Source organism: Cryptosporangium aurantiacum (assembly GCF_900143005.1).
In the GTDB taxonomy this organism is placed as follows: domain Bacteria; phylum Actinomycetota; class Actinomycetes; order Mycobacteriales; family Cryptosporangiaceae; genus Cryptosporangium; species Cryptosporangium aurantiacum.
On the sequence record NZ_FRCS01000024.1, the window covers coordinates 1 to 56402 of the forward strand.

The window sequence follows — 56402 nt, forward strand, 5'->3', positions numbered from 1 at the left end:
AAGCCGCACAGGAGGATGAGGTTGTTCATGTCGGTTGGTCCGCCGTGGGTCCAGGGGATGATGTGGTGGGCTTGGGTCCAGTGGGGTGGGCGGGTGCAGTAGTGGAATCGGCAGCCCTGGTCCCTTACGACGAGGCCGCGGCGCATGGTGGGTGGGACGAGGCGGGTGCGGCGTCCGACGGCGATGGGGACGTCGTCGGGTCCGAGGATGATGCGGTTGATCGCGGCGTCGCAGGCGATGCGGTCGATGGCTTCGAGGGGGAGGGTGTCGCCGAAGTCGGTGCGGCCGCCGTCGCCGGGTCCGGGGACCCACCGGCTACCGGGAACCCAGACCCGGGGACCACGACCGGAGCCACTTCCCGAGCCGCCCGAGCCACCGCCGGAGCCGCCGAGGCCATCGCTTCCCGGGCCGCCGCCGGAGCCACGGCTGGCGCTGTTACCCCGGTCGCCGCCGGAGCCACTGCTGGAGCGGCCGAGGTCACCGTTACCCGAGCCGCCGCCGGAGCCGCCGGGGCGCGTGTCGAAGCCGCCGGGGCCGCTGGCGGGGTAGTGGCGAGTGGGGGCCGCGGGTTCGGGTTGGTGCTGGGGGTCGGTGAGCCAGTCGGTGACCACGTCCCAATCACAGTCGGCGACCACGTCCCAGTCCCAGTCGGTGACCCACTCCTGCTCCCCGTCGGTGTCGAGGGGCCATTCGTCGTCCGGCCGGACTAGATAGTCGGGCAGTGGAGTGTCAGGCGTGGGGGGCGGGGTGTCGGCCAGGACGGTGCGGCCGGTCGGGGTGCGGCGGAGGTCACTGGCGTGCACCAGCACGGTGAGGTGGGGTTGTTCGCCGGCGGTGGTGGGAAGCTCGCCGGTGTCCAGGATGTGCCGGATGAGGTCCCGGAGGGCGTCGTGGCGGCGTTCGGCCGCTGAGCGCATGTCTTCGGGATCGGGTTTGGGCAGGGTCGCGAAGTAGGTCTGCAGCATCGCTCCGCATTCGGGCGAGAGGGAGCCTTTGAGGTCCCAGATGTCGTCGTAGGTCTGACCCAGATACACCGCGCGTTCGGGTTCCGGCGGATGCTCCTTCGCCGGGAGCAGGTGCTCGAGGATGCGTTTGGCGATCTGCCGCAGCTCTGAGCAGCTGAGCTGGTGGGCGTTCTCGAACAGCATCTCCTCAGCGACGGGCACCAGGTCCGGATCGACCGCGTCGACTTTCCGGGCGAGCCAAGCGGCGACCTTCACATGTCCGAAGGACACCGTGCCGGCGGACAGGGCGGCGGCGAAACGCGGCAGCACCGGTAACCGGCGCGCGGTGTCCACCAGAGCGCTGGCCTCACCCGAGGTCATTCTCAAGGAGCCTTGGAGCCAGGCCTTCGTCGACGGGGCACCGTTGTAGGCGACCGCGCCCCGGCGGTGCACCGCACCCACGGCTTCGGCGAGCCCGGCCTGGGCCACCCGCACGATTTCTTCCCAGTCCTCCACCCGGCCGAGCTGCGCGGAATCGGGGAGCCCGCCGAGGTCTTCCCCGGCCAGCTCCCGCAACACCGCCACACACCCGACCATCGAACTCATGTGCGAGATTCTATCGGCGCCCACCGACAGAAAACCGCTGTCCACAAGCGGAAACAGACGCTCTAGTGCCGTTGCGACGAAGAGGCGACGCACATCGTCCAGCACGCCTCGCCGGCGGCGGTGATGTCGGCGTCGGTCAGGACCAGGTGCCCGCTCCGCTCGGCTTTGAAGAGGTTGACGAACGCGCCCCAGATCAGTGCCATCAACACTTCGGGACGGACGTCGCTGCGCACCACGCCAGCCGCCCGGAGCCGGCGCATTTGGTCCAGCGCCGGTGCCAGCACGTCCACCTCGAGTTCGCGGCTCGGCCGGTCGAGATAGGGCCGGTGGTCCTGCAGTTCGAGGAACCGGTACGCCTCCGGGTGGGCGCGTGCGAACGCGGCGAGGCGTCGCCAGAACTCGGTGAAGCGTTCACCACCGCTCGGGAACTCGTCCAGCCCGGTGAAGATCTCGTCCTGCAGGAATCGCTTCTGCTCCTGGTAGAGCTCGTTGACGAGCGCTTCCTTGTTCGGAAAATACCGATAGATCGTGCCGGTGCCGACCTGCGCCTGCGTCGCGATCTCCGGGACGGCGACGCCGTTCACCCCGCGCTCGGCGAACGTGACGAGGGCGGCCCGCAGAATGGCCGCCCTCTTGCCGGTCGCCGCGACCGAGCGCGTCACCGACTGTCGTTCCACGCCGCGAGGCTAACAGGGCGTCTAGTCACCGATCGGCACGGTTCACGCCCGGAAGGACTGATGCGGCTGGAAGACGCAGATGTTCGTGTCGCCCATCGCGTTGCTGTCGGTGATCTCGGTGAAGTAGACGTACGGCGCGCCGGGCTCGAGTGGTGCGGTGACCGTCACCGTCTCGCGGTTCAGTCCGGCTGTCGGGTCGGTGACGCGCTGGATGAAGATGTTGTCCCACCAGTGCAGGTTCTGGGTGTCGAACTCGGCGATCGAGGCGCCTCGGGCGAGCCGGAAAATGTAGTACGCGTCCTGTCCGGACAGCGTGCTGAGCGGCGACCAGCGCACGTCGACGCCCTGTCGGGGTGCGTCCGCGTCGAGCACGTCGCCCTGGCCGGGTGTGAACGAGTCGTAGATCTCCTTGCGGTGGTTCTCGTATGCGCCGACCAGCGCCTCGGTCGGTCCGGCCTGCTGCACCCGCGACGCGACGACCGGTGCGCCGCCGTCCTTCGGGGTGACCTCGATGCGGTACTCGCCGGCCTCCATGAAGCCGGTGGCCAGATTGAGCATGTACCAGTGCGAGTCGGTGGTGCGGTCGTAGATGTGCCCGTTGCGGTTCTTCGGAGTGAACGGCTGGTTGGCGATCTCGACGCGGTAGCCGTTCGGGCCGTACGCGGTGATCGTGTCGATCAGCTCGTGCACGGGGGGACCGCCGGTGGGGTAGAAGGCCACCAGGAACTTGTGCTGCTCACGCGGGTCCGGGGTCTCGAAGTCCCAGTACACGTTGCAGGCCATCAGGTCGAAGATCCGGAGCTGTGCTGCTGCCATGTCGTCCTCCACGCCGCTGCGGAATGAACGTTCATTCCGCAGCGTAAGGGAGGTGGCGTCGCGGCGTGGACTATTCGCGGAGTTCGCCGGGAACGATCGTGTCCGGCCGGGTCAGCGGTGGCCATGGCCGCCTCGACGCACCGTGCCATGCCGCGGTGCGGCCATGCGGCCATCGGCCATGCGGCCATGCGGCCGGGGGCCGGGGGCCGGGCGGTGGTGAGGCCGGGCGGCCGGGCGGTAGTGCGGCCAGGCGGCCAGGCGCGCGGCCCCATGGCGCAACGGCGCGGCGGCGCGGGGAACTGGCGCGGCACGGTGGTGCGCGGTGCGGTGTGCGGCCGGGGGCGCGGTGCGGTGGTGTGCAGTGTGCGGTGTGCGGCCGGGGGGCGCGGTGCGGTGGTGCGCGGTCTGCGGCCTGCGGCCCGGGGGGCGCGGTGCGCGGTGCGCGGTGCGCGGCCTGCGGCCCGGGGGGCGCGGTGCGGTGGCGCGCGGTCTTGCGGTCTGCGGCCCGGCGGTGCGGTACGACGCCGCGCCCCCGTGCGCCGCGCCCCTGCGCGGCGCAGGCACGCCGCGCCCCCGCGCCCCTGCGCGGCGCAGGCACGCCGCGCCCCCGCGCCCCTGCGCGGCGCAGGCACGCCGCGCCCCCGCGCCCCCGCGCCCCCGCACGGCGCAGGCACGCCGCGCGTCCTACGGCGTAACGGCCGCCGCCGCCTGGCGCCGCCGGCGCGCTGCCGGGATCACCAGCGGCGTCTCGGTCTCCGGGTCCGGCACCACCTGACACGGCAACCCGAAAACCTCCTCGACGAGCGCCGCGGTCACGACCTCGGCCGGCGGCCCCTCCGCCACCACCTTTCCGGCGCGCATCGCGATCAGGTGCGTCGCGTACCGGCAGGCGTGGTTGAGGTCGTGCAGCACCGCGACGAGCGTCCGGTTCTCTCGCTCGTGCAGCTCGGCGCAGAGGTCGAGCACCTCGAGCTGGTGCGCGATGTCCAGAAAGGTGGTCGGCTCGTCGAGCAGCAGGATCGGGGTCTGCTGTGCCAATGCCATCGCCAGCCACACCCGCTGCCGCTGACCGCCGGAGAGCTCGTCGACCAACCGTAGCGCCAGGTCCTGCACGCCGGTCGCGGCCATCGACTCGGCGACGACCCGCTCGTCCTCTCGCGACCACTGGCGGAGCAGCTTCTGGTGCGGGTAGCGGCCCCGGGAGACGAGGTCGGCCACCGTGATGCCGTCCGGCGCGGTCGGGCTCTGCGGCAGGAGCCCGAGCCGGCGCGCGACCTCCTTCGACGGCAGCGCGCTGATCAGCTCCCCGTCGAGGTGGACTGCGCCCGACTTCGGCTTGAGCATCCGCGCGAGCGCGCGCAACAGCGTCGATTTGCCGCAGGCGTTCGGGCCGACGATGACGGTCAGCGAACCGTCCGGGATCTCGACGTCCAGATTCTCGGCGACGACCCGCTGGTCGTAGGCCAGTTCGACCTTCTCGGCGTACAACCGGGACCGACCGGCCATGAACGTCTCCTCCCGCCCCGCGCGGCTCGGAACGGCCGCACGCACATCTTAGGCAAGCCTAACCCGGGGAGTCGGACGACCTCACCAAGGCGACAACCGGGATCACCCGGGTGGTCTTCGCCTGGTGGTCGGTGAAGAACGGATATTGCTCCGCGATGCGGGCGAACAGCGCGTCCCGCTCCTCGCCTTCGGCGACGACCGCGTCGGCCTCGTAGGTCTCGCTACCGACCTCCACCGTCACGCGCGGGTTCGCGACGAGGTTGTGATACCAGGCGGGGTGCCGGGGCGCGCCGGCGTTGGACGGCACGACCAGCAGCCGGTCACCGTCCGGGATGTACATCATCGGGCTGGTGCGCGCCTGCCCGGACCGGGCCCCCACCGTGGTGAGGAGCAGGAGCGGACGATCGCCCATCGCTGCTCCACGGCTCTCGCGGAACTTCCGGATCAGTTCCCGGTTGTACGCACCGACGTCGTCGGGGACGGTCATAGCGTTACCTCCTCGAAGAAACGGACACCCGCCACTCTGGTGCAAGTAGCTGACATCCGATGTCAGGAACAGAATGCGACAAGCTCTCGCGAACGCGTCCGCAGCCGCCGCGGGCAACGACACAATGGAGCGGTTCGACGCACGGGTGAACCGAGGAGAGTGTGACGTGTCGGTGAAGACCAGGATCCGGTGGATCGGCCGGCACGGGGTGGCGCGGGTCGTGATCGGAAGGGCGCACCGCAAGGGTGACCTGCACGCGCGCATCCTGTCCGACCCCGCGGCCAGGGCGGACCCGTACGCGACCTACGACGAGATCCGGGCCCGCGGGCCGCTGGTGCCCGGCCGGCTGATGATGCAGGCCGTCAGCCACGAGGCGGTCACCTCGGTCCTGCGCAGCGACGCGTTCGCGGTCGGGTTCGACCCCGACGAGATGCCGTGGGTCGCGCGCCACCTGCTCACCCGGGTCGCGGCCGACGAGCGGATCGTCGGTCCGATCGACCCGCCGTCGCTGCTGGTCACGAACGCGCCGGACCACACCCGCTACCGGCGGCTGGTCAGCCGGGTGTTCACCGCGAAGGCGGTCGAGGCGCTCCGCGCGCGCGTCGAAGAACGAACGACAGAACTTTTGGACGCCATGGCGGCGCGGCCGCACGGCGAACCGGTGGATCTGGTGGCCGAGTTCGCCAGCCTGCTCCCGGTCACCGTGATCGCGGAGATCCTGGGCGTGCCGCTGGACATGCGGCGGCAGTTCCTCACCTGGGGCTCGATGGCGGCGCCGGTCCTCGACATCGGCCTGTCGTACCGGCAGTTCGTCGAGTCCGAGACCGCGCTCGAAGAGATGTCGGACTGGATGTACAGCCACTTCGAGCGGCTGCGCCGGGAGCCGGGCGACGACATCGTCAGCAAGCTCGTCCACCTCGACGACGAGAGCGGGAAGCTCGACGACCGGGAGCTGCTCGCGATCGCCGGGCTGCTGCTCGCGGCCGGGTTCGAGACGACCGTCAACCTGCTGGGGAGCGGGGCGGTCCTGCTGATCGAGAACCCCGAGGAGCGCGTCGCGCTGGCCGCCGACCCCTCGCTGTGGGCGAACGCGGTGGACGAGATGCTGCGGTACGAGTCGCCGGTGCAGGCCACCAGCAGGCGGTCGATCCGGGACACCGAGGTGTGCGGGGTGCCGGTGAAGGCCGGGTCGTTCGTCACGGCGATGATCGGCGGGGCCAACCGCGACCCGGACGTCTTCCCGGACCCGCACCGCTTCGACGTCCGGCGGTCGAACGCGCGGGAGCACCTGGCGTTCTCCAGCGGCGCGCACTACTGCATCGGGGCGTCGCTCGCGCGGCTGGAGGGCGAGATCGGGCTGCGGCGCCTGTTCGAGCGCTTCCCCGACCTGTCCCTGGCCGGTAAGCCGTCCCTCCGCGGCACCCGGACGCTCCGGGGCTTCGACACGATCCCGGTCCACCTGAACAGCAACCGCCCCGCCGAACGGGAGCCCCACGCCGTGTGACGGATTCCCGGCCTCTCAGCCGACCGTAGAGGCCGGGAACGCGTCATCTCGCGCGGACCCCGGCGAGCACCTCGGCGAAGCGGCGGACCCGGTCGGAGGCGCGGAACTCCTCCAGCGTCACCGGCCGGTGCTCACCCGGGGCGTCGCCCGGCACCGCGAGCGGCAGCCGCCAGTTCGGGTACTCGTCGGTGGTGCCGGGCAGGTTCGGCTGCCGCAGATCGCCGACGGCGTCGCCGGGCGCGGCGAGCACCAGCCGGCACGGCGTCCGGACCAGCAGCGCGTGCAGCGCGCGAATCGTCTCCTCGCCGGACCCGTCCGGCTCGGTCAGCAACCCCTCCGAGCGGATCAGATCCAGAAGCGCGGCGCGCTCGGACACCGCCGTCGCGGTCTCCTCCTCGACCGACCGGCCGAGGACACCCAGCTCGGCCCGGACCCGCACGTGCTCACCGGTCAGGAACCCGGCCGCGGTCGGCAGGTCGTGCGTGGTGACGCTGGCCGCGGCGCCCTCCCGCCAGGTGGCGGGCGGCCGCGGCCGCGACGGCAGCTCGCCGGGCGCGTCCACGGCCGGGTCCGGGTCGTCCCGCTCGAACCAGATCACGTTGCTGCCCAGCACGTCCCGCGCGGCCAGTGCGGTGGCGACGTGCGGCTCGACCGTGCCGAGATCCTCGCCGACCACCAGTGCCCCGGCGCGGTGCGCCTCGAGCGCGAGCACGCCGAGGAACGCGTCCGGGTCGTAGCGAACGTAGGTGCCCTCGGTCGCGGGCCGGCCCGCAGGCACCCACCAGAGCCGGAACAGGCCGAGCACGTGGTCGATGCGGACGCCGCCCGCCGACCGCAGCGTGGCCCGGAGCATGTCCCGGTACGGGCCGTAACCGGCCTCGGCCAGACGCCGCGGGTTCCACGGGGGGAGTTCCCAGTTCTGGCCGTGCTGGTTGAACGAGTCCGGCGGCGCTCCGGTCGTCGCGCCGTCGGCGAGCACGTCCTGCAGGCCCCAGGCGTCGGCACCACCGGGGTCGACGCCGACCGCGAGGTCGTGCACGACGCCGACCGGCATGCCCGCCTCGCGGGCGGCGTCGCCGACCGCGGCGAGCTGCTCGTCGCAGAGGAACTGTAGCCAGGCGTGGAAGTCGACGCGGTCCGCCAGCCGATGGCGCGCGGCGGCCACCGCGTCCGCGGCGGGGTGGTGCAGCTCGGCGGGCCAGGACTGCCAGGGGACGCCGAGCTCCTCGGCGAGCGCGCAGAACGTCGCGAAGTCCTCCAGGCCCTGGCCCTGTTCCGCTCGGTAGCCCGTGAGTGCGGTGGCGCGATCTCCGGACGCTGCGAGCGGGAACAGCAGCTCCAGCGCGGCGAGTTTCGCGGTCCACACCGGGTCGCGCACGATCCGGTCGGCCGGTGCCTCCGGCCGCAGCGCGTCGACCGCCGCCCGCTGCTCCGGCGACGCCGCCCGGTACTCGGCGGTGTCCGCGATCCGCAGGTAGAGCGGGCTCCGGAAGCGCCTGCTCGACGGGTAGTACGGCGAGTTCTCCAGCGGCAGCACCGGCGACGGCGCGTGCAGCGGGTTGCAGACCACCGCACCGGCGCTCAGCTCGGTGCCGCTCCAGCGGACCAGCTCCCGCAGGTCGCCGTAGTCACCGATCCCCCACGAGTCGGCGCCGCGCAGCGCGTACAGCTGGAGCATCCAGCCCCATACGCGGCCCGCACCGGCCGGGTACGGCACCCGGGCCGGGGCGGCGATCAGCACGGCCTCACCGGTCTCCGCGCCGGTCGAGACCTCCAGCCGGTGCCAGCCGGGCGGCAGCGCGGGCAGGGCCACGGTGCGGGCCTCCCGCTGCACCCCGTCCACGGTGCGCGCCTCGGTGACGTCCACAGAAGCAGTGGCGGTGACGGAGGGGCCCTGCTCGGTCAGGACGCGCGCGGACAGCGACCCACCCGCGGGGGAGCGGACCACGACGGTGGCGGGCTCGTCCGCGGGCACGACCACGGTCGGCGGCAGTAGCCGCCGCCAGGGTGTCAGCTCGGCGTCGGCCAGCGACTTCGCGACCGCCTCCGGCGTGTCGGCCGCGACGCCGAGCGCGCCGAGCACGGCGACGACCGTGGACGCGGTGACGGTCTCCGGCCGGCCGGTCGACCCGACGTATTCGGTGGCGACCCCGTGCGCGGTGGCCAGGGCGGCCAGGGCTGGATCGATGGTGGCGGTTCCTGCGCTCTGTGCACCCACGACGGTGAACGTAACGCAGTTGCGGACAACTGGTTGTCTGGTGGCGTGAGCGACGCAACCGACGTGTCGTCGGCTGAACCTTCCGATTCCGACGCCCCGAGTTCGGACGCCCAGACTTCGGATGCCCAGACTTCGGACGCACAGACTACGAAGGCCACGCCGCGGAAGCGTCGGCGGCTCCTCACGCTGGTGATCGGGCTGGTCGTCCTCGGGGCCGTCGTCGTGGGCGCCGCCGTGACCTGGACCTGGACCGGGTCGTCGGGGCACCGGTACGACACCGTCGCCGCAGCGCCGGACGCCCCGGTCGCGATCGTGTTCGGCGCCCAGTTACGGCCGGACGGGACGCCCAAGCCGTTCCTGGCCGGGCGGCTGGACATCGCCGCGGAACTGTACCGGGCGGGCAAGGTCAAGGCGTTGCTGGTCTCCGGCGACGGGAACGGGACGTCCGGGAACGAAACGTCGTCGATGACGCGGTACCTGACGGCGCGTGGCGTCCCGGCCGACCGGATCGTCGCGGACCCGAACGGGCTGGACAGCTACGACACCTGCGCGCGGGCGTACCAGGTCTACGGAGTGCGGCGTGCGCTGCTGGTGAGTCAGGCGTTCCACCTACCCCGGGCGGTGTCGCTGTGCCGGCACGTCGGAATCGACGCCGACGGGGTCGCCGGGCGGTGTGACTCGTGTCGAGACATGACGCTGTGGCGCAACCGGATACGCGAGGTACCGGCTGCGCTCAAGGCCGCCGCGGACGCTCTGCGCGACCGGCCGCCGGTGGTAATTTCCCCGCGCGATTCGGCGCTGGACAAGGCGCTGAGCAGCTAGGACGCGCGCACCCTAGCGTGGAAATGGCAAGTGCCGAATACGTCGGCGCGAATTGCACCCGAGCCTCAACCGAACGGCGTATTCGCAAGTGTTCGGGAGTAGACAGATCAAGTGTCCAACGGCCGATCGTTCCGGCCGCTTCCTAGGCGCACTCTAAATGCACCAAGACAGCAACCGGGGCAGCGCACGAGGAAGGGGAAAGTCATGAGCACCATCATCGACGCCGAGGCACTGTTCGTCAGCGCTCTGCAGCCCTCCGACCTGCCGACGCCGGAGCAGGTTCGCGCGGCGATCGCGGGCGCGCTGCTCACCTGCGGCGGCGCGGACGGTTGCGCGGTCCGCCTGGCCGCCGAGTTCGGCGAGCACCCGGAGACCGCCGTCGCCCGCATGCAGTGGGCGATCCAGACTCTCGCCGCCTGAGGCTCCGCCCGCTCGCTGCCCCGGACCCGTACGCGCCGACGCGTACGGGTCTTTTCGGCACGCCCGACTGGATCGATTCGGCGGGAGAAGTGCGCGACACTCGGTCACCGGGAGCCGGATGGATTCAGAAAACCGTCCGTACGTACCGTGGTCGGGGGTCGGCCGGGGTGGGAACGTGGCGGTGAACGGGCGGCGGCCGACGGTCGAACACCCTCCGTCTCGCGATTGGTACGCAGGCCCGCAGAGGTGCTACACACTGGTCACCGCGGGGAGATGCGGCCGTCATGGACGGTGAGCAACGTGGGGGGTTCACGCCCCCGCCGGTACAGGGAGTGGCCGCGTGTCGGCCCATGGACGAGGAGGAGCGGCGCCGATGATCACTGTCTGCGCGCCCAGTGGGCCGCTACGGCCCCGCAGCAGTTTCCGCCGGGCCACGCCCGCGGCGGACGTCCGATGATCAGCGGCGGAGGCTTCGACCGCATCCGCGTTCCCGTGTCGGCCGACGCGCTGGCGTCGCGCTCACCGTTTCCTCCGATCGCGGACTACGGTTTCCTGTCCGACTGCGAGGTGATGGCGCTGGTCGCACCGAGCGGCAACATCGAGTGGCTCTGCCTGCCGCGGCTGGACTCGCCGAGCGTGTTCGGCGCGGTGCTCGACCGGGACGCCGGCGGCTTCCGGATCGGGCCGGCCGACAACATGGTGCCGGTCGACCGCCGGTACCTACCCGGCACGATGGTCCTGGAGACGTCCTGGGAGTCCTCCGGCGGATGGCTGATCGTCCGTGACACGCTGCTGATCGGCCCATGGCACCACAACGACCACTTTTCGCCCACCCAGCGGCGCGCCCCCACCGACTACGACGCGCAGCACATGCTGCTGCGCACGGTCCGGTGTGTGAAGGGCGAGGTCCAGGTCGTGATGGACTGCGAGCCGATGTTCGACTACGGGCGTTACCAGGCCCGCTGGTCCTACACCGACCGCGGCTACCACCAGGGCATGGCGACCAGTGCCAACGGTGAGGACAGCGGCCCGAAGCTGCGGCTCACCACCGACATGCGGATCGGCTTCGAGGGCGGCCGGGCCACCTCCCGCACCCTGCTCAAGGAAGGCGACCAGCGGTTCGCCGTGCTTTCCTGGGCGTCGGTGGAGCCGCCGTACACCGTCGACGACGCGAACGCGCGCCAGACCTGGACCGCGCACCACTGGCAGCACTGGCTGGCCCGCGGCTCGTTCCCCGACCACCCGTGGCGCGGCCACCTGCAGCGCAGCGCCCTTACGCTCAAGGGCCTGACGTACGCGTCCAGCGGCGCGCTGGTCGCGGCCGCCACGACGTCGCTCCCGGAGACCCCGCAGGGCGAGCGGAACTGGGACTATCGGTACAGCTGGATCCGGGACTCGACGTTCGCGCTCTGGGGCCTCTACACGCTCGGGTTCGACTGGGAGGCCGACGACTTCTTCAACTTCGTCGCGGACGTGGCGTCCCAGGGTGACCTGCAGGTCATGTACGGGGTGGACGGCGAGCGGGTGCTCACCGAGCACGTGCTCGACCACCTGTCCGGGTACGACGGTGCGCGGCCGGTGCGGATCGGCAACGGCGCGTTCGACCAGCAGCAGCACGACGTCTGGGGCGCCGTGCTCGACTCGATGTACCTCCACACCCGGTCACGCGACCGCCTGGACGACCGCACCTGGAAGATCATGCGGCGTCAGGTGGAGAAGGCGATCGAGCACTGGCGGGAGCCCGACCGGGGGATCTGGGAGGTCCGCGGCGAGCCCAAGCACTTCACGTCGTCGAAGGTGATGTGCTGGGTGGCGGTCGACCGGGGCGCCCGGCTGGCGCGGCTGCGCCAGGAGTACGAGCTGGCCGACTCGTGGCAGAAGGTCGCCGACGAGATCCACGCCGACATCTGCGAGCACGGCGTCGACACGCGCGGGGTGTTCACCCAGCACTACGACACCGACGCGCTCGACGCGTCCGCGCTGATGCTGCCGCTGGTGCGGTTCCTGCCGCCGGACGACCCGCGGATCAAGTCGACGGTGCTGGCGATCGCCGACGAGCTGACCGTCGAGGGGCTCGTGCTCCGGTACAAGGTCGAGGAGACCGACGACGGCCTGCACGGCGAGGAAGGCACGTTCGCGATCTGCTCGTTCTGGCTGGTGTCGGCGCTGGCGGAGATCGGGGAACTGGACCGGGCGCGGCAGCTCTGCGGCAAGCTGCTGTCGTTCGCGAGCCCGCTGGGGTTGTACGCGGAGGAGCTCGACCCGTACTCGGGCAAGCACCTCGGCAACTTCCCCCAGGCGTTCACGCACCTGGCGCTGATCAACGCGGTGATGCACGTCATCCGCGCCGAACACGGAACTCCTTGAGGGCGGCCCGCCCAGAACGACGCCGGCAGGCGAGCGCGAAACCTTGAGTATGACCAATACGAGGCGGTCTCGCGCTCGACTGCCAGCGCCGCCCTGGGCGGGCCGCGCACTCAGGCGCGGATGCCGCGGAGGATGAGGTCGGGGGCGCTGGTCAGCCAGCGGGTGCGGACCACGTCGGGGTCTTTGCCGTCGAACGCGTCGATCGCGGCGGCGAGGATCATGCCGTTGATCGCGCGGGCGGTGACGCCGACGTCCAGGTCGTCGCGGAGGAACCCCTTCGCGACGCCGTTGACCAGGTAGGACTGGGTGACGCCGCCGAACGTATTCAGACCGGCGGTCAGCGCACGGGTGAAGTCCCGGTCGACGCCGAGCGCCTCGGCGAAAAAGAACCGCCCGAGCGCAGGCTCCTCGGTGAACACCGCGAACAGCTTTTCGCCGACCCGGACGAACTGCGCCAGACACTCCTCGAGGGTGTCGGCGCTGCCCGGATTCTCGTCCCGGATCGTGTCGTTCAGACGCTCGAGCACGTGCACCAGCACGTGGCTGACGATGTCGCGCTTGTTCCGGAAGTAGCGGTAGAACGTCCCGTGGCCGATGTTCAGCGCGGACGCGATGTCGGCGATGCCGGTCGCGTGGTAGCCGCGCTCGGCAAAGATTTCGAGTGAAGCCCGGACAATTTCGTCACGTCGCCGTTGTGCGATGTCAACGTGTGGCATCGTTTACTCCCATGCGGAATGACACGTCATTCAGCTTAACCCCGCATCGCTCGTGGACCCCGGGTGGTCGGCGGCTACCGCTCCTGGTGCGCACCGCGATGGGCCTGGCCTGGCCCGGTCCCGACCCGCGCGTGCTGCGCGCCGCGGTGGCCGGCCGGACCGTGCTGATCACCGGGGCGTCGTCCGGGATCGGGGAAGCCACCGCCCGGCAGGTGGCCCTCGCCGGGGGAACCGTGCTGCTGGTCGCGCGCACCGCCGACCGGCTCGCCGCGGGGCGCGCCCGGATCGTGTCGGCCGGCGGCAGCGCCCACGACCATCCGGCCGATCTGTCCGACCCGGACGCCGTCGGCGCGCTGGTCGAGGAGATCCTGACCCGGTACGGCGGTGTCGACGTGGTGGTGAACAACGCCGGGCGGTCGATCCGGCGGTCGGTCAGCGCGTCCGCGGAGCGTTTCCACGACTACACGCGGACGATCGACGTCAACTATCTGGGGCCGGTGCGGCTGCTGCTCGGTCTGCTGCCCGGGATGCGCGAGCGAGGGCGCGGGCACGTCGTCAACATCTCGACGGTCGGCGTGGACCTGCCGCCTCCGCAGTGGACGGCGTACCTAGCGTCGAAGTCGGCGTTCGAGGCGTGGGTGCGGGCGGCGGCGCCGGAGCTGCGGGCCGACGGTGTCGTCACCACGTCGATCCACTTTCCGCTCGTGCACACCGCGATGAGCGCGCCGACCGCCGAGTTCGCCCGGCTGCCGGGGATGTCGCCGGACGAGGCGGGTGCGGTGGTGTGCCGCGCGCTCGCCTACCGGCCGCGGCTGCTGAGCCCGTGGTGGGCGCGCGCCGGTGGCCTGGTCGGCGACGCGCTGCCCGCGACCGTCGACGCCGCCCTCACGCGGTACCACCGCACCACGCGGCCGACCTCCCACGGCCCGGCCGCGGTGGGCCCGGCCGCGCTGGGCCCGGCGGCGGACGTTTTGCCGGTGGACGACGCGGGGGCGGCGCGGTGAGGAGCGGGGCGGCGCGGCGGCGGGCGGACGGGCGTGGTGGCCGCGGCCCGTTCGGGTTCGCGGCGCAGGCCACCCGCACGCTGGTACGCACCGGCGTGCTCGGCCCGCTGGGGCCGCGCGCGCTGCGGGACGTCGTCCGGACCGCGTACCGGTACGGGCCCGCGCTGCCGACGATGCTGGGCATCGCCGCGGCCCGCTACCCCGACCGGCCCGCGGTGATCGACGAGCACCGCACGATCACCTACGCCGAGCTGCGTCGCCACGCCGAGGTGGCCGCCGCGTTCCTCTACCATTCCTGCCACCTCCGGCCCGGCGACAAGCTCGGCATCATGTGCCGCAACCACGCCGGCTTCGCGATCGCGACGCTCGGCGGCGCGGCGATCGGCGTCGACCTGGTTTTTCTCAACACCGACTTCGCCGGTCCGCAGCTCGCCGAGGCGCTCCGCCGGGAACGCGTCGCGGCGCTGTTCGGCGACAGCGAGTTCAACGACGTGATCGCCGCGGCCGACTTCGCCGGTCCGCGTGTCCTCGCCGACGAACCACCGCAGGGCGGTGGTGACCTGTCGCCTCCACCGGCGACCCGGCGGGCCAGCCGGATCGTCATGCTGACGTCGGGCACCACCGGCACCCCGAAGGGCGCTCCGCGTGACGTGCAGCCGCTCGCGCTGGCTATCCCGGCGATCGGCATGGTCGACGCGATGCGGCTGCGCTCCGGCGACCCGCTGGTCGTCCTGCCGCCGCTGTTCCACGGCTTCGGGCTCGCGTACTGGACGCTCGCGCTGGCCCTGGGCAGCCCGATCGTGCTGTGCAGGCGGTTCACGCCGGAAGCCGCGCTGAAGATGGTCTCGCAGCACCGGGCCGCCGCGCTGTTCGGCGTACCGGTGATGCTGCAGCGGATGCTCGCGGTGCCGCGGGCGACCCGGCTCTCGTGCGAAACGTCGAGCCTGAAGGCGATCGGCGTCGCGGGCGCACCGCTGCGCCCGGACCTGGCCACCGCACTACTCGACGAGTTCGGCGACGTCGTCTTCAACCTGTACGGCTCCACCGAGACCGGCTGGTCCACGTTCGCGACCCCCGCCGACCTGCGGGCGGCGCCGGGCACGATCGGGTTGCCCGCGCAGGGCGTCACCGTGCGGGTGCTCGGGCCGGACGGTCGGCGCGTCCCGCCCGGGCAGCCGGGCACGATCCACGTCGGCAGCCGGATGACGTTCTCCGGTTACAGCGGTGGCGGCGGCAAGTCGGTCGTCGACGGGCTGATGAGCACCGGCGACCTCGGGCACGCGGACGACGCAGGCCGCCTGTTCGTGGACGGACGCGAGGACGACATGATCGTCTCCGGCGGCGAGAACGTGTTCCCGCAGGAGGTCGAGGAACTGCTCGCCCGGCACGCGGACGTCACGGATGTCGCGGTGTTCGGCGTCCCGGACGACGAATTCGGGCAGCGGCTGGCGGCGCACGTCGTCCCGGCCGAGGGTGCCGCCGTGGACGCCGACGACCTGCGCGCCTACGTCCGGTCGAACCTGGCCCGCTACAAGGTCCCGCGGGACGTCGTATTCACCGACCACCTGCCCCGCAACGCCACCGGCAAGGTGCTCACCCGCTATCTCAAGGAGAACTAGGGCAGGGAGGCCCGCATGGTCGAGGTCGACGTTTTCTGGGCGTACGGGATCGGGGCCGGGTTCGCGCTGGCCGCGGCCGCTCAACTCCGCGCCGGTGCCGTGCTCTCGGAGCAGCCTGCGGCGGCGCGCGGCACGGCGTCCGAATCGAAGACGGGAAGCCCGACGGCGGAGAAGCCGGTGGCGGACCCGTACCTGCTGATCACCGCGCTCTACTGCGCGGCGCTGTTCGCACCGAGCGGCGCCTGGCTGCTCTGGGGTTTTCCCAGCTGGGAGACGATGCACGTCGGGGACTACGACACGATCCCGGCGTGGCTGGTCGCGTTGTTCGCGGCGACCAACACCACCCAGGGGGTGCTCGGGTACCTGGTGACCCGGTGGTTGCTCCGGGCCGGGCGGCCGCAACTCGCCGCGTTCCAGGTCGTCGCCGCGTACTTCGGGATGTTCTTCATCCTCGTGCACGGCTGGGACGGCACCGGCTACGAACGGTTCTTCTCCGAGACCAGGGCCGACTTCGAGGCCTGGGACACCCGGCCGGTGCTCACCCAGGTGGGGGACTGGGTGGGCTCCGACGTGGCGCTGACGCTCTACGGGATGGGCGTCGTGCTGCTCCCGGTGATGTTCTGGCTGTGGATGCGGTGGCACCGGGCCGGCCGCCGACTGCTCGGTCAGCCGGCCGGTGCCGCGCAGGCGTGGGCGTTCTTCGGAACGGCGCACGGCCTGATCTGGCTCGGCGGTCTGGGCGGGGCGATCGTCGCCAGCGTCCTGATCCACCTACTCGGCTGGTGGATCGGTGGAGCGCTGGCGATCGCGCTCGGCGTGGTGCTGTTCCGGCCCGCCCGTGGTCCGCTCGGCCGTTCGGTGCGGTGGCTGGTGCCGGACGCCGGTCAGGCCACCGTGACCGCGCCGCTGGTGGACCCCAGCGCGGATCCGCTCGCCGGGACCCGGACCCGGTAGGACCCGGCCGTGAGACCGGTGAACGACGCCTGGCCGGCGGCGGACACCTTCTTGGTGGTCACCTTCGCCCAGGTCTTGCCGGTCCAGCGGTCGAGCGTGAGGACCTGCCCGGCGGCCGGGTTGACGGTGACGGCCAGCGTGCCGCCGGCCTGGGTGACCAGCTGCGCGGTGGCGATCACCGGGTAGGACGCGGTGGCGGACTTGGACGCGGTGGTGCCGGTGCCGCCGGGGTGGGTGAAGTAGACCGTGGTGGCGGTGTTCGGCGAGGCGCTGTAGCGGGCGGTACCACCGGCGTCGGTCTGCCCGGCCTCGCAGGTGAACTTCGTCGCCGGTGCGGTGCGCACGCAGACGTGGATCGCTGCGTTCGGCAGCGGCGTCGGCGTGCGGGTGGAGCCGCTGGTCAGCGTCGCGGTGACCGTGACGGCGGTGCCGGCGGTGATCTTCTTACCCGAACCGCTGGTCAGCGTGAACGTGGTCTTCGCCGGGGCGGTCGGCTTCGGCGGCGTGGTGGGACGGGTGGTCGGGGCCGGGCTCGTGGTCGGAGCGGGGGTGGTCGGGGCGGGCGTCGTCGGGGCGGGGCTGGTCGTCGGGGCGGGCGTCGCGGCGCAGCCGCCGAGCGAGCAGACCGCCGCGTACGGGTTGACCAGGCCGTAGCCGAACGCGTTGTCTCGTCCGGCGGTGCCGAGGTCGGTCGCGGTGTTCTGGAGCAGCGTGGTCATCGCTGCCGGGGTCAGGCCGGGGGAGACGGCCTTGGCGAGCGCGGCGGTGGCGGCGACGTACGGAGCCGCCATCGACGTGCCGTTCATCGACACGTAGGCGCTGCCCCGGTACGTCGACACGATCGCCACGCCGGGCGCCGCGATGTCGACGTAGCTGCCGGTGTTGGAGAAGCTCGCGTCCTGGTCGGCCGAGTCGGTCGCGGCGACGCCGATCACGCCGGTCTCGGCGGCCGGCCAGTTGACCGGGTTACCGCTCATCCGGGAGTTGCCCGCGGACGCGATCACGGTCACGTTCTTGCTCAGCGCGTACTGGACCGCGGAGGTGATCGCGCTGTCCCGCGTGCTGGAACCCAGCGACATGTTGATCACCGCCGCGTTGCGGTCGACGGACTCGATGATGCCGGTGGCGACCGCGGAGCTGTAGCCGGAGCCGTTCGCGCCGAGGACGCGCACCGGGAGGATCGTCGCACCGGGCGCCAGCCCGGCGATGCCCTGGTTGTTGTTCGCGATCGCGCCGATGATGCCCGCGACGTGGGTGCCGTGGCCGTTGGGGTCGTAGCTGCCGTCGGTGCTGCTCGTGTCCCGAACCAGGTCGACGCCGCTCACGACGCGGCCCGCGAGGTCGGGGTGGTTCGCCTGGACGCCGCTGTCGACCACTGCGACCAGCACCGAGCCGCCGGTGGTGCGCGCCCAGGTGTCCTCGGCACGCAGGCGGGTGAGCGCCCACTGGCCGGATCGCAGCGTGTCGGTGCTGGTCGCCGCTGCGCTGGTGGTGGGAGCCGCAGTGGTGGGCGCGGCGGCTGCTGCCGTCGTGGGGGCCGGCTCGGCGTCCGCGATCCGGACCACCTGGTCGACACCGACCGACACGGTGCCGGCGTCCTCCTGGGAGTCGGCGACGGCGGCTGCCGCCGCCTCGCGCCCGGTGACGGCGCGGGTGCTGACCACCGGCTTGCCGTCGACGTTGCGCACGGTGACGATCCGGACCCGCTCGTCGGCGGAAACCCCGGCGACGACGCTCTCCGGCGGCGCGGTCACGCTGGCGCCGGGTTTGCTCCAGGTCACCGGAGCGGCCGTGGCCCGGCCGGCGGCACCGGCGAGCGTCGTCGCCGGGGCCGCGGGCGTCGTCACCGGGGTCACCGGAACCGTCGTGGTCACCGGATCCGGTGCGCCCTCGGCGAGCACTGTGGAGGGTGCCGCGACGACTCCCGCGACGAGGCCGAGGCCGGCGAGGCCGGCAACGCCGGCGGTGAAGCGTGCGCCGGGGCGGCGCGTGCGGGGGGTCGGTTCGGTCACCGATCATCTCCTCGATCGAAAGGGGGGTCCACGTCCGTGTGGTCATCCCGTTTCTCGGCGCGGAGCAGGGCGAGCTGAGGGTCGGCTCGGGTGCGGCACGGGAGCAGCGCACGGCGTCGCCACCCGGCCGCACCCGGGCCACCCGGCGAGCGGCTACCGGAGTGGCCGGCGCCACGGGGTGCACGGTGGTCGCCCTCGGGCCGGACCGAGGTGGCAGCATGGGCGAATACGGAACGGGTGCCGTCACGCGGCGTCCGGCTGGCAGCGGAGGGGAGGCTGGGTCGTGCCCGAGGCATCCGAGGTGGCGTCGGCGCCGGTCGTCGCCGATCCGCCGGTGACGGCGCGAGTGCTCACCGTGCCGAACGCGCTCAGCGCGCTCCGGCTGCTCGGCGTCCCGGTGTTCGTCTATCTCGTCCTGGTGGCACACGCCGACCTGCTCGCGCTGCTGGTGCTCGTGGTCAGCGGGCTGTCCGACTGGCTGGACGGCGCCCTCGCCAGGGCCTGGGGCCAGGTCAGCCGCATCGGGCAGCTGCTCGATCCGCTCGCCGACCGCCTCTACGTCTTCTCGACCGTGGTCACGTTCGCGATCCGCGACATCATCCCGTGGTGGATGGCCGTGGCGCTGATCGTCCGGGACGGGGTGCTCTGGCTCGCGTTGATGGTGCTCCGGCGGTACGGCTACGGGCCGCTGCCCGTGCACTACATCGGTAAGGCGGCGACGTTCAACCTGCTCTACGCGTTCCCGCTGCTGCTGCTCGCCGGGCAGGACGGCATCGTGGGGACGATCGCCGCGCCGGTCGGCTGGGCGTTCGCGATCTGGGGCGTCGGGCTCTACTGGTGGGCCGCCGCCCTGTACGTGGTGCAGACCGGCTCGCTCGTCCGGCTGGCCCGGCGAGAGCGGCTGGAGGCCGCCGGGTGAGTTCCCCCGCCCCGCCGACCGACCCCGGGAACGACGCTCCCGAGACCGGCTTCCGGCTGTTCGGCAAGGGCGCGCCCCCGTCGCCCGGCCTGACGATGCTGGCCGACCTGATGAACAACCACCTGGACCCGGGTTACGCCGAGGCAGCCCGGCGACGGGAGAATGGTGAGCCGCCGTCGCGGCTGGCCTCCCGCTCCCGCGGCGGGCTGACGCTGCTCTGCGCCGCGCTCATCGGGGTGGTGCTCGCGGTCGCGTACCGGGAGGCGGTGGCCACCGCACCGGAGGCGGCCGAGACCCGGGAGGCGCTCACCGCCGAGGTCCGCCGCGCGCAGACCCGGACCGACGAGCTGCAGCAGCTCGCCGACCGGCGTCGCGAGGAGGTGGCCGCGGCCCAGGACGCCGCGGTCGCGGACAGCTCCACCGGCCGCGCCCTGTCCCGCCGGGTACGGGACGCCGAGGCGATGACCGGCGTGGCGCCGGTGACCGGCCCCGGCATCGTGCTGGAGGTATCCGACGGCGAGCCGACCCGCGACCCGGTGACCGGTGCGACGGTCGGGGACGCCGAGGCGTTCCTCGTGCAGGACGGTGATCTGCAGAGCCTCGCCAACGCGGTCTGGGCGGCGGGCGCGGAGGCGGTCGCGATCGACGGCCAGCGGCTGACCGCACTCTCCACCATCCGGTCGGCGGGTTCGGCCGTCCTGGTGGATTTCCGGCCGGTCGACAACCCGTACACGATCACGGCCGTGGGCGACGCCGACGCGCTCTACCGCGCGTTGCTGCGCGCACCGGCGGTACGGCGGTTCCAGGCGTACGTGAAGGACTACAAAATGGGGCTGGACCTGCGTCGCGACGACGAACTCCGGTTGCCGGCCGGTCCCGACCCCGAGCTGCGGGAGGCGGCCCGGCCGCGCGCGGAGTCCTCGGCGAGCCCGTCGACCTCCACCGGTCCGGCGGCGTCCACGCCGCCGCCGACTCCGACGCCGTCCGGCGGCACCCCGCCGACGTCCTCGCCGACCTCGACCCGGCCGGCGGCCGCACCGCGAGTGTCCCCCTCGTCCTCTGCCGGAGGTGCTGATTGATTCCCGCGCTGGCGCTGATCGTCGGCGTCGTCGTCGGCCTCGTGTTCGAGCCGGCGGTGCCGACCGGTCTCGAGCCGTACCTGCCGATCGCCGTGGTCGCCGCGCTGGACGCGGTCTTCGGCGGCGTCCGCGCGCGGCTGGACGGGATATTCGACGACAAGGTGTTCGTCGTCTCGTTCGTCTCCAACGTGCTGGTGGCGGCGCTGATCGTGTACCTGGGTGACAAACTCGGGGTGGGTGGTCAGCTCTCGACGGGGGTCGTGGTCGTGCTGGGAGTCCGGATCTTCGGGAACGTGGCGGCGATCCGGCGCCACATCTTCCGGGCATGAACGGCCCGGACGCCGGCGGCGAGGCCCCCGGGACACCGCGCGCACCCCGCCAGCGCGACCAGGACCCCGGCGCGGTGATGCCCGAGCCGGACGACGCGGTGACCGAGGCGATCACGCTGCCGCTGTCGTCCCCGGCGGCTCCGCGTCCGCCGATGCCCGGCGCGTCCGGCGCCGACGAGCCGGCTGTCCCTCCCGCGGCTGTCCCTCCCGCGGCTGTCCCTCCCGCGGCTGTCCCGCCCGCGGCCGGTCCGCCCGCGGCCGGTCCCCCCGCGGCCGGCTCGGCGGCCCCCGGCACCGGCGGCTCCGGCACCCGGGACGCCGCGCCCGGTGGCGTGCCGGCGGCCGGTGGCGTGCCGGCGGCCGGGCGGCATGAGGAACGCCGGACGGGCGCCGAGGTGGTGCGGGCGTCCCGCGTTACCAGCGGTTCCGGCGTCGGCGGGCCGTCGCCCGCGCACCGGCGGCCACGCGCGGAGTCCCGGCGTCAGTGGTGGATGAAGGCAGCCGCGGTGGCGCTCTGCGCGCTGCTCGGCCTGAGCCTGGCCGCGCAACTGCGCCGCAACGAGCGCGACGGCGAGCTGGCCGGAGCGCGCCAGGAGGACCTGGTGCGGATCCTGGACGAGCTGGACAACCGCGAGCAGCGGCTGCGCGCCGAGATCAACGAGCTCCAGGAACGCCGCCGGACGCTCACCTCGGACGCCGAGGGCTCGCAGACCGTCCAGAAGGACCTCGAGGAGCGCGCCGAGGAGCTGGGCATCCTCGCCGGCACCGACCCGGCCGAGGGCGACGGGCTGGAGCTGGTGTTCCTCCAAGGCTCGCGTCCACTGAGCGCGGACGTGATCCTGGACGCGGTGGAGGAGCTGCGCGGCGCCGGCGCCGAGGCGCTGCAGATCGGCGGGAGCAGCGGCGATCCGGTGCGGATCATCGCGTCCACCGCGTTCCTCGACGCCGACGAGGGCGGCCTGCTGGTCGGCGGGCGGCGGTTGTCCGGGCCGTACACGGTGCTGGCGATCGGCGAGCCGCAGACGATGCGCGCCGCGCTCGCGATCCCCGGTGGTGTCGTGGACTCCGTCGAGGACGCCGGCGGTAAGTTGCAGATCGACGCGCCGGAGACGGTCACCGTCAGTGCGACGCTCTCACCGGCGACGCCGCGGTATGCCGAGCCGGTCGACTGACACTCTTCCCTGCAGCACGAAAGGACCGTCCGTGATCCCCGACGATCTGCGGTACACCAACGAGCACGAGTGGATCCGCGCGACCAGCGGGAGCACCGTCCGGATCGGCATCACCGACTACGCGCAGGACTCGCTGGGCGACATCGTGTTCGTGCAGCTCCCCGAGGTCGGCAACACGATCACTGCGGGCGAGGCGGTGGGCGAGGTCGAGTCGACGAAGAGCGTCTCGGACGTGTACGCGCCGGTGACCGGGACCGTCACCGCGCGGAACGAGGCGTTGGACGACCAGCCCGAGCTGATCAACGGCGAACCGTACGGCGGTGGGTGGATGCTGGAGATCGAGGTGGACGATCCCACTGTCCTCGACAGCCTCCTGAGCGCCGACGAGTATCGCGAACTGACCGAGAAGGAATAGCGCGTACCCACGCGACGCGCGCTTGCTTACGTGCTTGCACTAGGCTTCGTGGGTCGAACACCGGTCGCGAGGCGGGTGGTCGTCCCCTCGCTGTGACCTGGTCTGCCAGACTGGGTCGCAGATCCGGCGCCAGTCCGAGAGCAGATTGGCCGCCGGGCCCACATCGCAGGGACCCGACCGCAAGCGCGGTCAACCGACGAAGACCGGGAGGCGATCTAACTTGAAGGGTGCCCCTCCAGCATCCGCGCGGGCGTGCCTGCGGGCCCTAGACGCCGGAGGTGTGCGGTGAGCCGCCATTCCGAGGACGATCAGCAGCTGGATGTCACCTCGACGATGATCCTCGGCGCCATCGACGATGTCGTTGAGGCGTCGGAGGCAGGCGGCGGCGGCGATCCCGAGGGTACCCGGATCGCGGAGAGCCTTCCGCCCGGTTCGGCGCTGCTCGTCGTCCGTCGTGGGCCGAACGCGGGTAGCCGGTTCCTCCTCGACACCGACGTCACCACCGCCGGCCGTCACCCGGAGAGCGACATCTTCCTCGACGACGTCACGGTGTCCCGTCGCCACGCCGAGTTCCGCCGCGAGGCAGGCGTCTTCGTCGTGCGCGACGTCGGCAGCCTCAACGGCACCTACGTCAACCGGGAGCGGGTCGAGTCCGCGACCCTGGCGAACGGCGACGAGGTGCAGGTCGGCAAGTTCCGGCTCGTCTTCCTCTCGGGCCCCAAGGTGGCACCGTGACGTCTGCGTCGCCGCGGGCTGCGGAGGGGGTTGCGCCGTGACCACGTCCGGGTCCTCCGCCCGGGCCTATCTGAGCATCGGTGAGGTGCTCTCGCAGCTCCGGCCGGAGTTCCCGGACACCACGATCTCCAAGCTCCGGTTCCTCGAGTCCGAAGGGCTCGTGGAACCGGAGCGCACGCCGGCCGGGTACCGCAAGTACTCGCCCGAGGACGTCGCCCGGCTGCGGTACGTCCTGGCCGCGCAGCGGGACCAGTACCTCCCGCTGCGCGTGATCCGCGAGCACCTGCAGGCGATCGACCGGGGTGCGCCCGGTGCCGACGGCGATCGGCCGGATCAGCGGGCGCTGGTGGCGAACGACGCGTTGCCAGCAGCGGGCGATTTCTCCCGACCTGAGGTTGATGTCCGTCTTTCCCGGTCCGACCTGCTGGCCCGGACAGGCATCACCGACGCGCAGTTGAAGCAGATCGAGAATTACGGTCTGGTCTCCGCCCGCGGGGCCGGCTGGTACGACGCGGACGGCCTGGCGGTCGCCGAGACCGTCGTGCGGATGGCGGAGTTCGGTCTCGAACCCCGGCACCTGCGCGGCTACAAGACCGCGGCCGACCGCGAAGTCGGGCTGTTCGAGCAGGTCGTCGCGCCGGTAGCCCGGCAGCGTGGCCCGGAGGCCAAGGCCCGCGCCGAGGAGATCGTCCGCGAACTCGCGGCGCTGTCGCTGCGGTTGCACACGGCGCTCGTCCAGGCCCGGCTCCGGGGGTCGCTCGGAGGCTGACCCACCCGACCCGGCCGACGCGCCGCGAAAGGGGGTGCCGTGTACGTTCGACAGAGGCAAGGTAGGTCTCGGTAGTTCGGACTTCGGATGCGGCATGGGAACGTGCGGCGGGCCGGCCGGTCCGGCGCGCGCGAGTGCAGAGGCTGGGTGAGATGCGGGTGAAGGAGCTCAACGTCGTCGGTGTGCGGGTCGAGCTACCGAACAACCAGCCGATCGTCCTGCTCAAGGAGGTCGCGGGTGATCGTTACCTGCCGATCTGGATCGGTCCGGTCGAAGCCACCGCGATCGCCTTCGAGCAGCAGGGGGTCCGGCCGACCCGGCCGTTGACGCACGATCTGCTGCGCGACGTCCTGGGGGCGCTGGACGCCCCGCTCCGCAAGGTGGAGATCGTCGAGCTGCGGGACAACGTCTTCTACGCGGAGCTGGTGATCGGCGACGGGGTGCGGGTCAGCTCGCGGCCGTCGGACGCGATCGCGCTGGCGCTGCGGGTGGGCGTGACGATCACGTGCGCGGAGGCGGTGCTCGAGGAGGCCGGGATCATCATCCCGGACGAGCAGGAGGACGAGGTCGCGAAGTTTCGCGAGTTCCTCGACACGATTTCCCCGGAAGACTTCGCCGGCAGCTGAGGCGGGGCTTCGAGTTTTCCCGTCCGAGTGGCGTAGCGCGTATAAGGCGAATACCGTCGATGCACGGAACTGGAAACGTATTCCGTGCATTATGCCCTATTGTGGGGTACTTTATTCCTGCGGACTGCCTGGAGATGTCGCGACACGCCGCCGCCGGACGTTGACCGGTGTTCACCGCCCTCTTACCGTCGAGGTCTCGGGGGCACAGTGGATCGGCAGACGCGCGGAGGTCAGCGGTGGTCAAGCGCGACGGTACGGCCGGCCAGGCCGGGCTCCCGGTTTCCAGGGGGCCTGCCGGGGCGCCGACCGCGCCCGGTAACTCCCCCTTCGACACCTCACGCGGTGAGTACCACGGGCTCGGTGGTGGTGGCCTGCACGAGGGGCAGGGGGTCCTGTTCGACGAGCCCGGCACGGGCCCGGACGAGCACGTCGGGTATCGCGGACCGACCGCCTGCCACGTCGCGGGCATCACGTACCGCCAGCTCGACTACTGGGCCCGCACCGGGCTGGTGGAGCCCAGCATCCGGGGCGCCCAGGGCTCGGGCAGCCAGCGGCTCTACTCGTTCCGCGACATCCTCGTGCTGAAGATCGTCAAGCGGCTGCTGGACGCCGGGGTCTCGCTGCAGAACATCCGGCTGGCCGTCGACCAGCTGCGCGCCCGCGGCGTCGAGGACCTGGCTCGCATCACGCTGCTGTCCGACGGGACGACGGTGTACGAGTGCACCTCGCCGGAGGAGGTCGTCGACCTGCTCCAGGGCGGCCAGGGTGTGTTCGGGATCGCGGTCGGCGGTGCGTTCCGGGAGATCGAGGGCAGCCTCGCGAAGCTGCCCGGTGAGCGGGCCAACGGCACTCCGTCTCCCGCCGCCCGGCCCGACGCCGACGAGCTCAGCCGCCGCCGCGCTCGCCGCACGGGCTGACCCCCGGCGCTGGTACCTTAGGCACCACGTTGACGTAACCGTGCGGGAGAGTCCCTGGGCAGCCGGCTCAGGGCGCCGAAGGAGCAACCTCCCCGGAACCTCTCAGGCCACAGGACCGTGCGGTAGGGCGTGTCGGTACGCCCGGACGACTCTGGAAAGCAGGCGCAGTGTTGCGCCTCACCGACGGTGCAAGCCCGGTTCGTACCTCCCCGGGTGAAGCTCTCAGGTACCGATGACAGAGGGGGAGACCGGTGTTCGCCGTGTTCCCACACTTCCGGAGCTCCCCATGACCGACCGTCCTTCGCTCGCCTCCCTCGGTGCGGCGAGCCCGTTCTCGCGCCGTCACATCGGGCCGTCCGCCCACGACGTCGCCACGATGCTGGAGGTCGTCGGGCAGCCGTCCGTCGAGGAACTGCTGACCGCGGCGCTCCCGGCCACGATCCGGCTCACCGGCCCGGACGCCACGCTCGACCTGCCGCCCGCGCTGTCGGAGCCGGAGGCCACCGAACAGCTCCGGCACCTGGCCGCCCGCAACCGGCCGATGACCCAGATGATCGGCCTGGGCTACTACGGCACGATCACCCCGCCGGTGGTCCGCCGGAACGTCCTGGAGAGCCCGGCCTGGTACACCGCGTACACGCCCTACCAGCCGGAGATCTCCCAGGGCCGGCTGGAGGCGCTGCTCAACTTCCAGACCGTGGTCAGCGACCTGACCGGCCTGCCGGTCTCCGGCGCTTCCCTGTTGGACGAGGCGACCGCGGCCGCCGAGGCGATGACGCTGGCGCGCCGCGCGGGCAAGAAGCTCGGCACCGACACGTTCGTCGTCGACGCGGACATCCACCCGCAGACGCTCGCCGTGCTGCAGACGCGCGCCGAACCGCTCGGCATCCGGGTGCTGGTGAGCGACCTGGCGGAGCTTCCGGACGAGCCGTACTTCGGGCTGCTCCTGCAGTACCCGGGCAGCTCCGGCGCGCTGCGTGACCCGAGCGCGCTGATCGCCGCCGCGCACGAGCGGGGCGCGCTGGTCACGGTCGCCGCCGACCTGCTCGGCCTCTGCCTGCTCAAGTCTCCGGCCGAGCTCGGCGCCGACATCGCGGTCGGATCCGCGCAGCGGTTCGGCGTCCCGTTGGGCTTCGGCGGCCCGCACGCCGGGTACATGGCCGTCGCCGAGAAGCTGGCCCGCTCGCTGCCCGGCCGCCTGGTCGGCGTCTCCCGGGACGCGGCGGGCGCACCCGCGTACCGGCTCGCGCTGCAGACGCGTGAGCAGCACATCCGCCGCGAGAAGGCGACCAGCAACATCTGTACCGCGCAGGTCCTGCTCGCGGTGATGGCCGGCGCGTACGCGGTGTGGCACGGCCCGGAGGGGCTCCGGCAGATCGCGCTGCGCACCCACCGGATGACCGCGGTGCTCGCGGCCGGGCTGCGGCAGCTTCCCGGCGCCACCGTGGCCACCGACGCGTTCTTCGACACGGTGCGGGTCACGGTGCCGGGGCGCGCCGACGACGTCCTGGCGACCGCTGCCGCCGCCGGGGTGAACCTGCTGCGCGTCGACGCGGACACGGTCGGCGTCTCCTGCGACGAGACGACGACCGTCGAGCATCTCCGGGCGGTCTGGACCGCGGTCGGCTCGGACTCCACCGCGTTCGACGTCTCGGGGCTCGACGTCTCGACGCTGGACGTGCAGACCGCCGACGCGATCCCGGACACGCTCGTCCGGACCAGCGGCTACCTCGAGCACCCGGTGTTCGCCGAGCACCGCTCGGAGACCGCGATGCTGCGCTACCTGCGCCGGCTCTCCGACCGCGACTACGCGCTCGACCGCGGCATGATCCCGCTCGGCTCCTGCACGATGAAACTCAACGCGACGACCGAGATGGAGCCGGTCAGCTGGCCGGAGTTCGCGAACATCCACCCGTTCGCGCCGGTCGAGCAGACCGCCGGGTACGGCGCGATGATCGGCGACCTGGAGCGGTGGCTCGCCGAGGTCACCGGGTACGACGCGGTGAGCCTGCAGCCCAACGCCGGGTCGCAGGGGGAGTTCGCCGGTCTGCTCGCGATCCGGTCGTACCACCGCGGCCGGGGCGAGACCCACCGCGACGTCTGCCTCATCCCGTCGTCGGCGCATGGCACGAACGCTGCCAGCGCGGTCATGGCGGGCCTGCGGGTGGCGGTCGTGGCCTGCGACGACGCGGGCAACGTCGACCTTTCCGACCTGCGGGCCAAGATCGATGCGCACCGGGACGACCTCGCGGCGCTGATGGTCACTTACCCGTCGACGCACGGCGTCTACGAGGAGACGATCACCGAGGTCTGCGCGCTGGTGCACGACGCCGGCGGCCAGGTGTACGTCGACGGTGCGAACCTCAACGCGCTGCTCGGGTTCGCGAAGCCCGGCAAGTTCGGCGCCGACGTGAGCCACCTGAACCTGCACAAGACGTTCTGCATCCCGCACGGCGGTGGCGGGCCGGGCATCGGCCCGGTCGCGGTCCGGTCGCACCTCGCGCCGTACCTCCCGAACCACCCGCTGCGTGCGGACGCCGGGCCCGCGACCGGACCGGGCCCGGTGTCGGCGGCGCCGTGGGGCTCGGCGGGCATCCTGCCGGTGCCGTGGGTCTACCTGCGGCTGATGGGCGCCGAAGGGCTGGTCGCGGCGACCGGTGCGGCGGTGCTCGCGGCGAACTACGTCGCGGCGCGGCTGCGGGACCACTTCCCGGTGCTGTACGCGGGTACCGGCGGCCTGGTCGCGCACGAGTGCATCCTCGACCTCCGTCCGCTGACGAAGAGCACCGGAGTCACCGTGGACGACGTCGCGAAGCGGCTGATCGACTACGGCTTCCACGCGCCGACGATGTCGTTCCCGGTCGCCGGCACGCTGATGGTGGAGCCGACCGAGTCCGAGGACCTGGCCGAGCTCGACCGGTTCTGCGACGCGATGATCGCGATCCGGGCGGAGATCGCCTCGGTCGCGGACGGGACCTGGCCCGCCGACGACAACCCGCTGGTCAACGCGCCGCACACCGCGACGATGGTGACGGGGGAGTGGGAGCACCCGTACGCCCGGGATCTCGGGGCGTACCCGGCGGGCCGGACCGCCGACAAGTACTGGCCGCCGGTGCGCCGCATCGACGGCGCCTTCGGCGACCGAAACCTCGTGTGCTCGTGCCCTGCACCCGAGGCGTTCGCCACCACCTGACGGCGTGCGCGGCTTCCCACGTTCGCGAGGAGCGGACCCGTTCGGGCGGGCTATGACTCGCCCGAACGGGTCCACTCCGACGCGCGACGCCGTTCGGGCATGACGGAGCGCCCGGGCGCGGGGTGCGGCCGGGCGCGGAGGAGAGTGTGGGGCAGCGAGCGCCGGGCCCGACCGGTGGGTCGGGCGGGGCGGCTGCTGGGTGGCGGAGCGGGCCGCCGATGGATCGTCGGGCGAGCCGCGTGGTCAGCTACGCGGCGGCGTGAGCCGGTTCTGGACGGCAGGGGTCGACGCAGCGGCCGTCCGGAAGGAGCTCACCGGTGTCCTCGAACACGATCACGCCGTTGCAGAGCAGGCTCCAACCCTGGACGGGGTGGGCTGCGAGGATCGTCGCGGCGTCCCGGTCAGGGGCATCGTAGGAAGGACACTGCGGCTGATGCGGGCACATCGAAGGGTCTCCGGTCAGGGTGAACTGGTGGATCTCATGGGTTGGTCGAAACTCTGGGTCATGCCGTGGAGCAATCATGCGGGGTCTTCCCGTGGTGGTGCGGGTGGTGCACGTGGTACTCAGGGGCTCATCGTCGAGTCTGTGTCTTCCCTCACATCATCGTCCCTCACCGCAACTCCGAATATCGCCCGGATGGGTTGAGTTGTGGGCAACGAATTGAAAACATCTCCCGTTCTGCCTCGCGGTTGGGGATATCGCGAGCGAAACAGACTGGAATGGCGGATTTCCGACGGGGGAGATCCCGCAGAGTTGATCGAAAGCGCGCTGGCCGAGGCCGACCTGCCCGCTCGCAACCTGTGTGATCTGCGTCATTTCGATGCCCCTAACGATGCCACGCCGGATGGGGTAACGAGGGACCGGGACACCCCATTCCAGCCGGTGGAATCTTTTCCCTGTCCGGACGACCCCGAGCCCGGCCGAACGGTGGGTGCGGCGGTCCTGATCTCGGCTGCGGCGGGCGCCGCGATGGTGGGTGCCCCGCTCGGTCCGGCCACTCCGGCGCCCGAGGTCCCGGACGTCGTCCTGGTATTTCACGAGGCCGTACGGCTCGACGACGACGCCCCGCCGGACGTGCCGCGCCCCGCGGACGGGTGGCAGGTCGGGCCGTGGGTGTCGTCCTGGCGACCGGGGCAGCACCGGGCCGCGGTGGCCGCCGCACGGGAGGCGATCGCCCGCGGCGACGTCTACCAGGTGAACATCGTCGGGCACGCGTCCGCGCCGTACCTCGGTGACCCGGACGCCGCGCTCGCCGCGGTCGCCGGGCTGCCCGGAGCGGCCTGGGCCGGCCGCATCGGCGGTGCCGGATGGGCGGTCGCCAGCGGGTCACCGGAGTGCCTGGTGACGGTCGCCGACGGGCGCGTGGTGACCCGGCCGATCAAGGGCACGGGTCCGCGGACGGAGGCCGGGCGGGCGGCACTGCTGGCGTCGACGAAGGAGCGTGCCGAGCACGTCATGATCGTCGATCTGGCCCGCAACGACCTGGGCCGGATCGCCACCACGGGCTCGGTGACCGTCGAGGAACTGTTCGCCGTGCGGCCGTGGAGCGGGCTGTGGCAGGCCGAGTCGACGGTGACCGCGCAGCTGCGCCCGGGCGTCGGGATCGCGGAGTTGCTGCGGGCGCTGTGTCCCGGCGCGTCGGTGACCGGGGCGCCGAAGCGGGCCGCGATCGACGTGCTGTCGGCGCTGGAGCCGGTGGGGCGAGGGCCGGCGATGGGGGCGCTGGGGTACGTGTCCCGCGCCGCGATCGAGCTGGGGCTCACGATCCGGACGGTGGCGGCCGTGTCCGGCGGCGGTGACGGCGGTGACGCGGGGAACGCGGGCGGAAGGGCCGCGGGCCCCCCGGGCGGCGGTGACGCGGGGAACGCGGGCGGAAGGGCCTCGGGTGCCCCCGGCGGCGGCGACCCGACGGACGCCGGGACGTTGCACCTGTGGGCCGGGGGCGGCATCACCTGGTCCAGCGTTCCGGACGACGAGGTGGCCGAGGCCGCGGCCAAGGCGGCACCGCTCGATGCGGCTCTCCGCGGAGTGGGCCAGGCGCTGGAGCCGGCCTCTGCCGGGCGTCGATATCGATCGTCGTAACGGGTCGGCCGGGGGAGAACCCCGGCCGACCGCGGCGGGGCCGAACCTAGTTCGGCGGCGACTCACCGAGGATCGTGGCGAGCCAGAGACGCTCGAGGTCGTCGGCGTCCTTGGCCTTGTACGACTTGCCGCCGGTGGCGGACGAGATCTCCGACAGCTCCTTCTCGTCGACGCTGTCGCCGAGGCCGAGCGTGATCACCTGGACCGGCCGGTCGGGCTGGGCGGTGTCGCGTAAGCGGTTGAGCAGCTCGCTGCGGCTGATCCCGTTGTCGTCCTGGTTCCGGCCGTCGGTGAGCACGACGACGAGGTTCAGCTGCCGGGGCTGCCAGTTCTTCTGCATGTACTGGTAGGCGGCCAGCACCGTGTCGTAGAGGCCGGTGTTGCCGCCGGGCTGCAGGGCCAGCACCTTCTCGATGCCGAGCTCGCGGAACGGCCGCCCGGTGGCCTTGTCGGTCGATCCGGCGCGGGTCAGCGGCATCACCTGACGCCAGTCCTGGCTGCCCACGAGGTTCGTGGAGAACTGCCAGAGCCCGACCCGCGAGTCGTCGTCGAACAGCGAGATCGCCTTGATCGCGGCCTCCTGGACGACTTGCATCCGGGTCTTGTCGCCGAGCTTCTCGACCATCGACCCGGACGTGTCGACAACCGCGAGGAACGTCGTGGTGCGCTCCAGCGCGGTCCAGTAGACGACCGTGCGATCGACGGTCGCCGCCGACCCGACCTCACGGGCGACCGCCCCGATCTGGTCGGAGAAGCCGAGCTCGCCGAGCGTGTTCGCGGCGTAGCGCGTGGACCGGTCAGGGGTGCGGAAGCCCGCGTCGCCGTAGGCCTGCTGGGCCTCGCCGGTCTGCAGGTACTCCAGGAAGCCGTTCGCGACCTTCTGGCGGAACGAGTCGACCCAGCTGGCGTTCAGCGGGAGGTACGGGTAGTCCGCGAAGACCGTGCCCTCGCCGGGGTAGACCGGGACCAGCTTCACGCGCGGGGTCGACGCGTTGTAGGTCGCGATGTCGTGCTCCAGCGACGGGAACGCGCTGATCGTCCGGATCGCGGCGTCCTCGTTCGCGGTGTTCTTCAGCTTCGTGTACCAGCCGGAGCTGTCCGGCTGGCGGTCGGTCACCGAGCGGCTGAACACCAGCAGCGCCTTCGCCTCGTCGAGCGAGATCTTGTTGTCGCCGTTGCGGTCGGAGATCGGCACCAGGCTGAGCAGACCGGCCGTCGAGGTGGTCGGCTCGCTCATGCCGAGCTTGATGTCGCCCCACTCGGGGTGGCCGAAGTTCTTCCAGGTCTGGTTGCGGAAGTGCAGGCCGACGAAGTCCGACCAGGAGATCTGCTTGCTGGGCCAGCCGAGCGCCTCGGCCATCGGCCGCGGCACGGCCATGACGACCGGCGAGGTGGCGACGCTGGCGCGGTCACCGGAGACGAGCGGCGCGGCGTTCTCCCGGCGAGCGGCGGAGAGGATCCAGCTGCTCGAGTCGGGCATCCAGACGTCCGGGCGGGTGACCTCGTCGTCGGTCTTCTCCCAGTCCGGGCTCAGCGCGGCGGCGACGTCCCGGGACGCTTCGCCGGTGACCTGGATCCGCGCGCACCGGCCGTCGACCGACGGCTTGCCGTCCTCCCAGGAGCTCGCCAGCTTGCTGACGACGTCCACCTGGTCGGGCGAGGTCACGACGCTGAGCGTGGTCGGGGTGCCGTCGCAGCCGGCGCGGGCCGCGACCACGTAGCCCGCGGTCACGCCGCTGAAGACCAGTACCGCGACGACGGCCGCCACCATCCACGGCGCCACCGGGCCGGTGCGACGGCGAGGGGCCTGCGCGGCGGCCTCGGCCTCGAGTTCCTTCCGGCGCGATGCCTGGAGGCGTCGGTGCCGCCCGGTTGCCATTCTGCTGCCCTCCGATTCGCCCGGCCGTGGAGCGGGGCGGCCGGGCCTGCCTACCCGCGGCGGAGTCTACGCATCGGTAGCTTTACTGGCAGTGCTGACGCAGAGAACACTGCGAAGACTTCGGAACGCAATTCACAGGTAACGCTCTGTATTATTTTCGGCTGATGATTTCGTGCGTGGGTCACGCGGAGGTCACGGTTTTCGGGATCAGCGGGGGGAATGGCGCGATAGCGGACGCAGTTAATGCGAATTTCCGCCACTCGCGGTTATCCACGGTTAATCTTCCGGCGTGATCGAGGAACGGGGTGGTGCGATGCGTGCTGCCCGGGTAGCACGGGCCGTTGTCGCTCTGAGCCTCGGGGTGGCCGCGCTGGTGGGGTGTGCCAATTCCGATTCTTCGTCCGGTTCGGTGATCGAGCCGTCGTCTGCCCCGTCGAGCGCGAAGCTGACGCCGCCCGCCCCCGACGCCGAGGCTGCCGCCCACGACAAGGCGGGCGCGGCGGCGTTCACCGAGTACTGGTTCGCCGTGCTCAGCTACGGCATCCAGACCGGTGAGGTCGAGCTGCTGCGCAAGGTGTCCGACCCCGCGTGCACGGCGTGCACCGGAGCGATCGGCGTCATCCAGGAGAACTACAACGACGGTGGTTCGCTGCAGGGCGGCGTCTACACCGTGCGCGAGGCGAACACGATCGAGGACTTCGCCGGCGAGGTGATGACGGTCGCGGTCGCCTACGACCGGAGCCCGCGGTACGGCACCAGCCCGCTGGGGGTGCCCCGCGGCCGGCTCGACGGCAAGAGCTTCGCCGACTGCGACGTCCGGGTGCTGTGGACGTCGAGCGGATGGAAGGTCCGCGGGATCAACGCGTCCGAGCAGCTGATCTGACGCCGGGGCTCACGCGGTCGCCTCGCTCGCGTAGCCGAACGTGATCTCGACCCGGCGGTTGCGGGCACGCCCCTCCTCGGTCGTGTTGCCGGCGACCGGCCGGTCCTCCCCGACGCTGTGCACGTCCGGCCGCGCGGTCGTGTTCGCGGTGAGGTACTCGCAGACCCGGCGGGCCCGGTCCAGAGCGATCTGCCGGTTCGCGTCCGCTTCGCCGACGTCGTCGGTGCCGCCGGTGCAGGTCACGGTCTTCACGTCGGTCATCCGGGAGCGCAGCGCGTTCAGGTACGGCAGCTCGGACTCCGGGACGTCCAGCCCGCCGGTCGGGTAGCGGACCGGGCGGGGAGCGGTGACGGTCAGCGCGGTGAGCTGGGTGCTGCCGGTGGCCTCGACCGCCTCGCTCGTATCCGGTACCCACATCCGGGCCACGATGTCCGCGGTGATCCCTCCCGGACGCCCGGCGAGCCGGCGTCCGGACCGGGTGAGCGTCACGTCGACGACCCGGGTGCCGACCGCCGGGGTCGCCGCCTCCACGGTGCCGGTGCCGAGCTCGAGGTACTCGTTGCCGACGACCGCGCTCAGCGTCACCGTGCAGCGGGAGACCGCGATCGGGCCCGCCGTGCAGCCGACCTGGGCGGTGGTGCCCGCGGCGTCGGTCAGCGTGCGCTTCGCGGCCCGCACCATCGGCAACGGCCGGGCGGTGACCATCGGGGCGTACGTGCCGCGGACGCGTTGCGACGCTGCGTCGGTGAGCTGGTAGTGCACCGGGCGCACCGCTCCCCAGAACATCGTGTCCGGGCGGAACGTGATCCGGCCGCTCGCCGGGTCGAGCGAGTACTTGCCCTGGTTCTTGCTGCTGACCTGGGTGACCGGCTCCTCGTTCTCGTCCAGCAGCGTCACCCAGCCGCCGTCGGGAACCGGCAGCAGAACCGACTGGGTGCCGGGGGCGCTGCTGGTCAGCGTGGTGGGCGGGGTCGTGACCCGGAGCTCAGGGCGGTGGGCTGCGCCCGCGGCGTCGACGCCGGACGCGGCGATCGTGTGGTCGCCTTCCGCGAGGTCGCTCGGCAGCGTGACCGGGAGGCTGATCAGGCCCGCCGCGTCGGCGAGCGCGCTGCCGAGCTGGGTCGCGGCCGGGGTCTGCGGGTCGAGCAGGGCCTCGACCGGGCTCGCCGCGCGGAACCCCGTGCCGAGCAGCGTGAGTTGCTGGCCCGGGACGGCGAGCGAGATCCGGCCGAGCGTGGTGTCGAGCCCGGCCTCGGCCGCTGCGGCGGGGGCGGCCGGCACCAGGGTGGCTGCCGCCGCCAGCAGAAGCGTTAGCGCTCGTCTTGTGTGTGCTCCGGACACGTCACGCCCCCTCGGCAGAAAGCTCCCCGAACGGGCAGAACGTAACGTATGTGTGCACAGTGGCGAGGTATCGCCGGTGTGCTCGGCGGGTACGGGCCGGTTCTGGCGTCCCGATTCCGGCGCGGAAATGTTCCAGAGCGGAAACTCTTCGGATGCCCTGCGGAAACGCCGCATCGGCAGGGTAGGTCCTGGCAGCGCACAACCGGCTGTCGCCGGTGCGGCGGCGGCAGCCGGGGCGCGCCGAACGGGAGGATCTCGTCGCCACGGGGCGCCGGCGACGGGATCCTCCCGAGCAGTTTCCGGGGCCCAGCAGCGGCGGATCTACTCCTGCTCCTCCGGGCGGAGGCGGCCCGGCACCCGGGGAAGTGGCTCGTACCCGGGTTCGCCCGCCAGGTTCACGTTGCAATCCTGCACCGCCCGCTCGTGCGAGCGCCGGATCCCGTTCGGCCGCAACGGCATCCCCGGCGGACGCCGGACACCGGATCCGTCGTGGTTACCGCGGATCGACACCCACAGCGCCTTCGACCGCGGTGCCATCGTCACCAGCGCCGGACGCACCTCCAGCCAGTCGCGCAGCGCCGCGAGCGTCGTCCGGGTCAGCGCTGCGGTGCACGGCTCCGGCGACGGCCCCGACCGGGGCGCGGCCGGACGCCAGGTCAGCGTCCCGGCGGCGAGATCGACGTCGCTGAGCGTCAACGCCGCCATCTCCCCGGTGCGCAGCCCCAACTCCCTGGTCACCGCAGCCATCGCGGCCGCCCGCACCGCACCGGCCGAACGAGTGCGGTCGGCGCGGGTCGCCAGGTGCCCCAGCGCCATCCCGGCCGGGACCGGATCCACCCTGGTCAGCGGCGCGGGTCGGGGAACCTCGTCCGGCACCGGGTCTTCCAGCCCCGCCTGCCGCGCGAGGATCCGCAGGCAACTGCGGCGGACGCTGCGCGTGGCGTCACCGGACGGACGCCCCGCCTCGCCCCGGCGCCGCAGCGTCCCGGCGTCGGCGGCGGCGAGGAACGGACCGATCAGCGCCGGATCCAGCCAGTCCCGCAGCGTCCGCGGGCGGCGCACCGGCGGCTCCGCGTCCGCGTACTGCGCCACGAACAGCGACAACTCGCCCGCGACCCAGCGCAACTGCCGCAGCCGAGCCGGGCTACGCCCGACCCCGGCGGCGGCGACCAGGGCGTCCAGTGACTCCGACATGGACAAAAAATAACAAGCCCAAACGTCGGACGCCGGGCGACACGCCGTCATGCCGGAGGCCGCCCAGAAAGATGTCCACCTCCCGACGTAACAGCCGCGCGGAATACGTCGATCAGTGGCCAGATTTCTCGCGAAGCCGGGTGCGGCGGAGGCGCCCCAGCGCCACCACGCCGATCCCTACCCAGAGCAGGTTCAGCACCGCCGACGGCCACGCCTGGTGCACGACGCCGTTGAGCGCCAACCCGGCCGAGCCGGCCAGGTTGAGCACCTGGTAGCGGCCGCTGTGCGGGATCCGACCGAGTGAGAGCAGCGCATAGCCGGCCAGTAACGCGGCGGCCCCCGCCCAGCCGACGATCTCCGCGCCGAGCGTGCTCACACCACGACGTAGGCGCGGACCGGGAACGTTCCGAAGTCGCGGACCGGCGGCGGTGCGGCGTGCAGCCGTCCGCCCGTGTCCGGCACCGCGGCGAGGTTCGTGAGGTGTTCCAGCACCGGGATCTCGGCGGCCAGCAGGATCGAGTGCGCGGGCCGGTACCCCTCCGGCGTCACCTGGTCGATGTTGACGCTGTCGATGCCGACCAGCGCCACCCCGGCCTCGGCGAGGTAGGTCGCGCCGTCCTCGGACAGGTACGGGGCGTCGTCCACGTACGCGGGGGTGCCCCAGTGCCGGTCGCCGCCGGTGTGCAGCAGCACGGCGTGGCCGCGCGGATCGGGGGCGTCGGCGAGTGCCGCGGCGAGCACGACGGCGTCCACCGCGCGGGCGGAGCAGCGGACCACCAGCGTCGGCAGGTCGGCGACGGACGTGAGCGGCAGCCCGGCGAGGTCGGTGCCGCCCTCGTACCGGTGGAACGGCGAGTCGAGGTACGTGCCGGTGTTCCCGACCATCGTGATCCGGTCGATCGCGAACTCGACGCCGGGCGCGTAAACCTCGCGGGACGCTTCGCGGGTCAGGTGCGGGGTGATCTCCGGGCCGGGCAGGCCGGGGTAGGTGGTCATCCCGGCGGTGATCACGTGGCTCAAGTCGATCAAGGTCATGGCGTCATCGTGCCCTGCCTGCGCAGTTAAGTGGTAGCGACGATCTCTGCATCCGACATGTAGCGTGACTGAATGCACCTCGATCCGCGGCGCCTCGCGGCCCTTCGGGCGGTCGCCGACGCGGGTGGCGTCCTCGCCGCGGCGAAGGTGTTGCACCTGACGCCGTCGGCGGTCTCCCAGCACCTCGCGCGGCTCGAGGCGGAGACCGGGGTGACGCTGCTGGACCGGTCCCGGGCCGACGGGCGCCGTGCGGTGGGGCTGACCCCGGCGGGCCGGCTGCTGGCCGAGCACGCGGGCCGGGTCGCGGTGGTGCTGGCCGAGGCCGAGCGTGATCTCGCGGAGCTGACCGGGCAGGTGACCGGCCGGGTGGTGGTCGCGGCGTTCCCGACCGCGATGGAGCACCTGGTGGGCCCGGCGGCGGCCGCCGTGCACGCCGGGTCACCGCACGTCCGGGTGTCGGTCCGTGAGTTCGACCCGGAGCCCGCGCTGGCCGCGTTGCGGGCGGGCGGCGTCGACCTGGTGATCACCGAGACCTATCCGGACGCCCGCCCGCCGGGCCTCGGTGGCACGTGGCTGCTGGACGACGGGTTCCGCGTCGTGACGCCGCCGGACTGGGGTTCCGGAGTGGAGGGTGCGCTGACGCGGCCGTGGGTGAGCGGATCGCCGGGTTCGGCGGCGCGGGTGGCGCTGGACCGGCTCGCCGCGCGGTACGACGTCGTGCTGCGGCGAGAGCACGAGTGCCTGGAGTTCCCGGCCGCGCTGGCGCTGGTGTCGGCGGGGCTCGCGGCGGCGGTGGTGCCCGGTCTGGCGGTGCCGGCGGAGCTCCCGGCCGGGGTGCGGGTGCTGGAGGCTTCGGCGCTGGGGGCGCGGCGGATCGGCGTCCTGCACCGTGCGGGACGTCACGAGCCGAACCCGGCCGCCCGCCAGGTCCTCGACGCGATCACGGCCCGTGCGGCCCGGGTGACGGCGGGCTCGGGTCAGAGGGCCCGGTAGTACCGCATCTGCGGAAAGCCGATAAACCCCGCCCGTTCGTAGACCCGCCGGGCCGGCGCGTGGCCGGGATCGCCGCCGGTCGCGATGATCGCGAGCGGCACACCCGCCTCCCGCAGGCGCTCGACCCCGAACTCCACCAGCGCGGCGCCGATGCCCCGCCGCTGCTGGGCCGGGTCCACCGCGACCATCTCGAGCTCCCCGGCGTTCGGCTCGCTCGGGCCGGGACCGTGGAACACCAGCGTGACGAACCCGACCGGCGCCCCGTCGAGGTCGGCCACCCAGGCGTGCGGCGATCGGCACGCCTCGGCGACGGCCTCGGCCTGGGCGCTGCGCCAGTCGGGCCAGGTGCGCGCGAAGACGGTGGGTCCGAGCACGCTCCGGAACGAGGCGAAGACCGGTTCCCAGGCCCGGAGCGAGAACTCGACCACCGCGTCGATGTCGTGGTCCGCCAGCGGCCTGATGCGCACGTCCGTCATCGGGGGATCGTGTCCGAGCACGGGGCGGCCGTCAACGAACCACAGTAGACGTCAAAAGTCGAACGGGTAACGCGTGGCCGCACCGGGTAGCCCTCCGGTGTCGCATCACGACCGAAGGAGACTGCGATGGCCAAGAACGCCACCGACAAGAAGAAAGGCCGCAGCGCGGTCACCGGTGAGTACGTCGACAAGAAGACCGTGAAGAAGGCGCCGCGGACGACGGTTGCCGAGAAGGCGTCGACGAAGAAGGGCAACGGTCAGAAGCGCAGCGCGATCACCGGCCGGTTCGTCAAGGACTCGACCGCCAAGCGGCACCCGGAGACCACCGTCGCCGAGAAGGCGAAGGGCAAGAAGAAGAAGTAATCCCGTTATGCCGGGAATGCCCGTCGGGGACGTGTCGCTCCTGCCGGAGTCGTATGCTCGCAGCTACTCTGACCGAATTGCGGGCATCCGGCGAACGAGAGCCGGGAGCGGCCGTCTCGCCCCGACCGGAAGGCGCGCATGGCAACGGACCCCGTCCGCGGTGAGTGCGACGTGCCGGGGTGCACCGCCGCCGACGGGTTCGCGCCCGCGCTGTTCGACAGCTTGCAGGTAGGCGTCGCCGCGTTCGGCGAGGACGGCCGGCTCGTCCTCGCGAACCGGGCGCTGCGCGCGCTCTACCAGCTGCCGGCCGACGACGCGGGCCCCACCGACCTCGCGGTCGTGGGCCGGCTGGTGCGGGACAGCCTGGCCCGGCCGGACGGCACCGTGCTGACCGCTGCCGAGCATCCGGTGGAGCGGGCGCTGCGCGGTGAGACCGTGGAGGGCGCCGAGGTCCGGATCACGGTGCCCGAGGGGCCACCGCGCCACGCCGAGGTGAACGCCCGTCCGATCCGGGACGCCGACGACCGGTGCTTCGGCGCGGTCACGGCGTTCCGGGACACCACCGGCCGGCAGCGCGCCGACCGGTTCCGCACCTGCGAACTGCTGGTTGCCCGCGCGCTGGCCGAGGCGACCACTGTCGCGGAGGTGGGGCAGTCGCTCGCGCGCGCGGTGGCCGGCGCACTCGGCTGGCCGCACGCCCAGCTCTGGCTCGTCGACGAGGTCGCCGATGTGCTCCGGCTGGTCGGTCACTGGGACGCGCCGGGCCGGACGCTGGAGACCGTGACCCCGCTGACGATCAGCCGCGGCTGGGGTGTGGGCGGCACCGTCTGGGCGACCGGCGAGCCACTGTGGATCCCCGACATCCTCTCCGACGATCAGGTGCCGACCAGCGACTTCGCGAAGCGGGCGCGGGTCGGCGCCACGCTCGGCGTCCGCGCGGTGGTGGCGGTGCCGGTGCGCGACGGACGGTCCGTGCTCGGCGTCCTGACCTGCGTCGCCGACCACCGGGAGTACGACGGTGAGCGGCTGGTGCAGGACCTCGGCAGCATCGCCAACCAGGTCGGGCACTTCCTGGCCCGCCGCCGCGCCGACGATCTGGCCCTCGAACTCAGCCGCGTCCGCCACGACGTCCGCGCGCTGGTGGGGCAGCAACTGCGGGCGCCGCTCGCGTCTATCGTCCGCAATAGCGAAGCGCTGGCCGCCGAGGACGGTTTCCGGACCGCGCACGCCGCAGTGCTACGGGCCCTCGGCCGCGACGCGGCCGCCGTCCGTGCGCTCACCGAGGACCTGCTCGACGTCGCCGCGCTCGAGGACGGCCCCGGCGGGCTGGACCTCGACGGGATCGACCTGGTCGAGGTCGTCTCCGGCGCGGTGGGCGCGCTCCGCACCCAGGCGCGGGCCTCCGGCACGGTGCTGCACGTCGGCCTACCGGAGCACCTGCCCGTGCGTGGGGACGCCAGGCGGCTGCGGTCGCTCGTCGACGCCGTTATCGGCGACGCGGTCGCGCGCAGCCTCGGCGGTGAGGTGTACGTGCGGCTCCGGGACGAGCCGGGAGTGGCCGAGCTGACCGTGATCGACCCCGACGTCCGCCCGTGGACGCACCACCGCACTCCGGAGGCGCCGCTGGGGCTGAGCCGTTCGCGCGCGATCGTCCGCGCTCACGGTGGTTCGCTGGCGGTGGCCCACGGTCACCACCCGGGCACCACGGTTACCGTGCGGCTTCCGATCGGCGGTCCGCCGGGCTGACCGGGGTGACCGCGCCGAGTGGCCCGGAGAACGTCATCTCCGGCGGGACGCCGTTCTCCGCGGTCGGCGGGCGGCCGTCGTCGGGTGGCCGCGGCGGGCCGAATCGGAAGCCCTGCGCGTTGCGGCAGCCCAGCGCCCGCAGCTGGGAGGCCTGCTCGTCGGTCTCGACGCCCTCCGCGACGGTCTCCAGCCCGAGCCGGTACGCGAGGTCGAGGACCCCGTCGACGAGGATGACCGCGTCCGGACCGGTGCCCAGCTCCCGGGTGAACGACCGGTCGAGTTTGACGACGTCGACCGGCAGCTGCCGCAGGTAGGTCAGCGACGAGTAGCCGACGCCGAAGTCGTCCAGCGCCACCCGCACGCCCAGCTCGCGCAGCTCCCGCAGCAGCCCGGCGGCGGCCTCCAGGTTGGCGATCAGCGAGCTCTCGGTGACCTCGACGGTCAGCGCGCTACCCGGCAGGCCGTGGGTCTCCAGCACGCGCCGCATGTCCCGCGGCAGGGTTCCGGACGCGAGGTACGCGGCGGACGCGTTGACGCTGACCGCGTAGTCGGGGTCGGTCCGCCGCCACACCGCCACCTGCGCGGCAGCGGTGCCGAGCACCCAGCGGTCCAGCGCGGGCAGCAACCCGACGTGCTGGGCGGCGGTGAGGAACGCGTCCGGGGCCAGCCGGCCGCGGGTGGGGTGGTTCCAGCGGAGCAGAGCCTCGCAGCGGTGGGCCTCGCCGGTCATCAGGTCGACCATCGGCTGGTACTCGAGCGCGAGCTGCCCGCCGCCGAGCGCTCCGCCGAGTTCGGCTTCCAGGCTCTGCCGCGCGGCCACGGCGGCCGAGAGCCGTTCGTCGAACAGCCGGTAGTGGCCCTTGCCGCGGGCTTTCGCCTCGTAGAGCGCGACATCGGCGTCGTGCAGCATGCGTTCCGCGCGGCCATGCGCGGCGATGCCGATGCTGGCGCCGACCGTGGCCGGGTGGCCGTCCAGCGACATCGGGGTGCCGATCCCGAGGACGAGGTCCTGCGCGAGCTCCACCGCGACCGGCGCGCCGCCGCTGTGCAGCAGCACCGCGAACTCGTCGCCGCCGAGCCGCACCGGCGTCGCGTTGTCGCCGTGCGGGGCGATCGCGCGCCGGATCCGGTCGGCGATGACGACCAGCAGCTGGTCACCGGCGGCGTGGCCGAGCGTGTCGTTGACCGACTTGAACCCGTCCAGGTCGATCATCAGCAGCGTCGCCGGGCTCTCCCGTTCGTCCTCGGCGGCGGCGAGCTCGGCGAGCGCGGTCTGCAGCCGCGCCCGGTTCGGCAGGCCGGTGAGCGTGTCGTGGGTCGCCTCGAACACCAGCTGGGCGCGTTGCGCGGCGAGGTCCTCGGTCAGCCGGGCGTTGGCCCGCAGCGCGACCATCTGCCTGGCCAGCACCGCGGCGGTCATGATCAGCGCCGACGCGGTCGCGGGCGGGTCCAGCGTGCGGCCCGCGAGCGTGTGCCCGGCGGCGACCAGGAAGAGCCCGCCGACGGGGACGTACGGCAGCAGCAGCCCGGCGCCGACCGGCTGCCAGATTCGTTCCTGCTCGTCCGGCAGGGGTGCGCGGGCGGAGAGCGCCAGCAACGCGGCGGCCACCAGGAACCCGTCCAGCGCCCACGGGCGGACCCAGCTCTCGCGGGCGAGGGCGGCGACGACCACCGTCAGCAGGCTGAGCGTCAGCACGACCACGCCCGCGGTCACCCAGGTCATCGCGGTCCGCCGCCGGATCGGCTGGCCGGCCAGTAGGACCATGCCGACCGCGAGGACGACGGTGGCGGCCAGGGGGTACGCCATCGGGATCGACGGCGGGTCGGCGTCCTCGGCGCGCACCAGCGGTTCGAGGATCAGCATCCAGACGACGCCGGTCAGCGCGGATGCCGAGACGATCCCGTCCAGCAGCATCCGGAGCCGCCCGAACCCGTCCCGGGGCGCGCCGGGGATCTGGAGCATCGCCGCCACCGCGCAGATCAGCGCGCCGAAGTTGAGCAGGGCGGTCAGCACGGTCGGTGACGCGGTGTGGCCGGTGGCCACCGTGGTGAAGCCGACCGAGATCTCCGCGGCCGCCCAGCAGGCGAGGCCGATGCTGGCCGTCGTCCAGACCCGGCGTGCCCGTCCGGTCGAATGCCACGCGGCCCGGCCGTGCAGGACCGCACCACCGCCCGTGATCAGCGCGAGGAAGATGCTGTAGAGCAGCGCCGTCCGGTCGGTCCACACGTGGAGGCTGACCAGCGCGCAGGCGAACAGGGCGCACCCGGCTACGGAACGCGTCATGCCGCTCCCTCCGCCGACCGAACACAACCCGCCGGAACAATCGGCACATATCCCCTCCGACTTCGTGAAACGTGCTTCCCGAGGTGCCGGATGCCGGGGGGTGGGCGAGAATCAGCGCGAAGCGGGCGCCCCGAAGCGCTCCTACGCGCGTGGTCAAACAGTCGGCCCGTTCAGAGCGGGCCTGTGTGGGCCCCGGCGGGACCAGGAGCAGCACGTGGACGATGTGAGCGCCGCGGCCGTCACCGGCCCCGTGCAGTGGGTGCGGTCTGACCAGCTGTTGCTCGTCTGGGTGCGGGGCGCCGTCGATCCGGCGCAGGCCGACCTGTTGGAACAGGTGGTCGAGGTCGCGGCGCCCGACGACCGGATCGTCCTGGACCTCACCGCCGTGACGTTCTTCGGCTCGGCCGGCCTGAAGTTCCTCGCCACGCTGGGCCGCCGGGTGGACCGCCCGGTGGTGATCAGCGGCCTGCCGGACTTCGTGCGCACGGTTCTCGTCCGCACCGGGATGCACGCGCTGGTGTCGTTGCCGACGCGCTGATCGAAACCTTGTCACTGGTTGGCAGGGTTCGGCGCGACGCTGCTCTCATGACTGTTGACCTCACCGGAAAAATCGCTCTCGTCGCCGGCGGGACGCGCGGCGCCAGCCGGGCCATCGCGGTCGAGCTGGGCCGGGCGGGCGCCTACGTCTATGTGACCGGCCGTTCGTCGAAGGCCGGACGCTCGGAGGTGGACCGGCCGGAGACGATCGAGGAGACCATGGAGCTGGTCGAAGCCGCCGGTGGCTCCGGAACCGCCGTGCGCGTCGACCACCTGAACCCCGACGAGGTGCGGACGCTCGCCGAGCGGGTGGGCGCCGAGCACGGCAGGATCGACGTCCTGGTGGACGGCGTCTGGGGCGGCGACCACCACATTCAGTGGGGCAAGCCGGTCTGGGAACACGACCTGGACGCGAGCTTGCGCATGGTGCACCTGGGCATCGACGCGCACGTGATCACCTCCCACTTCCTGCTGCCGCTGGTGCTCGAGGCGCCCGCGGGACTGGTGATCGAGATGACCGACGGCACCGAGGAGTACAACGCCGAGTACCGCAACGGCACCGCACTGGGGTACTACGTGGCCAAGACCGCGGCGCACTCGCTGGCCCGCGCGGAAGCGGCCGAGCTGGCCGAGCACGGCGTCACTGCGGTCGCGCTCACGCCGGGGTGGCTGCGGTCCGAGGCGATGCTCCAGGCGTTCGGCGTCCGCGAGGAGAACTGGCGGGACGCGGTGGCCGCGCAGCCACACTTCGCGATCTCCGAGACCCCGACGTTCGTCGCCCGCACGGTCGCCGCGCTGGCGGCGGACCCGGAGCGCGCGGAGTTCAGCGGGAAGACGCTGGACAGCGGTTCGCTGGCCCGCCGGTACCGCATCGACGACCTCGACGGCAGCCGCCCGGACGGGTGGCGCTACATGATGGAGGTCGAGCGCGCCGGTAAGCCCGCCGACACCACCGGCTACCGCTGAGCGGGGCTCGGTTCCGCCGGGCTCGGTTCCGCCGGCTGCCGCTCGGCGGCCGGTGGCGCGGGCGCGCGCTCGAGCGCGTGCGTCTGCGCCATCCGCCGGGCGGCTTCCGCGAACGCGGCCCGCGCGGCGGGTGGCTCCAGGATCTCCACCTCGACGCCGAGGGCCAGCAGCTGTCCGGCGGCGATCTCCGGGCTCTCCAGGCCGATCGTGAGCTCGCGCCTGCCCTCGGCGTCGGGTGGCCCCGCGGTGGCCAGCGCCGCTCGCGCGACGTCGGCGTCGAACATGCGGGGTAGCGTGCGGTAGCCCCGGGTGCTCAGCCGGATCCGCACGTCGACGCGCTGCAGCGAGCGTTCGAACTGCACCGACGACTGCTCCCACCAGTCGGCGAGGTCGAAGTCCTCCGGTCGCTCGAACGCCTCGTCGAGTTCCTCGGCGGCGACGATCCGGCCGACCCGGTACGTGCGGACCGTGCCGTCGACACCCGCCACCAGGTACCAGATACCGGCCTTGAGGACGAGGCCGAGCGGGTCGACCGTGCGCTCGACGGTGGTGCGATCACGGCGGTAGCCCAGCCGGGTGCGGTGGGAGTTCCAGACGGCCCTGGCCACGGTGGCCAGCTGCGCGGTGTCCTCCTCGCTGCGGAACCAGTCCGGGGCGTCCAGGTGGAACCGCTGCGCGACCAGCTGGGCCTGATCGCGCAGCGCGGGCGGCAGCGTGGCCGCGACCTTGGCGTGCGCGGCCGAGACCGCGGTGCCCAGCCCCAGCTCGGCCAGCGCCCGCGGCGCACCCATCGCGAACAGCGCGACGGCCTCGCGTGAGGTGAGGCCGTCCAGGCGCGAGCGCCAGCCCTCGACCAGCCGGACGCCGCCGTGGCGTCCGGTCTCGGTCCAGATCGGGACGCCGGCCTCACGCAGCGCGGCGAGGTCGCGGTGCAGCGTCCGCTCGGAGACCCCCACGGCCTCGGCCAGCTCGGGCACGGTCGCGGCGGAGCGTCGCTGCAGGATGAACAGCAGGGCCACCAGACGTTCCGCGCGCACACCTCATCCTCCCGCACCACCGCACGAGGGGGCAGGTTAGGTTAGGGGTGCCTAATCGCGTGCTGGAGGATGTCGATGACCGTGGAGTTACCGGTGTCCGTCGGTCAGCGGGTGACCAGCGTGGACGAGTTGCGCGAGTTCATCGAGGATCCGCATCCGCACGTGCGCGACAAGGTCATCTCGGTGATCGACGAGGAGACCGCGCAGTTCCTCGCGTTCTCCACGTATTTCCTGCTCGCCACCGTCGGCGCGGACGGGCGGGTGGACGTGTCGCCGCGCGGTGAGCAGCCGGGCGGCGTCCTCGTGCTCGACGAGCGGCATCTCGCGTTCGCTGACCGGCCGGGCAACCGGCGGATCGACAGCTTCCAGAACATCCTGGAGCGGCCCAACATCGGGCTGCTGTTCCTGGTGCCCGGCATGCGGGAGACCGTGCGGATCAACGGGCGGGCGACGATCGTCCGGGACGCGCCGTTCCTGGAGTCGTTACCGGGGGAGAAGGCGCCGCCGCTGGGGACGGTCGTGGAGGTGGAGGAGCTGTTCCTGCACTGCGGGCAGTCCTCGACGCGCGGGGGGCTCTGGAAGCCCGACACCTGGCCGGAGTCGAGTGCGCTGCCGACCGTGAAGGACATCTTCTACAGCCAGTCCGCGTACTGGGACGAGCCCCTCCCCGGCGTCACCCCCAAACGTCCGCGCTGACGCCCGTCCACAGGCCCGCCGGAAATCCCCAGGGCGGCGCCGTAGTGTGGGCGCAGCGGACGGAACGCCGCTGCCTTGTCCGGACGGTTGGATTCACGACGTCGGTATCGCGCTGGAGTCCGACTCGCGGGAGTTCCACGCGAGCATCGAGGGGTGGCAGCGCACGCTGCAACGCCACAACGTGCTGGCGGCGCACAGCGTCCTGACGCTGCACTTCACTCCGCGGGAGGTGCGCGAGGATCCGGAGCGGGTCCTCGCACTCATCGAGCAGGCATGCCGGGAGCGACCGTCGGGCTTCACCGGGGCGCGCGTCGTGGATGGTGGATCGGCCCATCCACCCGGGCAGGCGCCCCGCGTCACCCGCGCAGGCGGCCGCCGCCCGGGGTCACGCCGAACGCGCGCCCGAACGCGGCTACGAACGCCGACGTGCTCGCGTACCCCACCCGCCGCGCCACCTCGCCCACGGAGTACGAACGTAACAACACGGTGGACGCCTGGAGCCGCAGCTCGGTCCGCCACCGTGAGTACGACGTCCCGTACTCGCGCTGGAAGTCCCGCTGCAGCGTCTTCGGGCTGATGTGCAGCCGCCCTGCCCACTCCTCGAGCGTCGTCGGGTCGGCCGGGTCACGGGTCAGCGCACGCGCCACCGCCAGCGCGTAACCCCCGCCGGCCCCGGCGCCCCCGACCCCCGCCGACACCGGCGACAGCCCGCCCATGATCGCCGGCCGGGCAGCCAGCCCTTCCTCGGGCGGGCAGTCCGAGCGGGCGATGCTCTCCAGCAGCGCCGCCGCCCCCGGAGCGAACGCGGCCATGCCGACCCGGAACCCCACCAGCCCGGCCGGGATCTCCCGCAGGCACACCCGGTACACGGTCTGGCGCGCCCCGGCCCGGACCTCGTGGGTCATCGCCCGCTGCGCCCAGAACGCCTCGCCGGGCCCCACGAACACCGTCGAGACCCCGTACCGTGCGGCCAGCATCCCGGACGGTGACCAGTAGAACTGGTGCAGCAGGTCCTCGCGTCCCTCGCCGAAACCGAGCGCGGACGACGACCGGTACCGCAGCACGAGGATCCCGTACGGCTTGCCGAGCCCGTACCCGAACTCGTCGCAGACGGCCGGGTCGACGACGTCGCCGCCCACCTGTCCTCTGCGCGACACGGGATGACCTCTCAGCGACATGAACGACGACACAAGTAAGGGTAGCCTCACCTCTTCGTAAGCCTCTCATCAGCACGTCCAAGGACTCTCATGCGTTTGCGTTACTTCGGCGCCGCCGTGCTCGCCCTGGCCCTCGTGGCCGGCTGCGGCAGCAACGACGACTCGTCCACGGCGGAAGCCACCACCCGCAGCTTCACCGCCGACAACGGCACGGTGGAGATCCCGACCGACCCGCAGCGTGTCGTCGCCACCGGCTACGCGGTGCCCGCGCTGATCGAGGCGGACGCCGAGCTGGTCGGCATCTCGTCCTGGAAGCGCGGCATCCCGCTGATGACGCCCGAGGACCTCGCCACCTACAACAAGCTGACGAAGGTGGCGGGCGAGACCGCGGCCGAGACGAACTACGAGGCGATCGCCGCCGCCAAGCCCGACCTGATCGTGATCGGCGTCCCCAAGCCGGTGCTCGCCGACATCGACCTCGAGCGGCTGAAGGGCATCGCGCCGGTCGTCGCGATCGGCCCGACGGTGCCGGACGCGTGGCGGGTGCTTTCGCAGAAGCAGGCGGATGCGGCGGGGGCTTCGGAGGGTTTTGAAGCCGAGAAAAAGACATACGAAGAAAAAGCGCTTTTGCTGAAAAACAAATATGCAAAAGCGCTGCAGGGATTGAAGTTCGGCCATGTGGGTGGTTACGGCGACATCTCGAAGGGTCAGTTCCATCGGGAGTTCGCGAAGTCGTGGGGCACGAACATCGCCCAGGACGTCGGCGTGACCTACTACGGCCAGGTCAAGGAGCCGGGTGAGGGCAGCAAGGCCGTCTCCGAGTACCCGTCGATGGAGGAACTCTCCGCGAGCCTCGGCGAGGCCGACGCGATCACCTACACCGTGCAGCCGGACGGCACACCGTCGGACTCCGTGCAGGCCGTGCTCGACTCGCCGCTCTGGAAGAACCTGAAGGCGGTCAAGGCGGGCAAGGTGTTCGCGATCCGCTACACCGAGGCGGCCACCTACCCCGCCGGGACGAAGACGCTCGACGCGATCGACCAGGCCCTCGCGCCGCTGCTGGCCAAATGACTCGCGAAGTGAGGACCGACCCCGGTCCGAAGGTCGCCGCCCACCACCGGGCGGGCAGCGGCGTGACCCGCGTCCCGTACCCGATCGGCGTCCGCCGGGCGACGATCACCGCGATCACGTCGGTCACCCCGGCCATGACCCGGGTGACGTTCGGCGGCGACGGCCTGAACGGCCTGCACACCTACCAGGCCGACGACCACGTGCGGATCGTGTTCCCGGACCCGGACGGCACCCGGCGCGACCCGGTGCCCAACGCCGACGACATGCTCGACTGGCCGGACCCGTTCCCGCCGACCCGTAAGTACACGATCCGGCGGTACGACCCGGTCACGTCCGAGCTTGATCTGGACTTCGTGCTGCACGAGGGCGGGCTGGCGTCGACCTGGGTCCGGAACGCCACGGTCGGCGAGGAGGTGACGATCGCCGGGCCACCCGGTGCCATGGCGTTCGCCCAGACGTACGGCCACTACGCTTTCGTCGTGGACGCCACCGCACTCCCGGCGCTCGCCCGCTGGCTGGACGAGTCCCCCGCGGACGTCTCCGCGCACGTCGTGGTCTTCGACGACGAACGTGCGTACCCGCTGGCCGAGCGCGAACGGGTGACCGTCACCTACGACGAGCCGGACGCTGTGCGCGGGCTGCCGCTGCCGGAGGGCACGTTCGTGTTCGCGGCGGGGGAGGCCACCGCACTCAAGCCGGTACGCACCTGGACGCGCGGGCGGTTCGACAACCTGGTCACCGGATACTGGAAGCGCGGCGTTGCGGCGCACAGCGACGATTGACCAGCTGGTCGTCCTGGGGCTAGCGCTCGTCGTTCTGCTCGTGGCCGTGGTGGCCGGGATCGCGATCGGTGCCCGGTCGGTGGCGCCCGCCGAAGTCTGGCGGGCGCTGTTCGACTACGCGGGCACCGACGACCACGTCGTGGTTCGTGACCTCCGGCTGCCCCGGACGGTGTTCGGCGTGTGTGTCGGTGCCGCGCTGGGGGTGTCGGGCGCGCTGATCCAGACGCTCAGCCGCAACCCGCTGTCCGAGCCGGGACTGCTCGGCATCACGGCCGGAGCCGGGTTCGCGATCAACGTCGGTGCGCTGGCGGGGGTCGCCGGGACCCAGCTCGGGCAGCTCGGGCTGGCGGTCGTGGGCTGCGCGGCGGCGTCGGTCGTCGTCTACGCGGTGGGCCGGACCTCACCGCTGCGGCTCGTGCTGGCCGGCGTCGCGCTGACCGCGGTCCTGATGGGCATCTCGCTGGGGCTGCGGCTGAGTTTCCCGGACGTGTTCGACCAGTACCGGTTCTGGTCGGTGGGCGCGCTGGCCGGCAGCGAGCGGATCCCGATGGCCGTCCCGGTGACGGTCGTGGTGCTGTCGCTGGCCGGTGCGCTGCTGGTGTCCCGGCCGCTGTCGGCGCTGGTGCTCGGCGACGACGTCGCCCGGGGGCTCGGCGCGTCGGTGGCGCGCACCCGGCTGATCGTGCTGGTGCTGGTCACGCTGCTGGCCGGCGCGGCGACGGCGGTGGCGGGCCCGATCGCGTTCGCGGGGCTGATCGTGCCGCACCTGGCGCGCCGGATCGCCGCCGATTCGGTGCCGTGGCTGATCGTGCACTCGATGGTGGTGGGCGCGGTGCTGCTCGTCGTCGCCGACATCGGGTCGCGGGTGCTGCTGCCGACCGGCGAGGTGCCGGTCGCCGTGGTGACCGCGTTCCTGGGCGGGCCGGTGCTGATCTGGGCGGTACGGAAGTACGAGGGGGCCGGGCTGTGAAGTTCCGGCTCTCGATGCTGCTCACGATCGTGCTCCTCGCGTTCGTCGCGCTGCACTACGGCAGCGCCTGGTCCGCGCCGCCGGACGTGCTGGCCGCGCTGGTCGGGCGCGGCGACGAGGAGTTCGTCATCCTCAACTGGCGGCTGCCCCGGGTGACCGCCGCGCTCGCCTTCGGCGCGGCGCTCGGCCTGGCCGGTGCGCTGTTCCAGAACCTGACCCGCAACGCGCTCGGCAGCCCGGACGTCATCGGGCTCGACACCGGCGCCTACACCGGGGCGCTGGTCGCGATCACGCTGCTCGGCGGGTCCGCGGGCGCGTTGCAGGCCAGCTCGGTGCTCGGTGGGCTGGCCGCGGCGGCGGCGGTCTACGTGCTCTCCTCGGGGCGCACCGGCTTGAGCGGCCTCCGGCTGGTCGTCGTCGGGATCGCGGTCAACGCGATGCTCACCGCGGTGAACTCGTGGATCGTGCTCCGGGCCGAGCTGGACGTCGCGATCGCGGCCACCGGGTGGAGCGCCGGTTCGCTCAACGGCGTCGACTGGGACGAGTTGGTGGTGCCGCTGGCGGTGCTCGGCGCGCTGGTGCTGGTGCTGGTCGGGATGGCGCACACCGTCCATCAGGCCGCGCTCGGCGACGAGGTCGCGGTGACCTCCGGGGTGCCGCTGGACCGGTTGCGCCTGCTGATGGTCGCGGTCGGCGTCGGCTGCACGGCGACCGTGACCGCGGTGGCCGGGCCGATCGTGTTCATCGCGCTGGCCGCCCCGCAGATCGGGCGGCGGCTCGCCCGGGAGGCCGGCGTGCCGTTGCTGCCGGCGGCGCTCACCGGTGCCGTGCTGCTGCTCGCCGCCGACCTGACCGCGCAGGTGCTCTTGGCCCCCACCGCGCTGCCCGTGGGTGTCGTCACCACCGCACTCGGGGGGTGCTACTTGATCTGGCTGCTGATCGTGGAGGTGCGCCGCCGGTGAAACTTATCGGAAAAGACCTCACGCTCGCCTACGGCGAGCGGGTGGTGTCGCGGGACATCACGCTGGCCGTCCCCGACGGCGCGTTCACCGCGATCGTCGGCCCGAACGCCTGCGGCAAGTCGACGCTACTCAAAGCGCTGGTGCGGCTGCTGCCCCCGGTGTCCGGACAGGTCCTTCTGGACGACGTCCCGGTCGCGTCGCTGCGGCCGCGGGCGTTCGCCCGGCAGATCGGGTTCCTGCCGCAGACGCTGATCGCCCCCGAGGGCATCACCGTGCGGCGGCTGGTCGCCCGCGGCCGGTACCCGCACCAGTCGCTGCTCGGCACCGCGTCGGCGGCCGACACCGAGGCGGTCGGCGCCGCGCTCGCCGACGCCGGTGTCACCGAGCTGGCCGACCGCCAGGTCGACCAGCTCTCCGGCGGACAGCGCCAGCGGGTCTGGGTCGCGATGGTGCTGGCCCAGCAGACCCGGTACCTGCTGCTGGACGAGCCGACCACGTTCCTCGACATCACTCACCAGTACGAGCTGCTGTCGTTGTTCGCGCGGCTCCGCGACGCCGGCCGGACGATCGTCGCGGTGCTGCACGACGTCAACCAGGCCTGCCGGTTCGCCGATCACCTGGTGGCGATGAAGGACGGCCGGATCGTCGCGCAGGGCGCCCCGTCCGACGTCGTGGACGCCGCGCTGATGGACGACGTCTTCGGGCTGCCGAGCCTGGTGATCCCGAACCCGGTGACCGGTACGCCGATGATCGTGCCAACCGTCTGACGCAAATCTGTCCATAACCGAGCGGGTGGCGACGGGCCCGAGTAGGAAGGAGCACGGCTGTCCCCGACGAGAGGCCCGTATGCGCGCGCTGTCCGTTCTGGCTCTGTCCGCCGTCACCGTCGGTGCCGTTCTGCTCGGTGGGCCGTCGCCCGCTCAGGCCGTCGCCAACGGCTTGCCGGTCGAGGAGGGCAAGTACGGGTTCTCGACGAAGCTGACGATGACCGGGATCCCGAACCCGGACGGCAGCACCCGGAACAGCGCCTGCTCGGGTGCGCTCGTCGCGGCGCAGTGGGTGCTCACCGCCGGGCACTGCTTCCACGACGTCGACGGGAACCTGGTCAGCGGCCCGGTGCCGTACCCCACCACCGCCACGCTGGGCCGCGTCCAGGCGGACGGGCCCGGCGGGGTCGACGTCGCCGTCGTCGAGGTGGTGCAGTCGCCGGTCAACGACATCGCGCTGGCGCGCCTGGAGAAGCCGGTCGGGCGGGTGAAGCCGGTGCGGGTGGCCCGGGTGGCGCCGCGGGCCGGTGAGGTGCTGCGGCTGACCGGCTGGGGTGCGCTGGACGGCCTGTCCACCGAACCGGCCGAACAGCTGCAAACCGGCCTGGTGACGGTCGCGAGCGTGGCCGAGACGACGATCGGCGTCACCGGCAAGGCGCCGTCGCCGAGCACCAGCGCGTGCCTGTACGACTCCGGCGCGCCGTACTTCCGGGAGACCCGCCGCGGCCCCGAGGTGGTGTCCACCGAGAGCACCGGGCCGGACTGCCCGCACTTCGTCGAGGAGACCACGGCCCGGGTAGACGTCGCCGCCGACTGGATCCGGACGACGACCGGCAGCCGCTGAGCGCCGGACTCACCGGCGCCGGAACCGCTTCACGGCCGTGACCAGCCCAAAAAGGAGCATTCCCACCAGAATCGGTCCCGCGAACCACAGCAGCGGGCCGAGCACCATCCAGGTCGGGTCGGACCGGCTCACCGGACCCGCTTCCGCGCGACCCGAGCCGGCGATGCGGTCCCCGTGTTTACATGCGTCACATCAGTAATGTCACTCGAGGAACGCGTCGTGTTGCATCAGCCGCTCAGCTCGTTTCCCTCGCCGCGCGGCGGGGGCGGCGAGCCGTGATGCCACCAGAGCGCGCCGCACTCCACGCAGATCAGGTGCTCCCCGTCGCTGGCCCGGAGAGCACCCGCCTCGTGCGCACACCACGGGCGCCCGCGCAGGATCCAGTTCCACTCGAGTGCCGCGCTCTCCGAGCTGACGCCCATGGATCCACACGCTAGGCCCGCGCCGCCGTCCGCGGACCGGTTTCGCTAGGTGAAGACCTTGCCGGGGTTGAGGATGCCCGCCGGATCGAGGGCGTGCTTGACCGCGCGGTGCATCGCCTGGACGGCCGGTGACAGCTCGCGTTCCAGGCCACCCCGCTTCAGCAGCCCGACGCCGTGCTCACCGGTCACCGTGCCGCCCAGCTCCAGAGCGTCCACGATGATCTGTTCGAACGCGGATTGGGCCCGCACGCGGGCCGCGTCATCACCGGCAGGCGTGAGGATCAGCGGGTGCAGGTTCCCGTCTCCCGCGTGCGCGACGTTCGCGATGTGGACGTCGTGCCGCGCAGCGGCCGTTTCGATGCGCGCCAGCATCTCCGGCACCGCGGCCTTCGGGACGCACACGTCCTCGGTGAGCACCGGACCCAGCCGTTCGAGCGCCGGGTAGGCGAGCCGGCGGGCGGCGAACAGCGCGTCGGCCTCCTGCTGGTCGGTCGACTGCGCCGCCCAGGTCGCGCCCGCGTTCTCGAAGCACGCCAGCATCGTCGCGGCCTCGGTCTCCCCGGCCAGTCCGGGCGCGTCGGTGCGGCCGAGCAGGACGACGTTCGCGTCCACCGACAGCCCCATGTTCTTCCAGGCGTCGACGGCGGCGAGGCAGTGCCGGTCGACCAGCTCCAGCGCGGACGGGATGACCCCGGCCTCGCCGATCGCGCGGACGGCCTCCCCGGCGGCGACCACCGAGGCGAAGTGGCCGGCGACGGTCCGCTCGGGCGCGCGTGCCGGGCGCAGCCGCACGGTGACCTCGGTGACGACGCCGAGCGTCCCCTCGGATCCGACGATCAGTCCGGCCAGGTCGTATCCGGCGACGCCCTTCGCGGTGCGGCGGCCGAGCCGGACCAGTTCGCCGGTGCCGGTGACGACCTCCAGCGCGAGCACGTAGTCACGCGTGACGCCGTACTTGACGCAGCACAGCCCGCCGGCGTTCGTCGCGACGTTGCCGCCGATCGTCGACCACGGTGCGCTCGCCGGGTCCGGCGGGTACCAGAGGCCCTGCGCGGCGCACGCCGTCCGCAGATCGTCGTTGACGACGCCGGGCTGCACGACCGCGAGCCGTTCCACCGCGTCGATCTCGACGATCCGGGTCATCTGCTCGGTGGACAGGACGACGCAGCCGTCCAGCGCGTTGGCGCCGCCGGACAGCCCGGTACCGGCGCCGCGGGGGACCAGCGGCACCCGGTGGCGGAGGCAGGCCCGCACGACCTCCTGCACCTCGGCGCTGGTGCGGGGGCGCACGACCAGCAGCGGCGCCCCGTACGGTGCCCACTCGGCCTCGTCACGGGAATAGGAGGCCTGGACGTCGGCGTCCTCGATCAGCCGGTCCGGCCCGAGCAGCGTCCGCAGTTCCTCGACGAGCGTCACGGCCCAAATCTACGGTTAGGTCCACCCGCGAACTCCGGTCAGGTGGAGTGATTGTCGCCGCGCGCGCTGGTGGGGTGGGACGCATGACGACGCGTGGAGTGCGGTGGTACCTGATCCTCTCGTTCGGACTGTTCTGGGGCTGGATCCTGACGATGTGGGCGACCGGCGTCTCACTGACCAACCCGCTCGCCCAGTTGCCGGGGGGCTTCGCCCCGGCGATCGCGGCGTTCGTCGTGCGGCGGTACGTGACCAGAGAAGGGTTCGCCGACGCCCGGTTACGGCTGCGGTGGCGCGCGGCGTGGCGGTATTACGTGCTGGCGTGGCTGGCTCCGATCGGCGTGCTGGCGGTCACCGTGGTGCTCGCGGTGCTCTTCGCCGGCTACCGGCCGTCCGGGCTCGGGGTGGTTGCCCCGTTCGTGCTGATCGCGCTGGTGGTGCCGCCGATCTTCTTCGGTGAGGAGTTCGGCTGGCGCAGCTACCTGCAGCAGCGGATCGTCGCCCGCCCGACCGTCGCGGTGCTGGTCACCGGCCTGATCTGGGGCGTCTGGCACTGGCCGCTCGCGTTCACCGGGTACGCGGACTACGACAACCTGCCGCTGGGGCTGGCCACCTGGACCGTGCACACGCTGCTGATCGGGATCCTGCTGGGTTGGCTGTTCGTCCGGTCGGGCAGCGTGTGGGTGACGTGCCTCGCGCACGGCTGCTCGAACCTGGTCGGTGGGGTCGGGGCTGAGTTGCTGCTGGTGGACGACGGTGGCATGAGCCGGGCGGCCGTGGACGGGCTCAGCCTGGTGCCGCTGCTGGCCCTGGCCGCCGTCGTCCTCGGAACGCGCCAGTTCGAGCGGGTGCCGGTCGCCGCCGCGCGAGAATGACCGGGTGGCATTCAGCTATCCCGAGGTCGGCGCGGTAGCCCGCGGCGAACGCCCGCCCGGGTACGAGCACTTCGCGCACCGTGCGACGCTCGGCGGCTCCGACCACTTCGCGACCGCGGTGGACGACCTGCTGGCGTGGCGCATGCACAGCCGCTCGGGGGTGGGGGTGACGCCGTCGGCGCCGGAGGCGGCACCGGGCGTGGTGCTCGTCCAGCGGTTCCGGGTGGGCCCGGTGCTGCTGGTCGCGCCGGTGCGCATCCTCGAGGTTCGGGTGGACGCCGACCGGGCCGTCCTGATCTACGGGACGCTCCGCGGGCACCCCGAGCAGGGCGAGGAACAGTTCGTGATCGAGCGTCACGCCGACGGGTCGGTGACGCTCACGATCAGCGGCTTCGTGCGGCCCGCCGCCTGGTACGCCCGCCTGGCCGCGCCGGTGTCCCGCTACGTCCAGCGCTTGATCACCCGCCGGTATCTGCGTGCGCTGCGGGTCAGAGATCCAGGATCTCGACGGTGACCGAGGCGGTGTCGCCGGCCTCGATGCCCTCGGCGGTGCGGACCGCCCGCTTGATCGGCAACACGTACGCCTGACGTTTGCTGTCGGGGAAGATCGACGTCGTCCACGTGCTGCCGCCGAGCGTCGCGCGCACCCGCACCGAGCCGAAGCCGCGCGGCGCGCCCGCCGTCAGCTCCTGGATCTCCTCGGAGCGGTCGCCGGGCAGGCTGACGAACGTCCAGGTTTCGGAACGTCTTGCGTCCCAAATCCAGAGTTCCGCATCGAAGTCCACCTTCACAACGGCAGC

54 protein-coding genes and 2 riboswitches are annotated in these 56402 nt (G+C 72.4%); of the genes, 33 read left to right on the forward strand and 21 right to left on the reverse strand.

What is annotated here, in order from left to right:
* From BUB75_RS45865 to BUB75_RS39970, 5 genes are all read right to left on the reverse strand, one after another.
* A partial coding sequence (locus tag BUB75_RS45865) for an HNH endonuclease (protein ID WP_143175715.1) occupies nt 1–1550 on the reverse strand: 1550 nt, incomplete at its 3' end.
* 62 nt (nt 1551–1612) lie between these two features.
* Nucleotides 1613–2227: a TetR/AcrR family transcriptional regulator gene (locus tag BUB75_RS39955; RefSeq protein WP_084742319.1), complete on the reverse strand. Its 615-nt coding sequence runs from the start codon at nt 2225–2227 to the stop codon at nt 1613–1615.
* Nucleotides 2228–2269: 42 nt separating this feature from the next.
* The gene (locus tag BUB75_RS39960) at nt 2270–3043 is read right to left on the reverse strand and encodes a hypothetical protein (protein ID WP_073265467.1); all 774 of its coding nucleotides are present in this window, start codon (nt 3041–3043) and stop codon (nt 2270–2272) included.
* A 684-nt stretch (nt 3044–3727) separates the two neighbouring features.
* Nucleotides 3728–4549: an ABC transporter ATP-binding protein gene (locus BUB75_RS39965; protein WP_073265321.1), complete on the reverse strand. Its 822-nt coding sequence runs from the start codon at nt 4547–4549 to the stop codon at nt 3728–3730.
* Nucleotides 4550–4607: 58 nt separating this feature from the next.
* Nucleotides 4608–5036: a nitroreductase family deazaflavin-dependent oxidoreductase gene (locus BUB75_RS39970; protein ID WP_073265323.1), complete on the reverse strand. Its 429-nt coding sequence runs from the start codon at nt 5034–5036 to the stop codon at nt 4608–4610.
* A gap of 73 nt (nt 5037–5109) precedes the next feature.
* Between BUB75_RS39970 and BUB75_RS39975 the strand changes: the two genes are divergently transcribed.
* Nucleotides 5110–6540: a cytochrome P450 gene (locus BUB75_RS39975; RefSeq protein WP_218618058.1), complete on the forward strand. Its 1431-nt coding sequence runs from the start codon at nt 5110–5112 to the stop codon at nt 6538–6540.
* A gap of 43 nt (nt 6541–6583) precedes the next feature.
* Here BUB75_RS39975 and malQ read toward each other — a convergent pair whose 3' ends face one another.
* Entirely contained in the window at nt 6584–8758 is a 2175-nt protein-coding gene (malQ, locus tag BUB75_RS39980; RefSeq protein WP_178380101.1) for a 4-alpha-glucanotransferase, read from the reverse strand.
* 45 nt (nt 8759–8803) lie between these two features.
* On the opposite strand from malQ, the gene BUB75_RS39985 reads away from it, so the two are divergent.
* The 3 genes from BUB75_RS39985 to BUB75_RS39995 all read left to right on the forward strand — a co-directional run bounded on the left by BUB75_RS39985 (nt 8804) and on the right by BUB75_RS39995 (nt 12367).
* Complete coding sequence (locus tag BUB75_RS39985; RefSeq protein WP_245806379.1) at nt 8804–9580, forward strand: SanA/YdcF family protein; 777 nt, start codon at nt 8804–8806, stop codon at nt 9578–9580.
* Between the two features lie 204 nt (nt 9581–9784).
* Nucleotides 9785–10000 (forward strand): hypothetical protein, encoded by a 216-nt coding sequence (locus BUB75_RS39990; RefSeq protein ID WP_073265328.1) that lies wholly within the window; start codon nt 9785–9787, stop codon nt 9998–10000.
* A gap of 453 nt (nt 10001–10453) precedes the next feature.
* The gene (locus tag BUB75_RS39995; RefSeq protein ID WP_084742321.1) at nt 10454–12367 is read left to right on the forward strand and encodes a glycoside hydrolase family 15 protein; all 1914 of its coding nucleotides are present in this window, start codon (nt 10454–10456) and stop codon (nt 12365–12367) included.
* Nucleotides 12368–12477: 110 nt separating this feature from the next.
* Here BUB75_RS39995 and BUB75_RS40000 read toward each other — a convergent pair whose 3' ends face one another.
* Nucleotides 12478–13083: a TetR/AcrR family transcriptional regulator gene (locus BUB75_RS40000; RefSeq protein WP_073265330.1), complete on the reverse strand. Its 606-nt coding sequence runs from the start codon at nt 13081–13083 to the stop codon at nt 12478–12480.
* An 86-nt stretch (nt 13084–13169) separates the two neighbouring features.
* Here BUB75_RS40000 and BUB75_RS40005 point away from each other — a divergent pair, with 86 nt between their 5' ends.
* The 3 genes from BUB75_RS40005 to BUB75_RS40015 are packed head-to-tail and all read left to right on the forward strand — an operon-like array spanning nt 13170 to nt 16660.
* Complete coding sequence (locus tag BUB75_RS40005) at nt 13170–14087, forward strand: SDR family NAD(P)-dependent oxidoreductase (RefSeq protein ID WP_073265332.1); 918 nt, start codon at nt 13170–13172, stop codon at nt 14085–14087.
* Nucleotides 14084–15706 carry an AMP-binding protein gene (locus BUB75_RS40010; RefSeq protein ID WP_084742326.1) on the forward strand — a complete coding sequence of 541 codons (1623 nt, stop codon included), beginning with the start codon at nt 14084–14086 and terminating at the stop codon, nt 15704–15706. The genes BUB75_RS40005 and BUB75_RS40010 overlap by 4 nt, the downstream gene beginning before the upstream one ends.
* Nucleotides 15707–15721: 15 nt before the next feature.
* Nucleotides 15722–16660, forward strand: a complete 939-nt coding sequence (locus BUB75_RS40015) for a hypothetical protein (protein ID WP_073265334.1) — start codon at nt 15722–15724, stop codon at nt 16658–16660.
* Here BUB75_RS40015 and BUB75_RS40020 read toward each other — a convergent pair.
* A complete protein-coding gene (locus tag BUB75_RS40020) occupies nt 16591–18672 on the reverse strand; it encodes a S8 family serine peptidase (protein WP_073265336.1) in 2082 nt (693 codons plus the stop codon). The two genes, BUB75_RS40015 and BUB75_RS40020, sit on opposite strands and share 70 nt — an antisense overlap.
* Before the next feature lie 283 nt (nt 18673–18955).
* On the opposite strand from BUB75_RS40020, the gene clsA reads away from it, so the two are divergent.
* From clsA to gcvP, 10 genes are all read left to right on the forward strand, one after another.
* Nucleotides 18956–19591, forward strand: a complete 636-nt coding sequence (gene clsA / locus BUB75_RS40025) for a cardiolipin synthase ClsA (protein WP_218618059.1) — start codon at nt 18956–18958, stop codon at nt 19589–19591.
* Complete coding sequence (locus tag BUB75_RS40030; protein ID WP_073265338.1) at nt 19588–20670, forward strand: DUF881 domain-containing protein; 1083 nt, start codon at nt 19588–19590, stop codon at nt 20668–20670. Before clsA ends, BUB75_RS40030 begins: the two co-directional genes overlap by 4 nt.
* Complete coding sequence (locus tag BUB75_RS40035) at nt 20667–20999, forward strand: small basic family protein (protein WP_073265340.1); 333 nt, start codon at nt 20667–20669, stop codon at nt 20997–20999. Before BUB75_RS40030 ends, BUB75_RS40035 begins: the two co-directional genes overlap by 4 nt.
* On the forward strand, nt 20996–22171 hold the full coding sequence (locus BUB75_RS40040) for a DUF881 domain-containing protein (protein WP_084742327.1): 1176 nt from the start codon (nt 20996–20998) through the stop codon (nt 22169–22171). The genes BUB75_RS40035 and BUB75_RS40040 overlap by 4 nt, the downstream gene beginning before the upstream one ends.
* Nucleotides 22172–22202: 31 nt before the next feature.
* Nucleotides 22203–22586 carry a glycine cleavage system protein GcvH gene (gene gcvH, locus BUB75_RS40045; protein WP_073265342.1) on the forward strand — a complete coding sequence of 128 codons (384 nt, stop codon included), beginning with the start codon at nt 22203–22205 and terminating at the stop codon, nt 22584–22586.
* A 333-nt stretch (nt 22587–22919) separates the two neighbouring features.
* Entirely contained in the window at nt 22920–23321 is a 402-nt protein-coding gene (gene odhI / locus BUB75_RS40050; protein ID WP_178380103.1) for an oxoglutarate dehydrogenase inhibitor Odhl, read from the forward strand.
* Between the two features lie 37 nt (nt 23322–23358).
* Complete coding sequence (ftsR, locus tag BUB75_RS40055; protein ID WP_073265346.1) at nt 23359–24090, forward strand: transcriptional regulator FtsR; 732 nt, start codon at nt 23359–23361, stop codon at nt 24088–24090.
* Between the two features lie 158 nt (nt 24091–24248).
* Nucleotides 24249–24716, forward strand: coding sequence for a bifunctional nuclease domain-containing protein (locus BUB75_RS40060; protein WP_073265482.1), 468 nt, complete (start codon nt 24249–24251; stop codon nt 24714–24716).
* A 371-nt stretch (nt 24717–25087) separates the two neighbouring features.
* The gene (locus tag BUB75_RS40065) at nt 25088–25633 is read left to right on the forward strand and encodes a MerR family transcriptional regulator (protein WP_073265484.1); all 546 of its coding nucleotides are present in this window, start codon (nt 25088–25090) and stop codon (nt 25631–25633) included.
* A 33-nt stretch (nt 25634–25666) separates the two neighbouring features.
* Nucleotides 25667–25761, forward strand: a riboswitch (glycine riboswitch).
* Nucleotides 25762–25774: 13 nt separating this feature from the next.
* Nucleotides 25775–25882: riboswitch (glycine riboswitch) on the forward strand.
* A gap of 37 nt (nt 25883–25919) precedes the next feature.
* On the forward strand, nt 25920–28826 hold the full coding sequence (gcvP, locus tag BUB75_RS40070; protein ID WP_073265348.1) for an aminomethyl-transferring glycine dehydrogenase: 2907 nt from the start codon (nt 25920–25922) through the stop codon (nt 28824–28826).
* 247 nt (nt 28827–29073) lie between these two features.
* Here gcvP and BUB75_RS48695 read toward each other — a convergent pair whose 3' ends face one another.
* On the reverse strand, nt 29074–29271 hold the full coding sequence (locus BUB75_RS48695; RefSeq protein ID WP_073265350.1) for a DUF5999 family protein: 198 nt from the start codon (nt 29269–29271) through the stop codon (nt 29074–29076).
* A 438-nt stretch (nt 29272–29709) separates the two neighbouring features.
* Between BUB75_RS48695 and BUB75_RS40080 the strand changes: the two genes are divergently transcribed.
* Complete coding sequence (locus BUB75_RS40080; protein ID WP_218618061.1) at nt 29710–30909, forward strand: chorismate-binding protein; 1200 nt, start codon at nt 29710–29712, stop codon at nt 30907–30909.
* Nucleotides 30910–30955: 46 nt separating this feature from the next.
* On the opposite strand, the gene BUB75_RS40085 is transcribed toward BUB75_RS40080, so the two are convergent.
* Entirely contained in the window at nt 30956–32788 is a 1833-nt protein-coding gene (locus BUB75_RS40085) for a substrate-binding and VWA domain-containing protein (protein ID WP_073265354.1), read from the reverse strand.
* 289 nt (nt 32789–33077) lie between these two features.
* Between BUB75_RS40085 and BUB75_RS40090 the strand changes: the two genes are divergently transcribed.
* On the forward strand, nt 33078–33671 hold the full coding sequence (locus BUB75_RS40090) for a DUF6318 family protein (RefSeq protein WP_143175717.1): 594 nt from the start codon (nt 33078–33080) through the stop codon (nt 33669–33671).
* 9 nt (nt 33672–33680) lie between these two features.
* On the opposite strand, the gene BUB75_RS40095 is transcribed toward BUB75_RS40090, so the two are convergent.
* From BUB75_RS40095 to BUB75_RS40110, 4 genes are all read right to left on the reverse strand, one after another.
* A complete protein-coding gene (locus BUB75_RS40095; RefSeq protein ID WP_073265358.1) occupies nt 33681–34952 on the reverse strand; it encodes an OmpA family protein in 1272 nt (423 codons plus the stop codon).
* Nucleotides 34953–35333: 381 nt separating this feature from the next.
* Nucleotides 35334–36206, reverse strand: a complete 873-nt coding sequence (locus BUB75_RS40100) for a site-specific integrase (protein ID WP_073265360.1) — start codon at nt 36204–36206, stop codon at nt 35334–35336.
* A 112-nt stretch (nt 36207–36318) separates the two neighbouring features.
* On the reverse strand, nt 36319–36582 hold the full coding sequence (locus BUB75_RS40105) for a CBU_0592 family membrane protein (RefSeq protein ID WP_073265362.1): 264 nt from the start codon (nt 36580–36582) through the stop codon (nt 36319–36321).
* Nucleotides 36579–37241, reverse strand: coding sequence for a cyclase family protein (locus BUB75_RS40110; RefSeq protein ID WP_073265364.1), 663 nt, complete (start codon nt 37239–37241; stop codon nt 36579–36581). Before BUB75_RS40110 ends, BUB75_RS40105 begins: the two co-directional genes overlap by 4 nt.
* Before the next feature lie 72 nt (nt 37242–37313).
* Between BUB75_RS40110 and BUB75_RS40115 the strand changes: the two genes are divergently transcribed.
* Complete coding sequence (locus BUB75_RS40115; RefSeq protein WP_073265366.1) at nt 37314–38234, forward strand: LysR family transcriptional regulator; 921 nt, start codon at nt 37314–37316, stop codon at nt 38232–38234.
* On the opposite strand, the gene BUB75_RS40120 is transcribed toward BUB75_RS40115, so the two are convergent.
* Complete coding sequence (locus BUB75_RS40120) at nt 38219–38710, reverse strand: GNAT family N-acetyltransferase (RefSeq protein WP_073265368.1); 492 nt, start codon at nt 38708–38710, stop codon at nt 38219–38221. The two genes, BUB75_RS40115 and BUB75_RS40120, sit on opposite strands and share 16 nt — an antisense overlap.
* 126 nt (nt 38711–38836) lie before the next feature.
* On the opposite strand from BUB75_RS40120, the gene BUB75_RS40125 reads away from it, so the two are divergent.
* Complete coding sequence (locus BUB75_RS40125; protein ID WP_073265370.1) at nt 38837–39073, forward strand: hypothetical protein; 237 nt, start codon at nt 38837–38839, stop codon at nt 39071–39073.
* A 138-nt stretch (nt 39074–39211) separates the two neighbouring features.
* A complete protein-coding gene (locus tag BUB75_RS40130; protein ID WP_073265372.1) occupies nt 39212–40819 on the forward strand; it encodes a PAS domain-containing sensor histidine kinase in 1608 nt (535 codons plus the stop codon).
* Here BUB75_RS40130 and BUB75_RS40135 read toward each other — a convergent pair.
* Complete coding sequence (locus tag BUB75_RS40135; protein ID WP_073265374.1) at nt 40782–43103, reverse strand: putative bifunctional diguanylate cyclase/phosphodiesterase; 2322 nt, start codon at nt 43101–43103, stop codon at nt 40782–40784. The two genes, BUB75_RS40130 and BUB75_RS40135, sit on opposite strands and share 38 nt — an antisense overlap.
* Before the next feature lie 214 nt (nt 43104–43317).
* On the opposite strand from BUB75_RS40135, the gene BUB75_RS46805 reads away from it, so the two are divergent.
* Together BUB75_RS46805 and BUB75_RS40145 are read left to right on the forward strand one after the other, a co-directional pair.
* Complete coding sequence (locus BUB75_RS46805) at nt 43318–43641, forward strand: STAS domain-containing protein (RefSeq protein WP_073265376.1); 324 nt, start codon at nt 43318–43320, stop codon at nt 43639–43641.
* 47 nt (nt 43642–43688) lie between these two features.
* A complete protein-coding gene (locus BUB75_RS40145; RefSeq protein ID WP_073265378.1) occupies nt 43689–44606 on the forward strand; it encodes an SDR family oxidoreductase in 918 nt (305 codons plus the stop codon).
* On the opposite strand, the gene BUB75_RS40150 is transcribed toward BUB75_RS40145, so the two are convergent.
* Entirely contained in the window at nt 44597–45643 is a 1047-nt protein-coding gene (locus tag BUB75_RS40150) for a helix-turn-helix transcriptional regulator (RefSeq protein WP_084742333.1), read from the reverse strand. The genes BUB75_RS40145 and BUB75_RS40150 overlap by 10 nt on opposite strands.
* Before the next feature lie 75 nt (nt 45644–45718).
* On the opposite strand from BUB75_RS40150, the gene BUB75_RS40155 reads away from it, so the two are divergent.
* Nucleotides 45719–46339, forward strand: coding sequence for an MSMEG_1061 family FMN-dependent PPOX-type flavoprotein (locus BUB75_RS40155; protein ID WP_073265486.1), 621 nt, complete (start codon nt 45719–45721; stop codon nt 46337–46339).
* A gap of 356 nt (nt 46340–46695) precedes the next feature.
* Here the strand turns inward: BUB75_RS40155 and BUB75_RS40160 are convergent, their stop codons facing one another.
* Nucleotides 46696–47496: a helix-turn-helix transcriptional regulator gene (locus BUB75_RS40160; RefSeq protein ID WP_218618062.1), complete on the reverse strand. Its 801-nt coding sequence runs from the start codon at nt 47494–47496 to the stop codon at nt 46696–46698.
* 90 nt (nt 47497–47586) lie between these two features.
* Between BUB75_RS40160 and BUB75_RS40165 the strand changes: the two genes are divergently transcribed.
* The 6 genes from BUB75_RS40165 to BUB75_RS40190 all read left to right on the forward strand — a co-directional run bounded on the left by BUB75_RS40165 (nt 47587) and on the right by BUB75_RS40190 (nt 52892).
* Nucleotides 47587–48567: an ABC transporter substrate-binding protein gene (locus BUB75_RS40165; protein ID WP_073265383.1), complete on the forward strand. Its 981-nt coding sequence runs from the start codon at nt 47587–47589 to the stop codon at nt 48565–48567.
* A complete protein-coding gene (locus BUB75_RS40170; RefSeq protein ID WP_073265385.1) occupies nt 48564–49349 on the forward strand; it encodes a siderophore-interacting protein in 786 nt (261 codons plus the stop codon). The genes BUB75_RS40165 and BUB75_RS40170 overlap by 4 nt, the downstream gene beginning before the upstream one ends.
* Nucleotides 49327–50319: a FecCD family ABC transporter permease gene (locus BUB75_RS40175; RefSeq protein ID WP_073265387.1), complete on the forward strand. Its 993-nt coding sequence runs from the start codon at nt 49327–49329 to the stop codon at nt 50317–50319. The genes BUB75_RS40170 and BUB75_RS40175 overlap by 23 nt, the downstream gene beginning before the upstream one ends.
* Before the next feature lie 14 nt (nt 50320–50333).
* Complete coding sequence (locus BUB75_RS40180) at nt 50334–51281, forward strand: iron chelate uptake ABC transporter family permease subunit (protein ID WP_084742349.1); 948 nt, start codon at nt 50334–50336, stop codon at nt 51279–51281.
* A complete protein-coding gene (locus BUB75_RS40185; protein ID WP_084742334.1) occupies nt 51278–52048 on the forward strand; it encodes an ABC transporter ATP-binding protein in 771 nt (256 codons plus the stop codon). The genes BUB75_RS40180 and BUB75_RS40185 overlap by 4 nt, the downstream gene beginning before the upstream one ends.
* 79 nt (nt 52049–52127) lie before the next feature.
* On the forward strand, nt 52128–52892 hold the full coding sequence (locus BUB75_RS40190) for a S1 family peptidase (RefSeq protein ID WP_073265389.1): 765 nt from the start codon (nt 52128–52130) through the stop codon (nt 52890–52892).
* A 227-nt stretch (nt 52893–53119) separates the two neighbouring features.
* Here the strand turns inward: BUB75_RS40190 and BUB75_RS40195 are convergent, their stop codons facing one another.
* Both BUB75_RS40195 and BUB75_RS40200 read right to left on the reverse strand, forming a co-directional pair.
* Complete coding sequence (locus BUB75_RS40195; RefSeq protein WP_073265391.1) at nt 53120–53314, reverse strand: hypothetical protein; 195 nt, start codon at nt 53312–53314, stop codon at nt 53120–53122.
* A 45-nt stretch (nt 53315–53359) separates the two neighbouring features.
* Nucleotides 53360–54730, reverse strand: coding sequence for an FAD-binding oxidoreductase (locus tag BUB75_RS40200; protein ID WP_218618064.1), 1371 nt, complete (start codon nt 54728–54730; stop codon nt 53360–53362).
* Between the two features lie 83 nt (nt 54731–54813).
* Between BUB75_RS40200 and BUB75_RS40205 the strand changes: the two genes are divergently transcribed.
* Together BUB75_RS40205 and BUB75_RS40210 are read left to right on the forward strand one after the other, a co-directional pair.
* Nucleotides 54814–55602: a CPBP family intramembrane glutamic endopeptidase gene (locus tag BUB75_RS40205; protein ID WP_073265395.1), complete on the forward strand. Its 789-nt coding sequence runs from the start codon at nt 54814–54816 to the stop codon at nt 55600–55602.
* A 4-nt stretch (nt 55603–55606) separates the two neighbouring features.
* Complete coding sequence (locus tag BUB75_RS40210) at nt 55607–56116, forward strand: DUF1990 domain-containing protein (protein ID WP_073265397.1); 510 nt, start codon at nt 55607–55609, stop codon at nt 56114–56116.
* Here the strand turns inward: BUB75_RS40210 and BUB75_RS40215 are convergent.
* The gene (locus tag BUB75_RS40215) at nt 56091–56393 is read right to left on the reverse strand and encodes a DUF1905 domain-containing protein (RefSeq protein WP_073265399.1); all 303 of its coding nucleotides are present in this window, start codon (nt 56391–56393) and stop codon (nt 56091–56093) included. The two genes, BUB75_RS40210 and BUB75_RS40215, sit on opposite strands and share 26 nt — an antisense overlap.
* Nucleotides 56394–56402: the final 9 nt, after the last annotated feature.

Excerpts from the sequence above, each read along its gene's own strand:
- BUB75_RS40155 (WP_073265486.1), top strand. The coding sequence starts at position 45,719 with ATGACCGTGGAGTTACCGGTGTCCGTCGGTCAGCGGGTGACCAGCGTG.
- BUB75_RS39990 (WP_073265328.1), top strand. The coding sequence starts at position 9,785 with ATGAGCACCATCATCGACGCCGAGGCACTGTTCGTCAGCGCTCTGCAG.
- BUB75_RS40015 (WP_073265334.1), top strand. The coding sequence starts at position 15,722 with ATGGTCGAGGTCGACGTTTTCTGGGCGTACGGGATCGGGGCCGGGTTC.
- BUB75_RS40130 (WP_073265372.1), top strand. The coding sequence starts at position 39,212 with ATGGCAACGGACCCCGTCCGCGGTGAGTGCGACGTGCCGGGGTGCACC.
- BUB75_RS39995 (WP_084742321.1), top strand. The coding sequence starts at position 10,454 with ATGATCAGCGGCGGAGGCTTCGACCGCATCCGCGTTCCCGTGTCGGCC.
- BUB75_RS40205 (WP_073265395.1), top strand. The coding sequence starts at position 54,814 with ATGACGACGCGTGGAGTGCGGTGGTACCTGATCCTCTCGTTCGGACTG.
- BUB75_RS40190 (WP_073265389.1), top strand. The coding sequence starts at position 52,128 with ATGCGCGCGCTGTCCGTTCTGGCTCTGTCCGCCGTCACCGTCGGTGCC.
- BUB75_RS40170 (WP_073265385.1), top strand. The coding sequence starts at position 48,564 with ATGACTCGCGAAGTGAGGACCGACCCCGGTCCGAAGGTCGCCGCCCAC.
- BUB75_RS40120 (WP_073265368.1), bottom strand. The coding sequence starts at position 38,710 with ATGACGGACGTGCGCATCAGGCCGCTGGCGGACCACGACATCGACGCG.
- BUB75_RS39960 (WP_073265467.1), bottom strand. The coding sequence starts at position 3,043 with ATGGCAGCAGCACAGCTCCGGATCTTCGACCTGATGGCCTGCAACGTG.
- BUB75_RS39975 (WP_218618058.1), top strand. The coding sequence starts at position 5,110 with ATGCGACAAGCTCTCGCGAACGCGTCCGCAGCCGCCGCGGGCAACGAC.
- BUB75_RS40000 (WP_073265330.1), bottom strand. The coding sequence starts at position 13,083 with ATGCCACACGTTGACATCGCACAACGGCGACGTGACGAAATTGTCCGG.
- BUB75_RS48695 (WP_073265350.1), bottom strand. The coding sequence starts at position 29,271 with ATGTGCCCGCATCAGCCGCAGTGTCCTTCCTACGATGCCCCTGACCGG.
- BUB75_RS40040 (WP_084742327.1), top strand. The coding sequence starts at position 20,996 with ATGAACGGCCCGGACGCCGGCGGCGAGGCCCCCGGGACACCGCGCGCA.
- BUB75_RS40110 (WP_073265364.1), bottom strand. The coding sequence starts at position 37,241 with ATGACCTTGATCGACTTGAGCCACGTGATCACCGCCGGGATGACCACC.
- BUB75_RS39965 (WP_073265321.1), bottom strand. The coding sequence starts at position 4,549 with ATGGCCGGTCGGTCCCGGTTGTACGCCGAGAAGGTCGAACTGGCCTAC.
- BUB75_RS40165 (WP_073265383.1), top strand. The coding sequence starts at position 47,587 with ATGCGTTTGCGTTACTTCGGCGCCGCCGTGCTCGCCCTGGCCCTCGTG.
- BUB75_RS40135 (WP_073265374.1), bottom strand. The coding sequence starts at position 43,103 with ATGACGCGTTCCGTAGCCGGGTGCGCCCTGTTCGCCTGCGCGCTGGTC.
- odhI (WP_178380103.1), top strand. The coding sequence starts at position 22,920 with ATGATCCTCGGCGCCATCGACGATGTCGTTGAGGCGTCGGAGGCAGGC.
- BUB75_RS40180 (WP_084742349.1), top strand. The coding sequence starts at position 50,334 with ATGCTGCTCACGATCGTGCTCCTCGCGTTCGTCGCGCTGCACTACGGC.
- BUB75_RS40115 (WP_073265366.1), top strand. The coding sequence starts at position 37,314 with ATGCACCTCGATCCGCGGCGCCTCGCGGCCCTTCGGGCGGTCGCCGAC.
- BUB75_RS40145 (WP_073265378.1), top strand. The coding sequence starts at position 43,689 with ATGACTGTTGACCTCACCGGAAAAATCGCTCTCGTCGCCGGCGGGACG.
- BUB75_RS40100 (WP_073265360.1), bottom strand. The coding sequence starts at position 36,206 with ATGTCGGAGTCACTGGACGCCCTGGTCGCCGCCGCCGGGGTCGGGCGT.
- BUB75_RS40085 (WP_073265354.1), bottom strand. The coding sequence starts at position 32,788 with ATGGCAACCGGGCGGCACCGACGCCTCCAGGCATCGCGCCGGAAGGAA.
- BUB75_RS40195 (WP_073265391.1), bottom strand. The coding sequence starts at position 53,314 with ATGGGCGTCAGCTCGGAGAGCGCGGCACTCGAGTGGAACTGGATCCTG.
- BUB75_RS40125 (WP_073265370.1), top strand. The coding sequence starts at position 38,837 with ATGGCCAAGAACGCCACCGACAAGAAGAAAGGCCGCAGCGCGGTCACC.
- gcvP (WP_073265348.1), top strand. The coding sequence starts at position 25,920 with ATGACCGACCGTCCTTCGCTCGCCTCCCTCGGTGCGGCGAGCCCGTTC.
- BUB75_RS39970 (WP_073265323.1), bottom strand. The coding sequence starts at position 5,036 with ATGACCGTCCCCGACGACGTCGGTGCGTACAACCGGGAACTGATCCGG.